35 protein-coding genes are annotated in these 41,427 nt (G+C 61.0%); 22 read left to right on the forward strand and 13 right to left on the reverse strand.

Going from position 1 to position 41,427, the window contains the following annotated elements:
• Positions 1-268: 268 nt before the first annotated feature.
• The 3 genes from tadA to ACRC0P_RS07335 are packed head-to-tail and all read right to left on the reverse strand — an operon-like array spanning position 269 to position 3,171.
• Positions 269-724 (reverse strand): tRNA adenosine(34) deaminase TadA, encoded by a 456-nt coding sequence (gene tadA, locus ACRC0P_RS07325; protein ID WP_438629407.1) that lies wholly within the window; start codon positions 722-724, stop codon positions 269-271.
• A 15-nt stretch (positions 725-739) separates the two neighbouring features.
• On the reverse strand, positions 740-1,543 hold the full coding sequence (locus ACRC0P_RS07330; protein ID WP_438629409.1) for a putative RNA methyltransferase: 804 nt from the start codon (positions 1,541-1,543) through the stop codon (positions 740-742).
• A complete protein-coding gene (locus tag ACRC0P_RS07335) occupies positions 1,540-3,171 on the reverse strand; it encodes a GMC family oxidoreductase (RefSeq protein ID WP_438629411.1) in 1,632 nt (543 codons plus the stop codon). Before ACRC0P_RS07335 ends, ACRC0P_RS07330 begins: the two co-directional genes overlap by 4 nt.
• Before the next feature lie 70 nt (positions 3,172-3,241).
• Here ACRC0P_RS07335 and ACRC0P_RS07340 point away from each other — a divergent pair, with 70 nt between their 5' ends.
• The 3 genes from ACRC0P_RS07340 to ACRC0P_RS07350 all read left to right on the forward strand — a co-directional run bounded on the left by ACRC0P_RS07340 (position 3,242) and on the right by ACRC0P_RS07350 (position 5,554).
• Positions 3,242-3,931: a methyltransferase domain-containing protein gene (locus tag ACRC0P_RS07340; protein ID WP_438629413.1), complete on the forward strand. Its 690-nt coding sequence runs from the start codon at positions 3,242-3,244 to the stop codon at positions 3,929-3,931.
• A 542-nt stretch (positions 3,932-4,473) separates the two neighbouring features.
• Positions 4,474-4,962 (forward strand): hypothetical protein, encoded by a 489-nt coding sequence (locus tag ACRC0P_RS07345; protein ID WP_438629415.1) that lies wholly within the window; start codon positions 4,474-4,476, stop codon positions 4,960-4,962.
• A gap of 112 nt (positions 4,963-5,074) precedes the next feature.
• Positions 5,075-5,554, forward strand: coding sequence for an RDD family protein (locus ACRC0P_RS07350; protein WP_438629417.1), 480 nt, complete (start codon positions 5,075-5,077; stop codon positions 5,552-5,554).
• 70 nt (positions 5,555-5,624) lie between these two features.
• Here the strand turns inward: ACRC0P_RS07350 and lptG are convergent, their stop codons facing one another.
• On the reverse strand, positions 5,625-6,686 hold the full coding sequence (gene lptG / locus ACRC0P_RS07355) for an LPS export ABC transporter permease LptG (protein ID WP_438629419.1): 1,062 nt from the start codon (positions 6,684-6,686) through the stop codon (positions 5,625-5,627).
• On the reverse strand, positions 6,679-7,806 hold the full coding sequence (lptF, locus tag ACRC0P_RS07360) for an LPS export ABC transporter permease LptF (RefSeq protein WP_438629421.1): 1,128 nt from the start codon (positions 7,804-7,806) through the stop codon (positions 6,679-6,681). Before lptF ends, lptG begins: the two co-directional genes overlap by 8 nt.
• Before the next feature lie 201 nt (positions 7,807-8,007).
• Here lptF and ACRC0P_RS07365 point away from each other — a divergent pair, with 201 nt between their 5' ends.
• From ACRC0P_RS07365 to ACRC0P_RS07455, 19 genes are all read left to right on the forward strand, one after another.
• Positions 8,008-9,477: a leucyl aminopeptidase gene (locus ACRC0P_RS07365; RefSeq protein WP_438629423.1), complete on the forward strand. Its 1,470-nt coding sequence runs from the start codon at positions 8,008-8,010 to the stop codon at positions 9,475-9,477.
• Between the two features lie 377 nt (positions 9,478-9,854).
• On the forward strand, positions 9,855-10,283 hold the full coding sequence (locus tag ACRC0P_RS07370; protein ID WP_438629425.1) for a DNA polymerase III subunit chi: 429 nt from the start codon (positions 9,855-9,857) through the stop codon (positions 10,281-10,283).
• Positions 10,284-10,307: 24 nt separating this feature from the next.
• Positions 10,308-10,994, forward strand: coding sequence for a hypothetical protein (locus ACRC0P_RS07375; RefSeq protein ID WP_438629427.1), 687 nt, complete (start codon positions 10,308-10,310; stop codon positions 10,992-10,994).
• Between the two features lie 116 nt (positions 10,995-11,110).
• Positions 11,111-13,885 carry a valine--tRNA ligase gene (locus ACRC0P_RS07380; protein ID WP_438629429.1) on the forward strand — a complete coding sequence of 925 codons (2,775 nt, stop codon included), beginning with the start codon at positions 11,111-11,113 and terminating at the stop codon, positions 13,883-13,885.
• Between the two features lie 816 nt (positions 13,886-14,701).
• The gene (ndhC, locus tag ACRC0P_RS07385) at positions 14,702-15,115 is read left to right on the forward strand and encodes an NADH-quinone oxidoreductase subunit A (protein WP_438629431.1); all 414 of its coding nucleotides are present in this window, start codon (positions 14,702-14,704) and stop codon (positions 15,113-15,115) included.
• Between the two features lie 18 nt (positions 15,116-15,133).
• Positions 15,134-15,778, forward strand: coding sequence for a NuoB/complex I 20 kDa subunit family protein (locus tag ACRC0P_RS07390; protein WP_438629433.1), 645 nt, complete (start codon positions 15,134-15,136; stop codon positions 15,776-15,778).
• Positions 15,779-15,847: 69 nt separating this feature from the next.
• Positions 15,848-17,653 carry an NADH-quinone oxidoreductase subunit C/D gene (nuoC, locus tag ACRC0P_RS07395; RefSeq protein WP_438629435.1) on the forward strand — a complete coding sequence of 602 codons (1,806 nt, stop codon included), beginning with the start codon at positions 15,848-15,850 and terminating at the stop codon, positions 17,651-17,653.
• A gap of 22 nt (positions 17,654-17,675) precedes the next feature.
• Positions 17,676-18,239: an NADH-quinone oxidoreductase subunit NuoE gene (gene nuoE / locus ACRC0P_RS07400; RefSeq protein ID WP_438629437.1), complete on the forward strand. Its 564-nt coding sequence runs from the start codon at positions 17,676-17,678 to the stop codon at positions 18,237-18,239.
• Positions 18,217-19,491 carry an NADH-quinone oxidoreductase subunit NuoF gene (gene nuoF / locus ACRC0P_RS07405; RefSeq protein WP_438629439.1) on the forward strand — a complete coding sequence of 425 codons (1,275 nt, stop codon included), beginning with the start codon at positions 18,217-18,219 and terminating at the stop codon, positions 19,489-19,491. The genes nuoE and nuoF overlap by 23 nt, the downstream gene beginning before the upstream one ends.
• 100 nt (positions 19,492-19,591) lie before the next feature.
• Complete coding sequence (gene nuoG / locus ACRC0P_RS07410) at positions 19,592-22,426, forward strand: NADH-quinone oxidoreductase subunit NuoG (RefSeq protein WP_438629441.1); 2,835 nt, start codon at positions 19,592-19,594, stop codon at positions 22,424-22,426.
• Entirely contained in the window at positions 22,423-23,370 is a 948-nt protein-coding gene (gene nuoH, locus ACRC0P_RS07415; RefSeq protein WP_438629443.1) for an NADH-quinone oxidoreductase subunit NuoH, read from the forward strand. Before nuoG ends, nuoH begins: the two co-directional genes overlap by 4 nt.
• A gap of 15 nt (positions 23,371-23,385) precedes the next feature.
• A complete protein-coding gene (gene nuoI, locus ACRC0P_RS07420; protein ID WP_221192117.1) occupies positions 23,386-23,904 on the forward strand; it encodes an NADH-quinone oxidoreductase subunit NuoI in 519 nt (172 codons plus the stop codon).
• Positions 23,901-24,335 carry an endonuclease domain-containing protein gene (locus tag ACRC0P_RS07425; RefSeq protein ID WP_438629445.1) on the forward strand — a complete coding sequence of 145 codons (435 nt, stop codon included), beginning with the start codon at positions 23,901-23,903 and terminating at the stop codon, positions 24,333-24,335. The genes nuoI and ACRC0P_RS07425 overlap by 4 nt, the downstream gene beginning before the upstream one ends.
• Positions 24,336-24,418: 83 nt before the next feature.
• Positions 24,419-24,937 carry an NADH-quinone oxidoreductase subunit J gene (gene nuoJ / locus ACRC0P_RS07430; RefSeq protein WP_438629447.1) on the forward strand — a complete coding sequence of 173 codons (519 nt, stop codon included), beginning with the start codon at positions 24,419-24,421 and terminating at the stop codon, positions 24,935-24,937.
• Positions 24,927-25,250, forward strand: a complete 324-nt coding sequence (nuoK, locus tag ACRC0P_RS07435; RefSeq protein WP_438629449.1) for an NADH-quinone oxidoreductase subunit NuoK — start codon at positions 24,927-24,929, stop codon at positions 25,248-25,250. The genes nuoJ and nuoK overlap by 11 nt, the downstream gene beginning before the upstream one ends.
• A 1-nt stretch (position 25,251) precedes the next feature.
• Positions 25,252-27,084 (forward strand): NADH-quinone oxidoreductase subunit L, encoded by a 1,833-nt coding sequence (nuoL, locus tag ACRC0P_RS07440; RefSeq protein ID WP_438629451.1) that lies wholly within the window; start codon positions 25,252-25,254, stop codon positions 27,082-27,084.
• The gene (nuoM, locus tag ACRC0P_RS07445; protein ID WP_438629453.1) at positions 27,081-28,673 is read left to right on the forward strand and encodes an NADH-quinone oxidoreductase subunit M; all 1,593 of its coding nucleotides are present in this window, start codon (positions 27,081-27,083) and stop codon (positions 28,671-28,673) included. The genes nuoL and nuoM overlap by 4 nt, the downstream gene beginning before the upstream one ends.
• Positions 28,670-30,193, forward strand: a complete 1,524-nt coding sequence (locus ACRC0P_RS07450) for an NADH-quinone oxidoreductase subunit N (protein ID WP_438629455.1) — start codon at positions 28,670-28,672, stop codon at positions 30,191-30,193. Before nuoM ends, ACRC0P_RS07450 begins: the two co-directional genes overlap by 4 nt.
• Positions 30,194-30,259: 66 nt before the next feature.
• Positions 30,260-30,718 carry a hypothetical protein gene (locus ACRC0P_RS07455; protein ID WP_438629457.1) on the forward strand — a complete coding sequence of 153 codons (459 nt, stop codon included), beginning with the start codon at positions 30,260-30,262 and terminating at the stop codon, positions 30,716-30,718.
• A gap of 81 nt (positions 30,719-30,799) precedes the next feature.
• On the opposite strand, the gene ACRC0P_RS07460 is transcribed toward ACRC0P_RS07455, so the two are convergent.
• From ACRC0P_RS07460 to ACRC0P_RS07495, 8 genes are all read right to left on the reverse strand, one after another.
• Positions 30,800-33,298 (reverse strand): TonB-dependent receptor plug domain-containing protein, encoded by a 2,499-nt coding sequence (locus ACRC0P_RS07460; RefSeq protein ID WP_438629459.1) that lies wholly within the window; start codon positions 33,296-33,298, stop codon positions 30,800-30,802.
• A gap of 871 nt (positions 33,299-34,169) precedes the next feature.
• Positions 34,170-34,673, reverse strand: a complete 504-nt coding sequence (locus ACRC0P_RS07465; RefSeq protein ID WP_438629461.1) for a protein disulfide oxidoreductase — start codon at positions 34,671-34,673, stop codon at positions 34,170-34,172.
• A gap of 22 nt (positions 34,674-34,695) precedes the next feature.
• Entirely contained in the window at positions 34,696-35,526 is an 831-nt protein-coding gene (locus ACRC0P_RS07470) for a hypothetical protein (RefSeq protein WP_438629463.1), read from the reverse strand.
• Positions 35,526-35,669 (reverse strand): endo-1,4-beta-xylanase, encoded by a 144-nt coding sequence (locus ACRC0P_RS07475; protein WP_438629465.1) that lies wholly within the window; start codon positions 35,667-35,669, stop codon positions 35,526-35,528. Before ACRC0P_RS07475 ends, ACRC0P_RS07470 begins: the two co-directional genes overlap by 1 nt.
• Positions 35,666-39,907: a cellulose binding domain-containing protein gene (locus ACRC0P_RS07480; RefSeq protein WP_438629467.1), complete on the reverse strand. Its 4,242-nt coding sequence runs from the start codon at positions 39,905-39,907 to the stop codon at positions 35,666-35,668. Before ACRC0P_RS07480 ends, ACRC0P_RS07475 begins: the two co-directional genes overlap by 4 nt.
• Before the next feature lie 88 nt (positions 39,908-39,995).
• Positions 39,996-40,571, reverse strand: a complete 576-nt coding sequence (locus ACRC0P_RS07485; RefSeq protein ID WP_438629469.1) for a hypothetical protein — start codon at positions 40,569-40,571, stop codon at positions 39,996-39,998.
• On the reverse strand, positions 40,568-40,897 hold the full coding sequence (locus tag ACRC0P_RS07490; RefSeq protein WP_438629471.1) for a winged helix-turn-helix domain-containing protein: 330 nt from the start codon (positions 40,895-40,897) through the stop codon (positions 40,568-40,570). The genes ACRC0P_RS07485 and ACRC0P_RS07490 overlap by 4 nt, the downstream gene beginning before the upstream one ends.
• A gap of 70 nt (positions 40,898-40,967) precedes the next feature.
• The coding region (locus tag ACRC0P_RS07495; RefSeq protein ID WP_438629473.1) for a transposase at positions 40,968-41,427 on the reverse strand (460 nt) is incomplete at its 5' end.

A 41,427-nucleotide genomic window follows, 5' to 3' on the forward strand; every position in this document is an offset into this window, starting at 1 on the left:
ACCTAGTGTGGTGTTTCATACTAAATGGTCATATCAGCGGGCCGCTAAGCGGCCAGATGCAAGGCGCATTTGCGCAGGCGTAGCCGGCTACGTCAAGCAAATGCAACGCCGCAGATGGCTGCTTAGCGGCCCGCCCGGAAGGAGCCCCCCAAAATACCCACAGCTGCGTTGCAGCTCTTGAAAATGGAATGACCATTCCCTGCGAGCTGCGCCTAACTGTGAGCATTTTGGGGGGCTCTGATAGGACCAGTTAATAGGAGACACCACACTAGCGCCTGCCCCGGAAAAACTCCTTCACCAAGTCCCCAGTCTCCTCCGCCATCACACCGCTCTCCACGGCTATTCGGTGATTGAAAAAATCCTCTTCACTCAATCGCAAGCGACTCTCCACCGCACCGGCGCGCGGTTCCGCGGCGCCGTATACCAGCCGACCCACCCGCGCGTGCACCATGGCGCCAAAGCACATGGTGCAGGGCTCTATGGTGACGTACAGGGTGGCCTCCGGCAGGCGGTAGTTCTGCAGGTGTTCCGCCGCCTGGCGCAGGGCGATAATTTCCGCGTGGGCGCTGGGGTCGCAGTTGCCGATGGGGCGGTTGCTGCCCTCGCCGACGATCTGCCCGTTCAGCACCACCACTGCGCCCACCGGCACCTCGCCGCGCTCGCCGGCAATGCGCGCCAGTTCGATGGCGCGCTGCATAAAACCGTAATCTCTCGGGGTAGCCATAGTTACTTTCTATAGTTACTTTTTACTAACCAGTCTGCGCACCACGAAATCCGCCTCCATTTTCAGCGAGTCACGCCGTTCCAGTTCCTCGCGCACTTCGCTGTGCCCCTTCCAGGCAAAGGGCGTCATGGCGAGAAAGTCGACGATCGCTTCGCGTCCGCGCAGGGTAAACGGAAAACTGCAGCGCATTTCCACTTCCGCGGCAAAACCCGCAACCGGTTTCGGCGGCGGGTGCTGCCGGGGTTCGGTATAAAGCGCGGACTTCAATGACCAGAGATGCTCCGGGCCGGGAGCCACGTCCAGCAGGGAGCCGCCGGGGTTCACCACCCGGTGCATCTCGTCGTCCGCCGCCGGCGCGAAGATACGCAGCAGGTGGTCGACGCTGTCCCGCGCCAGGGGTAGATGGTAGCTGCCCGCCACCGCGAACTGGGTTCCGGGCTGGCTTTTCGCCGCCATGCGTATACCGGCCTTGGAAATATCGATTCCCGCCAGGGCCTCCGGCAGCCAGCCCGCGGATTCCAGCTGCCGCGAGTAATAGCCCTCGCCACAGCCAATATCCAGCAGCTGCCGGCCCGGCACATAGGGCAGCAGCGCCGCGATGGCGTCCACCAGTGGGCGGTAGTGGCCCGCCTCGAGAAAGCGCCGCCGCGCCCGCAGCATTTCCGCCGAATCTCCCGGCTCTTTACTGCGCTTGCGACTGACCGGCAGCAGGTTGACATAACCCTCGCGCGCGCGGTCGAAGCTGTGCCTCTCGGCACAGCGCCAGGCGGTATCGGTAAATTCCAGTGGCAACTGACAGACGGGACACAGCCAGATCATTCGGGTTCCATAGCGGCTTGCACGGGCAGCGGCTTTTGCTGCCGCTGCAAAATCATATCTGCGGCCTTTTCCGCGATAGCGATCACCGGCGCATTGGTGTTGCCGCTGATCAGGGCGGGCATTATGGAGGCGTCCACCACCCGCAGTCCATCGACGCCGTGCACTTTCAACTGCGCGTCCACCACCGCCATTTCGTCGGAGCCCATTTTGCAGGTGCCCGCGGGGTGGTAAATGGTCTCCGCGTGCCGGGCAATAAATTCCCCGATGGCCTTCTGGGTTTTCAGCGGTTTATCCGGGTTCCACCAGCGTTTGTGATAGCGCTGCAACGCCGGCTGCAGGAGAATCTCCCGCGCCATTTCGAACCCCTCCGCCAGGACAGCCTGGTCCTCGTCCGCACCCAGGTAATTGGGCTGGATCAGCGGCAGCGCGCGCGGGTCCCCGGAAGCCAGGGTGATCTCGCCGCGGCTTATCGGCCTCAACGCACAGGCGTGCAGCGAATAACCGTAGCCGCCGGGCTTGCGCAGGCCGTGCTGGAACAGCGGCGCGGCGGTCAGGTGAAACTGGATATCCGGCCGGCCGTTTGCCCGGCTGGAACAGGCGAAGCCGCCGGCTTCGGCGACGTTGCTGGTCAGCGGGCCGCGGCCCGCAAACCAGTATTCCGGCAGGCGCAGGGTGGTTTTCAGTTTTGGCCACAGGGAGTTGGAGAAAGTCACCGGCGCCGAGGCCTCCACCACCTGGGTGATATCCAGGTGGTCCTGCAGGTTCTTGCCCACTCCCGGCAAATGCGCCTGGGACACTATGCCCGCCTTTTTCAGCTCCGCCTCCGGACCTATACCGGACAGCAGCAACAGTTGCGGCGACTGGATGGCGCCGGCGCACAACAGCACTTCCCCGTTGGTGAGAATACAGTTGCCGTCCAGCAGTTGCACACCGCACACCCGGTCGCCCCTGAACAGGAGCCGCGCCGCCTGGCTGTGGGTGAAAACGCTGAGATTGGGACGATTTCTCACCGGGTACAGGTAGGCCGCCGCGGAGGAACAGCGGCGTCCGCGCCTTTGCGTGACCTGGTAGAAGCCCACGCCGTCCTGCAGACTGCCGTTGAAATCATTGTTGAGAGGGTGCCCAGCGGATTGGCCCGCGCGCAGGAAGGCGGCGCCCACGGGGGTTTTCCATTTCAGGTCCGATACCGCCAGCGGGCCGTAGCCGCTGTGGTAGGCGTCGCTGCCGCGCTCGTTGCCTTCTGCCAACAGAAAGTAAGGCAGCAAGTCCCGCCAACCCCAGCCCGGGTTGCCCGCCGCTTCCCAGTCATCGTAGTCGGCACCGTTGCCGCGCATATAAATCATGGCATTGATCGCGCTGCTGCCCCCCAGGGTACGACCGCGGGGCCAGAACAGCCGGCGGCCGTCCAGGCGTTCCTGTGGCTCGGTATAGTGGTGCTGGTTGCAACCGGCGCCGGGCACCAGGTAGCCGATGCCCGCGGGCATCCGGATCAGCGGGTTCCAGTCCGCCGGTCCCGCCTCCAGCAGGCAGACGCGATTCTGTTCCCCGGCGCTGAGGCGGTTGGCCAGTACGCAGCCGGCGGAGCCGCCGCCGACGATGACATAGTCGAATACCATTTGACGGCGCATATTGTTTCTCTTTTTTCTCCCAGCCGGCCTGACGGTACACTCGGTGTCGCAGCTTCAACAAGGCGCCCCTATGAGCGATTCTGAATTCAGCGATAAAAGCATCCTGCGCAGCTGGCACAAAAACGCCGCCCCCTGGATCCGCGCCATTGGCGAGGGCGATATCGCCAGCCGCAAACTGGTTACGGATGGGGCAATTGTAGACGCCGTGCTGCAACGGCAGCCGGCGACGGTGCTGGACATCGGCTGTGGCGAGGGCTGGCTGGCGCGGGCACTGGCGGAGCGGGGCCCGGAGGTGTGGGGGATCGACGCGGTGCCGGAACTGATCGGGGCGGCACAGCATCGCGCCGGCCCGCGGGAGCGCTACCGGCCGCTTTCCTACGAGGCCCTGGCCGCGGGTGAAATGCGCCGGCGCTTCGACCTGCTGGTGTGCAACTTCTCGCTATTGGGCGGGGAGTCGGTGGAGGGGATATTCGCCGCGTCGGGGAAGCTGCTCAATCCCGGCGGGCACCTGGTGGTACAAACGCTGCACCCAATGGTCACCTGTGGTGACGCTGACTACCGGGACGGCTGGCGACCGGGCTCCTGGGCCGGGTTTAGCGGGGATTTCAGCGAGCCGGCACCCTGGTACTTTCGCACCCTGGAAAGCTGGCTGCGGCTGGTCCGCAGGGCGGGGCTGCGCCTGGAAGAAATGAAGGAGCCCCTGCATCCCGAGACCGGGAAACCGGCCTCGCTGATTCTGGTGGCGACCCCGATCCTGTAGAAGCGGCCGCTGGCCACGACAAGTTTGCCGGGAGCAAATTTGGATGCCAGAGGCGCCCGCAGGGCGAGCACCGGGGGTGGGGCGAGTCAACGCGGACCTGCGGTCCGCAAGCCGAGCTGGAGCTCGGCGTGCCCAGGAAGCACTCCTACCCTACTCCACACCGGGGCCGGCGCGCTTGCACTCCGCGCGCAGCTCCGGACCTACACCCTGCAAGTTAGTAGTCACTTCCTTGGTTAGAGTCGCGACATGGCAGTTACTAGATCAAGTTTTCATAGTCGCAGGAAAACACTTGAATAATCCGCAATAAAAACTTTGGCGCGTCGCGGGACATTCCCGCCGGCTACTTGAGCGAGAATCTACAAACCCAGAGATGATGCGGGCTGGAAGAAAATGACCCCAATGGAGCGAGTGTCCACAAATTGGGTTGCAAGGAGTGCCGGAGTTATGAGATACAACAGATCCATTGAGGGTGAGCCATAATAATTTCAACGGTCGTTAAGTGATCGTTCAGCCGAAAAAGTAAGCACCCCGGGGTAGACCAAATGGAATTCCGCCGTATTCGTTTCCGTCCCTGTAAACACCTGCCTGCGGTGTTCACCCTGCTATTGCTTTCCGCCTCTGGCTCCAGTTTCGCTGACGAGCTGTTTATCCCCGACTCCAACAGCGCCCTCAACCTGCAGGCGGATAACGCCTTTTTCGTAGACAGCGCCTTTGGCATGGACAACGCCGCCCTCTACCAGGCGGTGGAAAACCTGCGTAACAACTCCATGGGCACAGTGCAGCGCCAGCTCAACTACCAGTGGCTGCAGATGCACACCAACCCGGACGAGTTCAAACCCACCACCGGAGGCAAGGCTCTCAACGAAATCCTCAAGATGGGTTGGAAGACCTACCGGGAGCAGAACAGGCGCCGCAAAGAGAGCGCATTGATACGCTACACCAGCGGCCACGGCAAGATCGGCAAGTCCTTGGACTACGACGTGCGCCTCTCGGACGACAAGTTCAAGTTCTCTTTCGAGTACGAATTCTGATCCGCGCTCCCGGCCGGACCGCTCCCGGCCGGACCGCTCCCGGCCGGACCGCTCCTACATTTGTTCCGAGGCTTTGTTAGAATCTCCGCCACCTCTACTGGCGGAGATCGCTGTGAACGCCCCCCCGACCTTTTCCCAACTGCCCCGCGCCGGCGTCGGCCGCCGCCTGGCGGCGCTGGTTTACGACACCCTGATCATCCTCGGCCTGCTGATGGTATACGGCTTTCTGGCGATGCTGGTCGCATCCGCGGTGGTGGGCCTGGAGTGTCGGCCGGAGGAGCTGGACTACAGCCCCTGCGTGAGCGGCCCGCTGTTTCAGGTGGGAATGCTGGCGGTGATCGCCGGGTATTTTACCTGGTCCTGGCACGCCGCGGGCCAGACTATCGGTATGCGCGCCTGGCGCCTGCTGCTGGCCAGCCCGGACGGCGTGCAGTTGAGCTGGCGCCAGTGCGCCCTGCGCGCTCTGGTGGGGCCCATTTCCCTGATCTGTGCCGGCGCCGGCTATTTCTGGGCCTGGACCCGCGAGGACAGGGCCAGCTGGCACGACCTGGCCTCTGGTTCCGAAGTCCGCCTCCTTCCCAAAAAGAAGTAGGGTGCGCCACTCGCACCGGTAGGGCTGCCGGTGCGCGTGGCGCACCCTACTGCACTACCCACCAACCACTTCACCTGGCCCGCCTGAGCAGCCACCATCCCACCGCGAAGCACATCAATATTGGCAACAATACGGCGATAAACGGCGGGAAGCCGAATACCAGGGAAGAGGGCCCGAGCATATCCTGCAGGGTCTGGAACACGATGCCCACAATCACCCCGGTAAACACCCGCAGGCCGGTGGTTACCTCCCGGAGCGGGCCGAAGATAAAGGAGATGGCCACCATCACCAGGCTGGCAATGGTCAGCGGCTGCAGCAGCTTTTTCCAGAATTCCAGCCAGTAACGGCCCGAGTCCTCCCCCTTGCGGTCGAGGAACTGGCCGTAGGACCAGAGGTTGCGCGGCGACAGGTCCGAGGGCAGCGGCACCACCAGTGAGAAGAGTTCCGGGGAGATATCCGTGCGCCATACACTCTCGGCCTCCCCAGTGCTCTCTACCCGTTCCGGAGTAAAAGTGGTGACGCGACTGCTCTCCAGTGTCCAGCGGTCACCGCCGAAACGCCCCCGCTCGGAGAAGATCACCCGGTCCAACTGGCGCTCGCCGTCGAAGCGGTAGCGGGTAATGCCGAACAACTCGCCGCTGGGCAGCGCGGCGTTGAAGTGCACAAACTCGCCGCCCTCCTTCAACCACAATCCATGCTTCAGGCCCACCGCCTCCAGTTCGCCCAGGGCGATGGACTTGCGGTTCACCGCCTCCTGGTTGGTCAATGGAATTACGAACTCTGCCAATACCATACCCAGCGCGATCAGCAGGATCACCGGCTTCATCACCGCCCAGGCGATTCGCCCGATGGACACACCTGAGGCGCGCATTACCGTGAGCTCACTGGTGCTGGCGAGGGTGCCCAGGCCGACCATACAACCCACCAGCGCGGAGAAACCCAACTGGTCGTAGACCCGGTCCGGCAGCGTCCAGGTTACGTATTCCAGCGCGTTGATAAACTGGTAGCTGCCCTCCAGTTCGCCCAACTGGTCGACGATGGCGAAGATCACATCCAGGCCCAGGATCACCAGCAGCACCGCGGCCACCGCCAGGGCGACGGTGCGGCCGATGTAACCATCCAGTCTACGCATGACCCGCTTCCTTCGAATCGCCGGGGCGCGCGGGGCAGCGGCGCCGCTTGCGCCCCCCAAGCAGCAACAGCCCCAAAATCAGGAACGGCGGGTGCACCAACCAGATGGCGGCGGGGCTACCGATCTTGCCGTCCTCAATGGCGCCGCGCACACCCTGCAGGATCACCAGATAGGTGATGTACAGCAGCACCGCGGGAATCATTTTGGCGTAGCGCCCCTGGCGCGGGTTGGTGCGGGATAGCGGCACCGCCAGCGCGGCCACCACCAGCACCAGCACCGGCAGGCTGAAACGCCAATGCAGGTTTGCGCGCTCCTCGCGCCCGTCGCTGCGCCACAAATCCAGGGTGGAGGCGGACTCGATACGGTCGCGGCTGCGCTGGCGTACTTCGGGAATATCCAGCAGCACCTCGTAACTGGCGAATTTCATCAGGCGATAGTCCCGCTGCCCCGGCACCCCTTCATAGCGATAGCCATCGCGCAGCACCAGGTAACGCAGGCCGGTCTCCGGATCTACCTGCTGTACACCCTCCCGCGCCAGGGTGACGGTCTGTTGCGCCGTCTCCGTCTCTGCGCTGCTGGAACTGAGTTCGGCGAGGAACACATCGTACATGGTGGACCTGTCCCGGCTCAGGGCCTGGGCGTAGTAGACCACCCTGTCGCCCTCGGTGGCGACAAACTTCTTCGGCACCAGGTGATCGAACTCGCTGCGCGATTTATCGGCGGTGAGCAGCCCGGAGGAGCGCTCCATACCGGTGGGCGTCAGGTAGAGGCTCATCGCCGCCACCACCAGTGCCACCCCAAGTGCCGGCGCCAGGGTATAGCCGAGCAGGCGCCGCTCGCTGAAACCACAAGCGTGCAGTACCGTCATCTCGCTCTCGATATACAGGCGGCCGTAAGCCAGTAGGATGCCCACGAAAAAACCCAACGGCAGCACCAGCTCCAGGAAACCCGGCAGGCGATATCCCATCAGCGAAAAGAGAATGTTGGCGGACAGCTCGCCGGCGGCAGCCTCCGCCAGGTATTTCACAAAGCGGCCGCTCATCACCATCAGCAGCAAAACAGCGCTGACTGCCAGCGTGGCGAAAAGCAGCTCGCGGCAGAGGTAACGGAAGATAATCACTGGATGAAAGAATTCCTTGGTGACGGCACGGCGAAAAGACCTTGCGAGAACATTCGTGTGAGGGGCAGGCCCGAAACTGCCCATATGCACAGGGCGACCGCGAGGATCGCCCCTGCAACGCAATTCGTTCTGTCTCGGGTTACACTGTGCGCATTATCGCCAAAATTATTTGTCATGTCTTGAATTGAAGGGAAAGGAATTATGCAGTTTACCGCCAAGGTCGCCGATATCCGCAAACAGCGCAGCGCCTGCGCCATCATCGCGGCAGATGCCAAGAACCGCCTCACCGCCAGCGGCAGCGCGCTGGACGACGCCTGTGGCGGCGCCATCGGCAGGGTACTCAAGCGCGGCGACCTGGGCAAAAAACTGGCCAGTACTCTGGTGCTGACTCCAGCTGAAGGGTCCCTCGAACGGATACTGCTGGTGCGCAGCGGCGGAGGAGGCAAACTCAGCCAGGCCGACTACCGCAAGCTGGCCGGCGCCAGCGCAAATGCGGTCAAGGGCTTCAAAGACGCCTGCAGCTATCTCACGGAGCTGGAAGTGTCCGGTGCCGACAGCGCCTGGCAGGCGCAGCAGCTGGCCCTGGCGGCGGGCCTCGCCGGCTACAAATTCACCCGCTGCAAAAGCGGCTCCGATAACACCCCGCTGGCAAAAATTACCCTGCACGTCCCCGAACGCAAGCACCTCAAGTCAATCCAGAGTGGCATGGAGCTGGGCGCAGCCCAGGCCGTCGGCGGCAACGTGGCGCGCGAACTGGGCAATCTGCCGGGCAATATCTGTACTCCCACCTACCTGGCGTCGGAGGCCCGCTCCCTGGCCAAAAAACATACGAAGCTCACCACCACAGTGCTGGACGAGAAAAAAATGCAGTCGCTGGGCATGGGGGCCTTTCTCAGCGTCGCCAAGGGCAGCGACGAGCCTCCGGCGCTGATCGCCATGCAGTACAAGGGCGGCAAAGCCGGCGCGAAGCCCATAGTGTTGGTGGGCAAAGGCATCACCTTCGATACCGGCGGCATCAGCATCAAGCCCGGCCAGGCCATGGACGAGATGAAGTTCGACATGTGCGGCGCCGCCAGCGTATTCGGGGTGATGCACGCGCTACTGGAACTGCAGCCGGCGATCAATGTGGTGGGCCTGGTGGCAGCGGCGGAGAACATGCCCAGCGGCCGCGCCAGCAAGCCCGGGGACATCGTCACTACCATGTCCGGCAAGACCGTCGAGATCCTCAACACCGACGCCGAAGGGCGCCTGGTACTGTGCGACGCGCTCACCTACGCCGCCAGGTACAAACCGGAAGTGGTGATCGACATCGCCACCCTTACCGGTGCCTGCGTGATCGCCCTGGGCAACCACGCCACCGGCCTCTATGCCAATAACGACGAACTGGCCGCGAAACTGATCGCCGCCGGTGAGCGCACCGGCGATCGCGCCTGGCATATGCCCCTGTGGGACGAATACCAGTCGTCGCTGGATTCCAACTTCGCGGATATGCAGAATATCGGCGGCCGAGAGGCGGGCTCGGTGACCGCCGCCTGCTTCCTCTCGCGCTTTACCGGGGACTACACCTGGGCCCACCTGGATATCGCCGGCAGCGCCTGGAACTCCGGCGCCAACAAGGGCGCCACCGGGCGGCCGGTACCGCTTCTGGTTGAGTATCTGCTGGGGAAATAACCCGGAGCGCGGAGTTCCAGCTCCGCTTGCGGGCCGCAGGCCCGCCCTTGGGACTCGGGACTCGGGACTCGGGACTCGGGACTCGGGACTCGGGACTCGGGACTCGGGACTCGAAGAGGATACTGACTCGAATGGCACTAAGTTAAGCCGAATCCCCTGTAGGAGCCTGCTTGCAGGCGAATTGAGGTCGCGGCAAGGCACCGGGAATGTTCGCCTGCAAGCAGGCTCCTACAGCGCAATCCTCAGGGGCAGGAGCAGCTCGGAGCTTAACTAAGTGCCATTCGATACTGACTCTGATGCGAAAGTCCTGCCGCCGGTAGCAAGACCGCCCCAAAACCAACTACAGGCTTCCCGGCGCCCCGATAAAATAAACTACCATGACCCGAATAGACTTCTACGTACTCCCCTCCAACCAGCCACACGAGGGGGATATCTTCGCCTGCCGGCTGGCTGAAAAGGCCCATCGCGCGGGCCTGCACGTGCTGCTGACGGTAGACGACGCGGATCGCGCCGCACACCTGGACCAGCTGCTGTGGACCTTTCGCGAGGACAGCTTCGTCCCCCACTCCCCCCAGGGGGAGGGTCAGCAGGCCCCCGTCGAAATCAACTGCGGCGGGGAACCGGGCCTCCACCACGGCCTGCTGATCAACCTGTGCAGCGAGGTACCCGGCTGGTTCAGCCGCTTCGAGCGGCTGGCGGAGATAGTGACCCAGCAGCCGGAATCCCTGGCCCGCTCGCGCGCCCGCTTCGGCCGCTTTCGCGACCGCGGATATCCGTTACAATCCCATCACATCGGCAGCAACTAATCCCCAGCGACACAGGCCTCAGCCATGTCCGGTCGAAAAAACAAAAACCGCAAGCAGCGAGGGCAGTCGGCAGAGCTTCTCAACGAACTGCACTCCATCCGCGATCTGCTCGGCAGCGACGAAATCGGCGATATCCCCCTGCTCGACCAGGTGGCAGAACCCGCGCCGCAACCGCCGCGGGCCGAGCCTGCGCCGGTCCGGCAGCCGCTGCAGGAACCCCTGGAGGTGAGCGAGCTGCCGATCCTCTTCTCGCCGGTGGACGAGGAAGTCCCCGAGGACTACCGGGCCGAGCTGGGTGAAGCCGAGCGCGAACTGCTGCGCCCATTGCAGGACCTGCCCCAAAAGACAGATGCCGGCAAGCCACAGGGCGAGCTGTTTGCACAGCCTGCAGCGACGCCCGGCGAGAACCCCTTTCTTCCCGCGCATATCCGCGCCCGCCTTACCGGCGGCCGGATGCCAAAAGCGGAACCGGAGCCGGAAACCCAGCCCGAACAACAGGAGCCCCCAAAGGCCCCCGCCCCCGAGGAAGAGCCCCCTCCCCCCTCCCCTGCCGCCCCGGCGGAGCAAGCGGCCAACGCCTCGCGGGAAGAGCGCGAACGCCAGCGCCAGCAGCTGATCGACCACCTGGTGGCCAAGCAGTTGCCCGAGCTGGAGCGGCAGCTGCGGGAGCGGATTGCGCGGATGGTCGACGAACTGGAAACCAAGCGCTGAATGCAGACCTCCCTTTTGCCGCCCCCGGCCCCGGCGGTATAATTCCTGCCTTTTTGGCGCAGCCAATACCGGCCTGCAGACGCCGCAGCGATTCAACACAAGGTTTCCCCGCCCGCATGGACAAGACATACCAGCCCAACGCCATCGAACAGCAGTGGTACCAGACCTGGGAAGAGAACGGCTACTTCAAGCCTTCCGGCGACACCGAAGCCGATCCCTACTGCATCATGATCCCGCCGCCCAACGTCACCGGCAGCCTGCATATGGGCCACGGCTTCCAGGAATCCATCATGGATGCACTGATCCGCTACCACCGCATGCTCGGCGACAACACCCTGTGGCAGGTGGGCACCGACCACGCCGGCATCGCCACCCAGATGGTGGTGGAGCGCCTGCTGGGCGCGGAAGGGGTCAGTCGTCACGACCTGGGCCGGGACAAATTTATCGAGAAAGTCTGGGAGTGGAAGCGGGAGTCCGGCGGCACCATCACCCGGCAGCTGCGCCGCCTGGGTGCCAGCCCCGACTGGTCCCGCGAGCGCTTCACCATGGACGACGGCTTCTACAAGGCGGTGCAGGAGGTGTTTATCCGCCTGTACGAGGACGGCCTCATCTACCGCGGCAAACGCCTGGTGAACTGGGACCCGAAACTGCACACCGCCATCTCCGACCTGGAAGTGCTCAACGAAGAGGAACAGGGCCATTTGTGGCACTTCCGCTACCCGCTCAGCGATGGCTCCGGCCACCTGGTGGTCGCCACCACCCGCCCGGAGACCATGCTCGGCGACACCGCCGTGGCGGTGCACCCGGAGGACGAGCGCTACCGGCACCTGATCGGCAAAACCATCAGGCTGCCCCTGGCGGAGCGCGATATTCCGATTATCGGCGACGACTACGTCGACCGCGAGTTCGGCACCGGCTGCGTGAAGATCACCCCGGCCCACGACTTCAACGACTACGAAATGGGCCAGCGCCACAACCTGGAGCTGATCAACATCCTCGACGCGGATGCCAACCTCAACGACGCGGTGCCGGAAAAATACCGCGGCATGGAGCGCTTCGCCGCGCGCAAGCAGGTCGTCGACGACCTCGACGCACTGGGCCTGCTGGAGAAAGTTGAGCCGCACGCATTGAAGGTGCCCCGGGGCGACAGGTCCGGCGTGGTCATCGAGCCCTGGCTAACGGATCAATGGTACGTCAAAACCCAGCCGCTGGCCGAGGACGCGATCAAGGCGGTGGAAGACGGCCGGGTTGAGTTCGTGCCGAAAAGCTACGAAAACATGTACTTCTCCTGGATGCGCGATATCCAGGATTGGTGTATCTCCCGACAGCTCTGGTGGGGCCACCGCATTCCCGCCTGGTACGACGACGCCGGCAATGTGTACGTGGGCCGCTCGGAAAAGGAAGTACGGCAAAAGCATGGATTGGGCGATGATGTCCGACTGCGTCGGGACGACGACGTCCTCGACACCTGGTTCTCCTCCGGTCTCTGGACCTTCGGCACCCTCGGCTGGCCCGAAGAAACCGAGGAGCTGAAAACTTTCCACCCCACCTCGGTGCTGGTGACCGGCTTCGATATCATCTTCTTCTGGGTCGCGCGCATGATGATGCTGACCCTGTATTTCAAGAAGGAAGTGCCCTTCCACACCGTGTATGTGCACGGTCTGGTGCGCGACAATCACGGGCAGAAGATGTCCAAGTCCAAGGGCAACGTGATCGATCCCATCGACCTGATCGACGGCATCGACCTGGAGAGCCTGGTGAAGAAGCGCACCACCGGCCTGATGCGCCCGCAGGACGCGCCCAAAATCGAAGAACAGACCCGCAAGGATTTCCCCGAGGGCTTCGCCCCCTTCGGCACCGACGCGCTGCGCTACACCTACTACTCGCTGGCCGCCACCGGCCGCGATATCAAGTTCGACGTGGGCAGAATCGAGGGCTTCCGCAATTTCTGCAACAAGATCTGGAACGCCTCCCGCTATGTGCTGCAAAACTGCGACGGACAGGATTGCGCCCAGGATGGCAGCGAGGATTTCGAGCTGAGCCTGGCGGACCGCTGGATTATCTCCCAACTGCAGAAAACTGAAAAAGCCGTGCGCGAGGCGATGGACAACTACCGCTTCGACCTGGCTTCCCAGGCACTGTACGACTTTATCTGGCAGGAGTACTGCAGCTGGTACCTGGAACTCTCCAAACCGGTACTCTGGGACGATTCCGCCTCCACCGCAGTTAAAAAGGGTACCCGCCGCACCCTGATTCGCGTATTGGAAACCACGTTGCGCCTCACCCATCCGCTGATGCCCTTTATCACCGAGGAAATCTGGCAGCGGGTGAAAACCCTGGCCGGGAAAAGCGGCGACACCATTATGTTGCAGCCCTACCCGGCTCCGAACGAGCACAAAATCGATACAGACGCGGAGGCCGCCGTCGCCTGGCTGAAAGAGGTGATCGAGGGCGTGCGCAATATCCGCGGAGAGATGAATATCTCCCCCGCAAAGAAAATCCCCCTGCTGCTGCGCGGCGGTTCCGACACGGACGGGCAGCTGCTGGAACAGACCCGCAACCTGCTCACAAAGCTGGCCAGCCTGGAATCCATTAGCTGCCTGAAACAGGGCGAACCCGCCCCCGCCTCCGCCACCGCCCTGGCCGGAGACCTGGAACTGCTGGTCCCCATGGCCGGGCTGATCGACGTGGAAGCGGAAAGCGCGCGCCTGGAAAAGGAAATCGGCAAACTGGAAAAAGAACTGACCCGGGTTCAGGGCAAACTCAGCAATCCCAAGTTTGTCGACAAAGCCCCCGCGGAAGTGGTGGCCAAGGAAAAGGACAAACTGGCGGAAATGCAGAGTGCACAGGAGCGCTTGAAACAGCAGTTACAGGCACTCGACAATCTTTGATCTCCAACGATACGGATGCCCTGTGCAATCGACACCCGTTGCACAGGGCGATTCCGGGTGAATGGACAGTATTGCCTCTTTTCCCTGTCCCTTGTCATACCAAAAGCCCAATCCGAAGAAAGTCGCGCCAGTCGCACCGGCGCGAGCCCACGAAAAATACCAGCAAACAGTGCTCTTCGACAGTTTCGCTCAGCTCACCTATCTGCGAGGCCCGTCCGTGAACGTCTCCCTGCTGCTCAACCAAAACAGGCCAAAGTCGCTCCCGGCGGCTTTGTGCGCCAATTTTTCGCGGGCGACGATCAAATAAACAGGGAACCTGATTGATCGCCCCGCATGGGCTCTATCGCAATTTTCCGGGCCAAAAGCTCCCGAAAATGTAACTGCTCACCCCTGTAGGAGCGGGCCATGCCCGCGAACAGAGCCCGATCGCGGGCATGTCGGATGGCCGCCCCGCCGCTCCTACAGGGTGGCTCGCTTAAGCCAATGCAGCTTCCCTATGAGTGAGTAGTTACCCGAAAATCACCTATCCCGGAGCCCGCAAGCAAACCTGTCGCCTAAAATCACAGATTATTACCCTATAAAAAAAAGCCAAGTAATAAGTAATTGTTCCTTATCCGCTCTGGCTTTCATTTCCACAAACCTTTATAAAATTGCTCAGGCATATAAATGCCAATTCCCGCGACAGAAACTGTCGCAATTTCAAACCGGCCAATTTCAACTAATATCCAGAGGTCAATCCTATAGCGGTACCAGTGCGGTAACAGCGATAAACCAAGGGCGCGGACAGCGCCTGTCAGCCTGTCGGGGAGAGAGAAGTTGAATGCAGCAACCCTAGTCAACCCGAGCATTTGGCCCCTGGTGGTCTACTGCCTCGCCGTTTTTGCACTGGTCGCGCTAATGCTGGGCCTCTCCTACTTCCTCGGCCAGCGCCGGCGCGACGCCGCCACCGACGAACCCTTCGAATCCGGCATCGTCTCCCAGGGCAGCGCCCGTCTGCGGCTCTCCGTCGGCTACTATCTGGTCGCCATCCTGTTTATCGTCTTCGACCTCGAAGCCATCTATCTGTTCGGCTGGGCCGTCTCTTTTCGCGAGACCGGTTTGCTGGGCTTCGTCGAAGCGACTATTTTCATAGTGATTCTGCTCGCCGGCCTGGTGTACCTGTGGCGCCTGGGGGCGCTCGACTGGGGCGGCAGGCAGAACAGTCTGGAGAAACGCGAGGAATATCGATAACGACAATAAGGAAGCACTATGCGCTGGCAGTTAACCAAAGCGGAAAATGTCATAGCGAGCAGTGGGCGCACAGAGGGAGAAATTTTTTCCGAGGAAATCAAAAAGAATATTCTGCTCACAAAGCTGGAGGACCTGGTGGCCTGGGGCAGGGCCAATTCCCTGTGGCCGTTCAACTTCGGCCTCTCCTGCTGCTATGTGGAAATGGCCACCGCCTTTACCAGCCGGCACGATATCTCCCGGTTCGGGTCCGAAGTGATCCGTGCCACTCCCCGCCAGGCCGACCTGATCGTGATCTCCGGCACAGTGTTTATCAAGATGGCGCCGGTGTTGCAGCGTCTCTACGAACAGATGATGGAGCCGCGCTGGGTGATTTCCATGGGCTCCTGTGCCAACTCCGGCGGCATGTACGACATCTACAGCGTGGTGCAGGGAGTCGACCGCTTTATGCCGGTGGACGTCTATGTACCCGGCTGCCCGCCTCGACCGGAGGCGCTGATGCAGGGGCTTACCCTGCTGCAAAAGTCCGTCGCCGAAGACCGCCGCCCCCTGAGCTGGGTGGTGGACGAGCACGGCCCGAGGCAGATTCCCAAACCCAGCCAGCGCGACCTGCATCGGGAGGCGCGCATGTGCGCGGATAAATTGCGCGCACCGGATACCGTCTGAATCCAGCGATATAGTCCCCTCTTCCCCTTTGGGGAGAGGGGAGTAAATAACCACATCCGGGAAGACCCAATGACCGGCGTAATCGCACAGAGCGTCCATATCGAGACCCCCTACAGCGCGGAGGCGGAAGCCTTTATCGGTGATCTGCGCAGGGAATACGGACAAGCCGATTACTGGCTGCAGCCGGACTCCCTCGATATGCCCACTCTTTGGGTGGCACCGGAAACTCTGCTGCCGCTGCTGCGCCATCTCAAAACGGAAATCTCACGCCCCTTTCTTATGCTCTACGACCTCAGCGCCATAGACGAGCGCCTGCGGCTTCACCGCGGCGAGCGGGAAGCGCAGCAGCCGCAGAGCGATTTCACCCTGGTCTACCAGCTGCTCTCACTGGAACGGGACCTGTTTATCCGCATCAAGGTGGCGCTGCCGGAATCCCGCCTGTCGGTGCCCTCCGCCATTCCGGTGTGGGCCTGTGCCAACTGGTATGAACGCGAGGTGTGGGACCTGTTCGGCATCGGGTTTGTCGGCCATCCCAACCTGCGCCGCATCATGATGCCGCCCACCTGGCAGGGCCATCCACTGCGCAAGGATCACCATGCGCGGGCCACGGAAGTGGATCCCTTCAGCCTGTCGCCGGAAAAGCAGCAAGCGGAGCAGGAGGCGCTGCTGTTCAAACCGGAGGAATGGGGCATGTCCCGCGCCAGCGACAGCGCGGAATTCATGTTCCTAAATCTGGGCCCCAACCACCCCAGCGTGCACGGGGTTTTCCGCGTGGCACTGCAGCTGGACGGAGAGAAGATCGTCGACGCGGTGCCCGATATCGGCTACCACCACCGCGGCGCGGAAAAAATGGCCGAGCGCCAGGCCTGGCACAGCTACATCCCCTATACCGACCGCATCGACTACCTGGGCGGGGTGATGAACAACCTGCCCTATGTGCTGGCGCTGGAACAGCTGGCCGGCATACCGGTGCCGCCGCGGGCGCAGACCATCCGCGTGATGTTGTGTGAATTCTTTCGCATCGCCAGCCACTTGGTGTTCTACGGCACCTTTGCCCAGGACGTGGGGCAGATGTCGCCGGTCTTTTATATGTTCGTGGATCGGGAAAAGCTTTTCGGCATCATTGAGGCCATCACCGGTGGACGCATGCATCCGGCGTGGTTCCGCATCGGCGGCGTCGCCCAGGACCTGCCGGAAGGCTGGGACAAAATGGTGCGGGAATTCCTCGACTATATGCCGAAGCGCCTGCGCGAATACGAAGGCATGGTGCTGAAAAACAAGATACTGCAGCGGCGCACCCGGGGCATCGGCGTCTACAACACCGACGAGGCATTGGAGTGGGGCGCCACCGGCCCGGGGCTGCGCGCCACCGGCCTGGAATGGGACCTCCGCAAGCGCCGTCCCTACAGCGGCTACGACCAGTTCGAATTCGATATTCCCACCTACGACGGCGGCGACTGTTACGACCGCTGTCGCGTACGTGTGGAAGAGATATGGCAGAGCCTGCGTATTATCCGCCAGTGCCTGGACAACATGCCCTCCGGGCCCTACAAGTCGGACCACCCGCTGACCACGCCGCCGCTGAAGGCGCGCACCATGCACGATATCGAAACCCTGATCCAGCATTTCGTCAACAACAGCTGGGGGCCGGTGATGCCGGCGGGAGAAGTCTGCGTCGCAGTGGAAGCCACCAAGGGGTTGAACAGTTACCAGATTGTCAGCGACGGCGGCACCAATGCCTACCGCGCCAGAATCCGCACACCATCTTTCCCGCACCTGCAGATGATTCCACTGCTTTCCAGCGGACTGCTGGTGTCGGACCTCATTGCCATTATCGCCAGCATCGATTTCGTGATGGCGGACGTGGACCGTTAGGACTAATTGTTGGGGATGGGTTATGTCCAGCGTCTTTGAACCGGAAGTTGTGGAAGTAATGGATTTCAGCAAAGCGGACCGCAGCACCGAAACGCAGCTCAGTGCGGAGGAGAAGCGTGAAATAGACGCGGAATTTTCCCACTACGAGGACAAGGCCTCCGTGGGTCTGGAGGCGCTGCGCATCGTGCAAAAGCACCGTGGCTGGATTTCCGACCAGAGCCTGCAGGCGGTTTCCGACTACCTGGATATCCCCCCGGCGCAGCTGGAGGGTGTGGCCACTTTCTTTCAGCTGATCTTCCGCCAGCCGGTGGGCAAAGAGGTGATCCTGTTCTGCAAGAGCGCCAGCTGCTGGATCATGGGCTGCGCAAGGTTGCAGGCACACATCGAGCAAAAATTACAGATAGCTCCCGGGCAAACCAGCGGGGATGGAATCTTCACTCTTCTGGAAACCCCCTGCCTGGGGGATTGCGACAAGGCCCCGGTGATGATGGTGGGTGAGGAAATGCATCGCAACCTCACCGAGCAGACTATCGACGAAATTATCGACAACAAGAAGCGTCGCCATGCTGACGAATCCACTGACTAAAAATATCGACCCTCAGAATACCGCCACCGACCTGGCGGGCTACCGCGCCGCCGGCGGCTACAGCGGCTGGCGCAAGGCCCTGGCTGGCGATCCGGGCGACCTGGTCAAAACGGTACAGGACGCGGGTTTGCGCGGCCGCGGCGGAGCCGGCTTCAATACCGGCCTGAAGTGGAGCTTCGTTCCCCGGGGCGAGGGCAGTCCGGCGGTCAAGTACCTGGTGTGCAATGCCGACGAAATGGAACCCGGCACCTTCAAGGACCGGCTGCTGATGGAGCGGGACCCTCACCTGCTGATCGAAGGCATGGCCATCGCCGCCTATGCCATCGAGGCCCGCACCGCCTATATATTTATTCGCGGCGAATATCACACGGCCACCGCGCGCCTGGAAAAGGCCATCGCCGAAGCCCGGAAAGAGGGTCTGCTGGGGAAAAACATTCTCGGCAGCGGCTACAGCCTGGAAATACATCTGCATCGCAGCGCCGGCAATTACATTTGCGGCGAGGAGACCGCCCTGCTCAATGCCCTGGAAGGCAAGCGAGCTATTCCGCGGGCCAAGCCACCCTTTCCCCAGGTCAGCGGTCTCTGGGGCAAACCCACGGTGGTCAACAATGTGGAGACCTTCTGCAATATTCCCCATCTGATCGACCTGGGCGTGGACTGGTACAAGAGTTTGGGACGGGGCGAGGACGCGGGTACGAAGCTGTTCGGCGTCAGCGGCAAGGTCAAGAATCCCGGCACCTGGGAACTGCCCATGGGCACGCCGATCCGGGAAATCATCGAAGTGCACGCCGGCGGTATGCGCGACGGACTGAAACTGAAGGGTTTTCTCCCCGGCGGCGGCTCCACGGATTTCCTCGGACCGGAGCACCTGGACCTGCCGATGGATTACGACGTCATCGGCAAGTCCGGCAGCCGCATGGGTACCGGCACCATTATTGTGCTGGACGACAAAACCTGCCCGGTGGGCCTGGTGCTCAACCTCACTCAGTTTTTTGCCCGCGAGTCCTGCGGCTGGTGCACACCCTGCCGCGACGGCCTGCCCTGGGCAGTAAAAATTCTGCAGCGCATCGAGAACGGCGAAGGCCGCCCGGAAGACATCGGGTTACTGCGGGAACAGGTCCGCTACATGGGCCCCGGCAACACCTTCTGCGCTCTGGCCCCCGGCGCCGCCGAGCCGATACAGAGCGCATTGAAACTGTTCGAACAGGATTTTATCGACCATATAGAAAAAGGCTGTTGCCCCTACCTGTAGGAGCCTGCTTGCAGGCGAAAAGTGGTTGCCAAAAGGCTCGGCAATATTCGCCTGCAAGCAGGCTCCTACAGAGAAACACAAAGGCTGAAATGGAATCAAAATGCCAACAATAACCATAGACGGCGATGATTACGAAGTAGAGGAAGGGCAAAACCTGCTCAGCACCTGCCTGTCCTTGGGAATCGACCTGCCCTATTTCTGCTGGCATCCGGCCATGGGCTCCGTGGGCGCCTGCCGCCAGTGCGCAGTGATTGAGTACAAGGACGCAGAAGATCACCGCGGCCGACTGGTAATGAGCTGTATGACCCCGGTCAAGGATGGTGGTCTCTACTCGGTCAACGCCGAGCAGGCCCGAGAATTCCGTGGCAGTATTATCGAAGATCTGATGACCAACCACCCCCATGACTGCCCGGTTTGTGAGGAGGGCGGCGAGTGTCACCTGCAGGATATGACCGAGATGACCGGTCACACCAACCGCCGCTACCGGGGCACCAAGCGCACCCACCGCAACCAGTACCTGGGCCCCTTTATCAATCACGAGATGAACCGCTGCATCGCCTGTTACCGCTGCACACGTTTTTACCGTGATTATGCCGGCGGCACGGATCTCCAGGCACTGGGTCGCAACAACCAGGTCTATTTCGGCCGCCAACAGGAGGGTGTGCTACAAAACGGTTTCAGCGGCAACCTGGTGGAAGTCTGCCCCACCGGCGTGTTCACCGATAAAACCTTCAGCAAACACTATGTGCGCAAGTGGGACCTGCAGACCGCCCCCTCCATCTGTGAACACTGCGCCGTTGGCTGCAATACCGCGCCGGGTGCGCGGGCGGGCTGGGACGGCAAGGACCAGATGCTGCGGCGGGTAATCAACCTCTATCACCGGGAAATCAATGGATATTTCCTCTGCGACCGCGGCCGTTTCGGCTACGACTATGTCAACAGCGACATGCGCCTGAAAACCGTGCTGGCCGCGCGAACGGATACATTGATCGAGTCCACCGCCGCGCGCGGCGAAAAAATTCACGGCGAGATTCCCCCGCGGGAAGCCGTCGAACAGCTGGGCCAAACCCTGGGCCAGGCACAGAAAGGCCAGCGCCGGCTGATCGGTATCGGCTCGCCGCGCGCTTCCCTGGAAAACAATTTCGCCCTGTGCCAGCTGGTGGGCCCCGACAATTTTTATGCGGGCCTGGCGGAGCGGGATCTGCACCTGCTGCATCTGGTCGACGCCATACAACGGGACCCGCGCACCCACAGCCCCACAATCCCGGAGATAGAGAACGCCGACGCGATACTGATCCTGGGCGAGGATATTTCCAACACCGCACCGCGCGTCGCGCTGGCGGTGCGCCAGGCCGCCCGCAACCGGCAACGGCGGCAGGCCCGCGAACTGAGAATTCCCCAGTGGCAGGACACCTCGGTGCGCCAACTGTATGGCAACCCCAGCCCGATTACCGTCGCCGAATTTGAGGACAGCGGCCTGGATGATATCGCCAGTAGCCGCTTTCGCGGCACCCCGGAGGAAATCGCCACCTTTGGTCACGCCCTGGCGCAGTTGATTGCCGGCAAACAGCCCGTGGACCTGCCTCCGGAATATTTGGAATTGGCACAGCAAATTTCCAAAGCCCTGAGCGCGGCGGAACGGCCGCTGGTGATTTCCGGCTGCGGCTGCCGGAGTGGAGGCATACTGCAGGCGGCCGCGCAATTGACCACCGCACTCGCAGACAGGGATTCCAGTCCCTGCGCGCTCTATCTGGCGTGCCCCGAAGTCAACAGCCTCGGGCTCGCACAACTGTGCACGGACGGCAAAAAAACCCTTGACCACCTGCCCGGCGCACTGCGGGCGGAAGGCGAAGCGAAAAATCCCAGCAGCGTGATCGCACTGGAAAACGACCTCTGCCGCCGTGGCGACACAGCCACTGCGGAGGAGATTTTTTCCCTCGCCGACGAATTGATCGTGCTCGACCTCCTGCACAACCGGACTACCCGGCGGGCCGATCTGATTTTTCCCGCCGCAGCCACTGCGGAATCCCAGGGCACGGTGATCAATAACAACGGTCTGGCCCAGCGCTTCTACGCGGTTTACGAGGGCCCGGGCTACATCCAGGAAAGTTGGCGGTGGCTGGCCGATGCGGCTGGATTTTGCCCGGAAAGCAATACCCTTATCAGCACTATCGCCGATTGGAAACACTGCCACGACCTGGACCAGGCCATCGCGGCGGCCCTTCCGGAGCTGGAAGTGGTTGCAGACCTGGGCCCGGATGAGGACTTCCGCATCGACGGCCTTGAAGTCGCCCGGCAGAGCCACCGCTACAGCGGGCGCACGGCAATTTATGCCGACAAATCAGTGGCGGAACACAAGCCGGTCAAAGATCCCGATGCGCCGCTGGTGTTCTCCATGGAGGGCATTCAGGACCCGGGTAAAACACCCCTGCAGGCGAACATCTGGTCCCCCGGCTGGAACTCCAACCAGGCGCTGCACAAATTCCTGCAGGGAATCGGCGGCAAGCGGCGCTGCGGAAATGGCGGCAGGAAAATACAACGGGCCTCCAGGCTTCTGCCGGACTGGCAATCTGCAGAACAACCGGCAGAACAACCGGCGGGGGTGACAGAGGGGTTTCTTCTGCTTCCTGTCTACCGGATGTTCGGTTCCGGCGAGCTGAGTGCCATGGCCCCCGCCATTGCCAGTGTTATTGCCCAACCCTTTGCACTGATCAACCGACGCGACGCAGAACGCCTGGATATCGACGCGGGAGATCCGCTGGAAATCACTGTCGGTGGCGACCGCTGCCAGCTTATCGCCGAAATCTCTGACACTATTCCCACCGGCAGCCTGGGCGTCCCCTATGGCTTTCCACAGGTGGAACCGCTGAGCACAGAGACTCCGGCCAGGGGCCGGCTACAGGTGACGCAGCCGGAAACCGGAGGTGACCGATGAACTGGGTCGCACTGCTCAATATCTTCGGTGTGCTGACAGTGGCGGTGCTGCTGGCTGCATTGCTTACCTGGGGCGAACGCCGGCTGCTGGGGTTCTGGCAGGACAGGCCGGGGCCGAACCGGGTGGGCCCCTTCGGCACACTCCAGGTGGTCGCGGATATGATCAAACTGTTTTTCAAGGAGGACTTCGTTCCCAGGTTTGCCGACATTCCGGTGTTTGTGCTGGCGCCCACCGTCGTAATGGCAGCCATGCTGCTGGGCTTCGCGGTGATTCCGGTGTCCCCGGCGATAGGCGTAATCGATCTCAATGTGGGCTTGCTGTTTTTTCTCGCCATGTCGTCCATGGCGGTCTACAGCGTGATTCTCGGCGGCTACGCCTCCAACAACAAATACGCGCTGCTCGGCGGACTGCGCGCCGCCGCGCAGACGATTTCCTACGAAGTATTCATGGGTTTGAGCCTGATGGGCGTGGTAATGATGTCCGGCAGCTTCAACCTGCGGGAAATCGTACAGGCCCAGGAAAATACCTGGTTTATCCTGCCTCAGTTTGTCGGCTTCCTGGTGTTTTTTATCGCCGGCATCGCCGAGAGCCACCGCCTGCCCTTCGATCTTCCGGAGGCGGAACACGAGCTTACCGCCGGCTTTCATACCGAGTATTCGAGCATGAAATTTGGCATGTTTTTTGTGGGCGAGTACCTGTCGGTGATCCTGATCTCCGCGCTGATCACCACACTGTTTCTCGGCGGCTGGCTGGGCCCCTGGTTGCCACCGGTGGTTTGGTTTTTGTTGAAGACCAGTGTACTGATCGCCCTGTTTGTCCTGCTGCGTGCCGCCCTGCCGCGCCCCCGCTACGACCAGCTGATGCATTTCGGCTGGAAATTTATGCTGCCGCTGTCCCTGGCCAACCTGCTTATTACAGCGGGAGTACTGCTATGGATTCAATAACGAGGGAGGCCTGCCATGATCGCTAGTCAGCTGCGCAGTATGTGGTTGGTGTTCAAGCACCTTTTCAGCCGCAACGTCACGGTGCAATATCCGGACGAAAAACCCTACTTGGCACCGCGATACCGCGGGCGCATCGTACTCACCCGCGATCCGGATGGCGAGGAACGCTGTGTGGCCTGTAACTTATGCGCGGTAGCCTGCCCTCCGGATTGTATCTCCCTGCAGAAAACCGAAGACGAAGACGGCCGCTGGCGCCCGGCGTTTTTCCGCATCAACTTCTCCCGTTGCATCATGTGCGGCCTGTGTGAAGACGCCTGCCCCACTTACGCCATACAGTTGACACCGGATTTCGAGATGTGTGAGTACGACCGCCAGAACATGGTATACGAGAAGGAAGACCTGCTGATCAGCGGGCCGGGCAAGTACCACGATTACAGTTTCTACAATGTGGCCGGCAAGGCGATCGACGGCAAGGACAAGGGGCAGGCGGAGAACGAAGCGGAGCCGGTCAATATAAAGAGCCTGAATCTATGACTAATTGTAAAAGAAAGCTCCCCTCTCCCGCTTGCGGGGGAGGGGCCGGGGGAGGGGGAAATCTCCAGGTGGCACGAGCGAGAAGTCTTCGTTCCAATGCTACCGATGCCGAACAGAAACTGTGGTATCACCTCCGAGCCCACAGATTCATGGGATTGAAGTTCAAACGTCAGAAGCCCATAGGCCACTACATCGTCGACTTTGCCTGTATGAATCCAAAGTTGATCATCAAACTTGACGGCGACCAGCACCTGGATCAGGGAAATTATGACCATAGGCGGGATTCCTGGCTGAGAGACCAGGGCTTCGAAGTACTGAGGTTCTGGAACAATCAAGCCCTGAGTGAAACATCAGCGGTACTGGAAATGATCAGGCAGCGGGTACTGGCCCTCTCCCCCAACCCCTCTCCCGCAAGCGGGAAAGGGGAGTAGGAAAGCTCCCCTCCGCCGTTTACGGAGGAGGGGCCGGGGGAGGGGGAACACCCACAAAATCAGAACAACGGAAAAACAAAACCATGTACTTCTATCTAACCGCCCTGGTCGCCATAGCCTCCACCACCATGGTGATCTTTAACCGCAACGCGGTCCACGCCCTGCTCTACCTGGTGGTCTCCCTGCTCGCGGTGGCGGTAATTTTTTACCAGTTCGGCGCACCCTTCGCCGCGGCACTGGAGGTCATTGTCTACGCCGGTGCCATCATGGTGCTGATCGTGTTTGTCATCATGATGCTTAACCAGGGAGACAAGGCGGTGGCCCAGGAGAGCCAGTGGCTTCGGCCGGGAATCTGGTGGGGCCCGGGCCTGCTCTCGGCCATTCTTCTCCTGCAATTGCTTTTTATGCTGCGCGGCGGGCAGGTGGCCGACAGTACGGCGCTGCATTACGTCGGTCCCAAAGAAGTGGGAATAGCGCTGTTCAGCCGCTACATACTCGCGGTGGAACTGGCCTCCATGCTGCTGCTGGCGGGGCTGGTGGGAGCCTTTCATCTGGCGCGGCAGAAGCGCAGAGAAGAGAGTGGGGTACAAGATGCCGATTGAAACCATTGCCGGTGATGCCATGCATCAGGGGCTGATCCTCGCGGCCACCCTGTTTTGTCTCGGGCTGGCCGGACTGCTGGTGCGGCGCAATATTATTTTTATGCTGATGTGTATCGAAATCTGCACCAATGCCGCGGCACTGGCATTCGTGGTGGTGGGCGCCCACTGGGGCAATGCGGACGGCCAAGTAATGTACATCTTTGTGATTACCCTGGCCGCGGCGGAAGTGGCTATAGCGCTGGCGCTGGTACTGCAATTCTACCGGCGCAGGCACACCGTGGATGTGGACCAACTGAACGGAATGCGAGGTTGATATGCGGGAACTGACCGGCTGGATTCCACTGCTGCCACTGCTGGGTTTCCTGATACTGGCCGCGGTACCACTGTTTACCCGGCGCGAATTGCCTGAAAAAGTCAGCGCCACCATCGGCGTCGCCTCGGTGGGCCTGGCGGCACTGCTGACCGCCGCCATCGCGCCACCGTTTTTCAACGACCCCGCCTATGTCTACTCGGTCTCGTTGTGGTCCTGGCTGGATGTGGGCGGGCTGTCACTGGGGTTCGATTTTTACCTGGACTGGCTGACCCTGGTAATGCTGGGCGTGGTAACCGGTGTCGGCTTCCTGATTCACCTGTACTCCGCCGGCTATATGCGCGGCGATCCCGGCTACCGGCGTTACTTCGCCTACCTGAACCTGTTTGTGTGCGCCATGCTGATCCTGGTAATGGCGGACAACCTGGTGTTGCTGTACCTGGGCTGGGAGGGCGTGGGCCTGTGCAGCTACCTGCTGATCGGTTTCTGGTACCGGGACCCGGTCAACGGCGCCGCCGCACGCAAGGCGTTTATCGTCACCCGCATCGGCGACACGGCCATGGCCATCGGCCTGTTTCTGCTGTTCAGCCAGTTCGCAACCCTGAATATCCGCGAACTGCTCGCGGCCGGCGGCGCGCCGCCGGCCGATCCGCAAACTCTCACCCTGGCCACGCTGCTGCTGTTGGGGGGAGCCGTGGGCAAGTCCGCGCAGTTGCCGCTGCAGACCTGGTTGCCGGATGCCATGGCCGGCCCCACCCCGGTCAGCGCATTGATCCATGCGGCCACTATGGTGACTGCCGGTGTCTACCTGATTGCGCGCATGCACACACTCTTCGCACAATCACCCCTGGCGATGATGGCGGTTGCCGCGGTGGGTGCACTCACCCTGCTGCTGGCGGGTTGCAGTGCGCTGGCGCAGACGGATATCAAGCGGGTGCTCGCCTATTCCACCATCAGCCAGATCGGCTATATGTTCCTCGCCCTGGGGGTCGGAGCCTGGTCCGGGGCCATTTTCCACCTGATGACCCACGCCTTTTTCAAGGCACTGCTGTTCCTGGCCGCGGGCTCGGTGATCCTGAGCCTGCATCACGAGCAGAATATTTTCGCCATGGGCGGGCTGCGCCGGAAAATTCCGTTTACCTTTGGCTGCTTCCTGATCGGCTGCGCCTGCCTGGCCGCACTGCCGTTCACCTCCGGTTTCTACAGCAAGGACCGGATTCTGCTGCAGGCCTGGGAGCAATTCCATGGCTTCAACTGGATCTGGGCCGCGGGCGTTCTCGGTGCGCTGATTACCGGCCTCTACAGCTTCCGCCTGCTGTTCCTGGTATTTTTCGGCAGGGAGGGCAGCGCCTCCAGCCACTGCGGGGATGCCAATACACGGGACATGGTTCTGCCGCTGCTGCTGCTGAGTGTGCTGGCACTGTTTGGCGGGCTATTGGCGCCCCCCCTGCAGTCCGTCTTCGGAGCTGCCGCCGCCGCGCATCCGCCAATATGGGTGGAGTGGATTGCCATTGCCGCGCCCATCCTGGGAATTCTCTTTGCCTGGTGGCTGTTCCGCCGCGGTAGCTTCAGGGAAACGCAAACCGGCATCAATCTCTGGTGGCAGGGGGGCTGGGACTTCGACCGCCTGTATGAGGCTGTATTCAGCAAACCGTTCTTATGGCTGGCGCAGGTCAACCGCGGCGACTTTGTGGACGGTGCCTACCGTGGTGTGGCCGCAGCCAGCCGTCTGCTGAACCTCGGTGCCAGCACCTTACAGACAGGCCAGATACGCTGGTACATGGCGAGCTTTGCACTGGGCTCGATTCTGATTCTCGCTCTACTGGTGGCACTATGACCCTGATCGCAATTATCGCAGTGCTCTTTCTCGGCGGTGCTCTCGCCTGGCTGATAGAGCGGTCTGTCGAAGGGGCCAGCCGCTGGGTAACCCTGGCAAGCCTCCTGATCAGCTGTGTGCTCCTGGCCAGCTACTGGCCGCAGTTTTCACAAGCCGCCGGAGAGGCCTGGTGGGACAGCGTCCAGGTCCCCTGGATACCCCGCTTCGGCATCAGTTTCTTTCTCGCCCTGGACGGTCTGGGCTTCTTACTACTGGCACTGACTTTGGCCATGGGCCTGTTCGGACTGATCGCCTCCTGGGACCAGATTCGATTTCGCCGCGGCCTTTTCTATTGCAATTACCTGTGGACCCTGGCGGGTGTGGCCGGCGTTTTTACCGCTATGGATCTGTTCCTGTTTTTCTTCTTCTGGGAAGTGATGCTGATTCCCATGCTGTTCCTGATTGCGGTGTGGGGGTACGAGCAACGGATTTTCGCCGCGATCAAATTCTTTATTTTTACCCAGGCCAGCAGCCTGCTGATGCTGGCGGCCATAGTGGCTCTGGTCTATATCCACTACAACGCCAGCGGCCAGGTCACTTTCAATTATCGGGAACTTATGGCTTCCGATATTCCCGCGGGTATGCAGTACTGGCTGATGCTGGGGTTCTTTATCGCCTTTGCGGTAAAACTGCCCGCAGTGCCGCTGCACCCCTGGCTTCCCGATGCGCACACCCAGGCGCCCACCGCGGGCAGCATTCTGCTGGCTGCAATTCTGCTCAAGACCGGTGCCTACGGCCTGCTGCGCTTTACCCTGCCGCTCTTTCCCGAGGCCAGTGCCGCCTTTGCGCCGCTGGCCATGGCCATCGGGGCGATCAGCGTGGTCTACGGGGCAATTCTCGCCTTCGCGCAACAGGATATGAAACGGCTGGTGGCCTATTCCAGTGTCAGCCATATGGGTTTTGTGCTGTTGGGAATCTACGCTCTCAATACCATCGCCATCCAGGGCGCGGTGATGCAGATGATCGCCCACGGCCTGAGCACCGCCGCTCTCTTTGCACTGGTGGGCGCGCTGCAACAGCGGCTGCACACCCGGGATATGGCGCAGATGGGCGGGCTCTGGGGGCGGGTGCCCAAGCTGGCCGCCATTGCGCTGTTTTTTGCCGTGGCCTCACTGGGTCTTCCGGGGCTGGGTAATTTTATCGCCGAGTTCCTGGTGCTGGTCGGCAGCTTCCCGGTCAACCGCTGGCTCACCGTGGTTGCCGCCCTGGGCTTGGTGGGCGCCGCGCTCTATGCGCTGTGGATGATGCAGCGGGTGTTTTTTGGCGAGGGGAAAAAGGCAGATGAAGACAGTAAAGTCCACGATCTGAATGCGCGGGAAGCTACGGCGTTGCTGGTGCTGGCGGTCGGCCTGGTTTTTCTCGGGCTGCGCCCGCAACCGGTGTTCGATACCGCTGAGCCGGCGGTGACGTACCTGTTGGAACAAATGGAAAGCGCAAATTCGGTAGCGGAGTCCAGCCCTCCGGACAGTGGCTCCAACCCTGTCCCAGCAAAAGGTACCACCAGTACAACCGTTTTGAATACCGCGGCATCCGGGAGTGAAAACCTATGAGCACCCAGGAACTTTTCGCCATTCTCCCGCTGCTGGTACTGAGTGCCGGTATCGTGATCCTGCTGTTGCAGGTGTCCTTTATCCGGGGCCACCGGGCAGCACTGGCCACCACACTGGCGGTACTGGTCTCGGCCTGTGCGGCCTGCTTCGCGGTGGCCGGCCAGGTTTCCCGGGGGCCGGGCAGCATTGAAGTCACGGGGTTGCTGCTGGTGGACCACTACGCCCTGTTCTTCTGCCTGCTGCTCCTGTTCTCCGCAATCGCCGTGGCGGTGCTGGGATTCAATTACCTGAAACACCGCAGCGACAGCACAAGCCACCCGGAAGAGTTCTATATCCTGTTGCTGCTGATGATGCTGGGAGCCAGCACCCTGGTCTTTGCCAGCCACTTCGCCAGCTTTTTCCTGGCGCTGGAACTGATGAGTTTGTCGCTCTACCCACTGCTCGGCTTCGCGGTCAGCGGCGACCTGTCGCCCGAGCGGGATCAGCTGCTATCGCTGGAATCCGGGCTCAAATACCTGCTGCTCTCCGCGCTGGCCACCGCCCTCGGCCTGTTCGGTATCGCATTGATCTACGCCGCCAGCGGCGCCCTGGATTTTTCCGGCATAGCGGTGGCCGCGCGACAGTTCGGCCAGGATTCCCCGCTGATGCTCGCCGGTTTGGCACTGCTGCTGATCGCCATGGCATTCAAGCTGTCCCTGGTGCCTTTCCATATCTGGACCCCGGACGTCTACCAGGGCGCTCCCACTCCGGTCACCGCGCTGATCGCCACTGTCGGAAAAGGTTCGGTCGTGGCTCTGCTACTGCGCTTCTTTGCCGGTGTGGACCTGTTCGCCCTGCCCGCGCTCACCACCTTGCTGGCGACGATGGCGGTGGCGAGTATGTTGATCGGTAACCTGCTGGCATTGCTGCAGGGCAATATCAAGCGATTGCTGGCCTACTCCTCCATCGCCCATATCGGCTATCTGTTCGTCGCTTTCCTGATGGGCAACAGCGCCTTCGGTATCGAGGCCGTGGCCTATTACCTGGTGGCCTACGTGGTTACCACGCTCGGTGCCTTCGCTGTAGTCAGCCTGGTGGCGGACTCGGCGCTGGCGCACACGCCGGGAGGGGGGCACCCCATCGGTGATACCGCAAGCGATCCCTTCCATCGGGACTATTACCGCGGCCTCTTCTGGCGCTCCCCCTGGCTGGCCGGTTGCCTGGCGGCCATGCTGCTGTCCCTGGCCGGCATACCGCTAACCATCGGCTTTGTGGGCAAGTTCTATATTTTCGCCGCTGGGGTCCAGGGGCAGATGTGGCTCTTGCTGGCGGCGGTAATCCTGGGCAGTGCACTGGGGCTCTACTATTACCTGAGGCTGTTGCTGGTGATGGTGCAGCGGAAGGAGCCGTCTCCTTCCCCCGCCGGCGGTGCGATACAGCTGGCGGTATCCGGCCGGCTGCTGATGTTCTCCCTGACTGCCGTATTGCTGGTATTCGGTATCTTCCCGCAAATCTTGATCAACTGGATAAATGCACTATAAATATATAAAAGGGCGATTATTGACGAGACCGCTTTGCCACCATAACGACATGCCAAAGGCAAGTTCATGAAAACTTTCAAACAGGCGTATGAAGTGCTCAAGGACGCGCGCAAGTTCCATCTGGATATGGCCGACCTGTACGAAGAGCTTCTGGAAAAGTCCACCGACAAACGTACCCAGCTGCTGCTCAAGCATATGCTGGAGCACGAACAGCGCATGGCCAAGAACCTGGAAAACTACAGTGAGATTGCCAAACACAAGGTCATGCAAACCTGGCTGCAGTACACCCACGAAGAATCGGCCGAGGACTTCGTCAAGCACCTGCATTTGAGCGATCCTCCAAACATCAAGGAAATCAATAACCTTGGGCGGGAAGTGGACCGCTATTTCCACGATCTTTACGAAGCCGTGTACGGCGCCATCGAGTCGGCAGAAGTGAAGGAAGTCTTCGAGGATCTTAAGCAGATACAGGAGAAGGAGCGGATCACCCTGTCGATGGCCACCAATTCATTGTGGGATATGTAGCAGACATATCTTCACCTTTTTGATGTTCTTTCATAAAAAAATCCCCGCTGTCGAAGCGGGGATTTTTTATTTTTGCACTCTTTAGAATTCGTAGCGAGTGCGAATATAGTAGAAGCCTCCGTCAAATCCGAAAGGTGAGAACTGGCTGTAGCGGTTGCCCACGCCATCTGCAGCACCGGGGTTCTCTTCAGGGGTTTGATCCAGCAGGTTCTGCGCCCCGATAATTACTGAGGTGTTTTCACCGAAGTTGTACCCGACTTCCGCATCGACAATATACTCGCCGCTATAAACCTGGACATCCTCAGAATCAAACCAGTCGTCGTAATAACTAACCCTGGCCATAAATCTCCAGTCGGCGAGCAGGGTGTTGGCAGAGAGGTTCCATCGGGATTCCGGCAAACCTTCTTCCAACTCCCGAACTCGGGTAGCGTCAACGGTTTCCGGCGTGAAGCGGTCGACTTTGGTGTCGGTCTTGTTGTAGGCAAGACTGAAGCTCGTGCTATCGCCAATGGCCTCGGTCATATAGCTGGCTACGATATCAAACCCTTTGGTGGTGGTATCGAAGTCGTTGGTAAAGAAACGGAAGTTCTGCAGGTTCGCGGCACTGGTCACTCCGGAGGCAACCAGGCCGTCGATTTCCGCCTGGGTCAGCGAATAGAGCTGGGAGGGGGCGATACGATCTTCCACTTCGATGTTGAAATAATCGATGGTGATATCCACAGGCCCCAGGGCCAGCACAGTACCCACTGTCCAGTTGGTGGACTTCTCCGGGTCGAGTGCTTCGCCACCGCGGAGCTGTGCCACCGCGTTGGTGGGTGGAATAGTGCCGTTGTTTACCAGTTCACCCAGCTCGATATCGAATTCCGTGGAAACGTTGAAGGCATTGGACTGCCCCGGTGTCGGCGCGCGGAAGCCGGTACTGTAGGCACCGCGCAGCATTACGCTATCGCTGATGTCGACACTGGTGGCCAGTTTGAAATTGGTAGTGGTGCCGAAGTCTTCAAAATCCTCGAAGCGCACCGCCAGGCCCACCAGCCAGGGATCCAGGATACTCGCTTCCATATCCATATAGGTGGCGATATTGGAACGGCTCCACTGGCCGCCGGCCAGGGGACCGAAACCGGGAAAGCCATTGGAAGCCGCGCTAAAACGCTGGTCGGCCAGGGGGCCGATTTCATAAGAGGCCTGGTCGCCGGTGGTAATCTCGAACACTTCGTCGCGCCACTCGAAACCGGTGGCCAGGCTCAAGTCCGATGCCAAGCCGATATCGAATCCCTTGACGAAATCGATATTGAAATTCTTTTCCAGCTGGGTATAAGCGCCCGGATCAAAGGAAGTCGGGCTCTGCGGCCCCAGGGAGGCGTTGACGGTGTTGTAGATAAAGAAATCCACATCGTTGTAGCCCAGGCCGGCACTGATATCGTAGTGCCAGCCGCCGTCTGTCTCTCCGCGAACGCCGGCGACACCGGCTAGGTCGGTAACGTCACCGCCAAAGCGCGGGGTAAAGCCGCCGGGGAACATTTCCTGGAATGAAAAGCACTCATCGCTCGCCATTGCATCTGCGTGGCTCATACCCACACAGCTATTGAGGCCGTTGCTGGAATCCAGATCGGCAATCAATGGGCCTTGGTCAATCACATTTCCATTTGCGTCTCTTTCATACCATGCAAAGACGGATTCACGGGTCTCCGGATTCCGGAAATAAAAGCCGCCGTCCACATGCTTGCTACCGTAGTTGCCGAATGCGTAAAACTCCTTGCTTCCATCCAGATCGACCCCCAGGTTGACCACCGTCTTGAGATCGTCGTCGATTTCCGGTCGCCCCCAAACCTGGGCGGGATCGGCGACCGCGGTGTTGCCGGCTTCGATCAGCGCGGCGGCATCGTTGCGCTGCACGCTGCGGTCGGTGGCATCGGAACTGCCGTATTCAAAACTGACGTTGGCAAAACCGTTGGCGGTAAACGGCATACCGTAGTTGCCGGACACCGTGAACTGGGTACCGTCGCCCTCGAAGAATTCACCCGCTTTCACTTCGATGGAACCACCGTCCGGAGAATCCTTCAGCTTGAAGTTCATCACCCCGGCAATTGCATCGGAACCGTACTGAGCCGCCGCGCCGTCGCGCAGCACTTCCACCTGCTGCAGAGCGATGGCGGGAATCTGGGAAATATCCGGGCCCTGGGCGCCATCGGAGACACCGTTGCCCAGCCAGGCAATTACTGCAGCGCGGTGGCGACGTTTGCCGTTTACCAGCACCAAAGTGTGGTCCGGGGCCAGGCCGCGCAGGTTTGCCGGGCGGACAAGGCTCGCCGCATCGCTGATCGGCTGGTTATTAACATTGTACGAGGGTACCATGTTGCGCAGCAGGTTATTGAGATCGGTGTCTCCCTGATTCACAAAATCCTCTCCGGTGACAATATCGATAGGCACGGCCGAGTCCGTCGCCGTACGACCTTCGACCCGGGTACCGATGGTAATCACCTCCTCGAGGACTTCTTCCTGGGCAATCAGTGGATTGGATGTGGCGGCAATGGCCAGCGCCAGAAGTGAGGGGACCCCGAGGTGTCTGTGGTTTTTCATAAAAGCTCCCTTGAATCCTTTTATTTATATGCATGCGTTCTTGCGTGCAGGTATGAAGACTTCCACAGGGCCGATGCAAAAACTGTGACATAAATCTGCAATTTTGCCGGAAAATTCAACCCGTATATTATTTAGTGTGCTACTAGCCGCCAATAACGATATTTAATGATTTTCCTATATTTTTTTATTTTAATTTAAATAATGTCCAAACTGACAGATTGAAGGTCCCAATAACCACTGACTGGTACGCCTGTAATAATTAAAGATACTTACCGGCTGGCGACAGATCGGGAAAACGCAAAAATATGTATCAAGCTTGGGCTCGGAACGTGGAAAAAGCCGCCGACACGGGCGAAAGACAACCGGAAGTCACAATAGGTAACAGCGACACCACACAGCGGCGGCATCTGCTACAGAAAGTACTTGCCCGAAAGTCAGTGGCAGCTGGATTTTCTTTGCAGTGTGAATGAACAAAGATTCCCTCTCCCGCTTGCCGGACAAATTTGCAGCGAGGAAATTTGGACGCCATGGCGCCCGCAGGGCGAGCGCCAGGATGGTGCGGGTCACTGGGGCCGGGGCAGAGGGGCCAAGGGTGGGTGGAGAGAACTGAAGGGAATTCAAGCAAGTTGTTCTCACAGGTTTTGTAATGCTCCTTTATTCGCCTTAGAACAGAAAGAGAAATTTATCGGCAACCTGCAATCGATCCGAAGTGGACACCCCGGCAGGCCCAGAACAATTGGTCAACCACCGTAGGAGCGGGCCATGCCCTGCAGGACAGCCACCCCCATTCGCGGGCATGGCCCGCTCCTACAAAGCCGAGCTGCGCACCCTACATTTGAAGCATGCCCTGATATTAAGTGCCAACCGATCGTCAATCAGTCAGCATCAGGCGCAGCTTCAGCCCCCATTTGGAGGTGGCTCCCGACGTCACCCAGCGGACATTGCCACCGCTGTCGACAATCACCATAGTGGGGGTTACGCGGATCCCCCAGCTGTTGCTGAGCGCTCCTTCGGGGTCGTTGATGGTGGGAAACGGCAAGTCGTTACGCTGCAGGTATTCGGTCACTTCGCTGGGACTGCCGGACTGCATGGCCACAGAGATGACCTGGTGATCGGCGGTCAGGTCGGCGATGGCCGGTGACACCACCCGACAATAAGGACACCAGGTGGCCCAGAAATAGATGAGCACCGGCCCGCGGGCGGTCATCCGCTGCAGGTCTAGATACTCCCCTTCCAGCGATCGGCCCGTCAGGGGCGGCGCCTTTTCTGTGGGAATATCCCTCTGTTGGTAGTAGCCCACAGCGCTCGCGATCAGTACGGCCATCAGCACAAAGCCGGCCGGTTTGCGCAGCGCCGCGATCCATTTTTTCCGCAACGGAATACTCCCGTACAGGTGATCAGTAGTTGACGCTGCAGCCGTAGGCGCGGGACGAGGCGACAAATGGCAGCAGAAGGCTGTGGATCAGTTGCTTTCCTTTTAACCTCATGGCGTATCGTCCTCTGTGAGTTGAAGGGTGTGCTCTTCGAACAGTGCTGCGATCATGCGCTCCTGCAGAATCTATGGCAAAAGTTCGGGCCCGTCTGCGCCCGGCGGATACCAGGCGTACACCGGGACCGAGAAGCACCGCCATCGCGGATGCCGCGGGCAGCACCGCCGCGGCGCCCCCGGTGGTGAAGTCAAAGCGCGGCGCCGGAATCTCCCGCATTGCGCCAGTAAACGTGCCACTGCAGATCGACTTGGAAAGCGATGGCCTTGAGGTTCCGTGGAATATCCAGCGGCGGCAGGCCACCCTGGTAGACCTGGAAATTGTTCGGCACACGGATCTTGCTGCCGATATTGTCCAGGTCGTCCGGCGCCTGATAGCCGAAACGCAGGTTTTCCACCGCGGGGTTGCCGCTGTCGTCCTGGCCGGCAGCGCAAAGCTGCCCACCCACAGGGGGCTACCTTGCGTGGACTGGGCATCGCGCACCAGGATGATGCCGCCTTCGAAGCCGGCGACCTCGACATTGTCGATCAGCGGCACCAGCGTGGGCATTTCGCCCGGCTTGACCTCGTCGTCCAGGCGCAGCACCACTTCTACGGGCAGGCCGTTCTGCTTGTCGACCTTCAGCGGCTCGCCAGGGTTCAGGGTCAGCGCGGTGACCTCCGGCCCTTTGGCATCGATCAGCAGCGTGGTGCCCTGCTCTATCACCGTGCCGCGGTTGCCGACATCGTCGTGCGCCGACATCACCAGTTCAGAATCAGGGTGGCGTTCGGGCAATACTGCCGCGTCAGGCGGAACGACTCGATAATCCAGTCGCTGCCGAAGGCGCTTTGCGCGTATCCCGCCGGCGCATGGCCCGGTGTAGACTCGTTCACCACGTCGATCATGGCCGTATCCGGGTGTTATTTCCCACGTGGAAACCGGTCAGGCTGCCGCCACTCGAGGTGGTGCTGCTGCTCGAGCTGCTGCTACTGGACGACGAACCCGATCCGGACACCGGACCGAAGTTGATCAGGCCGTTGCAGTGCAGCCACTCGCTGAATGAACCCGCACCGCAGGAGCCGTCCCAGGCGCCGGTATTCTCGCTCTGGTCCTCGGCCTGGCGGATATCGCCGTTGACCTGGATGTAATCCACCTGAACGTCGGCGTCGCCATCGTTGTCGTTGTCGTTGTCGTTGGTGAATTCCACCGTGACATCACCGTCCAGACTCGTGCTCGCCGAATAGTCCATCATGGCGGTGGAAAGCGTCCAGCTCTGCACCGGGCTGCCCCCCACCGACAGGGTGATGGACTCGGTGCCGGTGGTGCCCAGCGCGCGCACCAGGATCGTATTGGCCCCGCCGCCGGAACTGGACGAGCTGCTGGAAGAACTGGAAGACGAACTGCTGCTCGATCCACCGTCACCGGAACAGGTCGGCGTTTCAAAGCTGCCGTCATGGGTTCCCTGGAAACCGAAAGTAGTGCTCTGCCCCTCCGCCAGGTTGCCGTTCCAATCACAGCAGTTGCTGAACGAGGGCGTCGCGGTGCCACCGCCGCTCTCGATGACATTCCAACTGCCGTTGACATTGGCCGGCTCGCCGAAGTCGAGCTGCACTGTCCAGCCGTCGATGCTACCCGGGCCGTCATTGGTCACCGTCACATCCAACTGGTAGCCGTTGTTCCAGACATTCGAAACCACGGTACAACTATATGTCTGTGAAGGAACGACGATGGTGCAGCAGCCGTCCGCGGTCACCGTGGTGTCACCATCGGTGATTTCCGCTTGCAATGTGTAGTTGCCGGGCAGCAGGCCGGACACGTCCCACCGATACTGGTCGCCGGCGCCGTCCTCGTCCTCGGGAATGCCGTCTGCAATCAGTACCCGGCTGCCCTCGTGGTGGTAGTAGAGGGAGATTGTGGCGCTGCTGTCCGGGTCGCTGTCCACCCACTGGATCAACAGCGTGGGGCCGCTGACCGTGATATCCGCGTCCGGTAGCACTAGGGAAATCTGCGGCGGAATATTGGCCGATGCCCGGTTGATGGCAAACTGGTTCGCGGCGCTCCAGTCGCTGGGCGCACCCTTGGCGTCTTCCGCCCGCGCGCGCCAATAGTAGTGGCTGTTGTCATTGAAATCGAATCCAGGGGTCCACTGGGTTTCTGTTTGCAGCTGGCTGGCCACCAGCAGCGTCAGCGCGGCATCGGAATAGACTTCGAACTTGTACTGAACCGCATCGCCATCCGGGTCGGTCACCGGGTTTACCTCAAACAGCGGGCGCAGGCTCTCCACCACCGAACCGGCACCCGGGTTGTGCAGGCTGGGCGTGGGCGGCGGGGCGTTTTCCGTGTCGACGGAAAAACTGGCGCTGGCCCAGCCGCTCTCCATCTCCCCGTCGTTCGCCTTCACCCGCCAGTGGTAGATGGTGTCCTCCTGCAGGCCCTCCGCCACCCAGGCGGTTTCGTTTTCGCCCTCGGCCACCGGGCCGGAAGCCAGTGCCGAGCCGCTGTCGAAGCCGGCCACCGTATCCAGTTCGAACTGATAAGTGAGCGGCTGTTGCTCCGGGTCCTCACCATTGCGCACACGCAGTTCTACGCCATTATTTGGCAGCCAGCTGAATACCGGACCGCTGGGGGAAACCACGCTCGGCGCCGTGGGCGCGTCGTTCAGGGTACTGACCAGGAAGGTGCCGACATCGCTCTCGGTGCGCGCCCCGTGCTCGTCCTCAACCCAGGCCTTCCACACGTAGGCGCTGTCCTCCTCCATCGGATTCGGCACCTGCCATTGGGTCTGGAAGTTGCCGCCGGGCAGCAGCCCGGACACCTGGGCCAGGGGCGTTTCCAGGTCCGACTCGTGATGCAGGTCAAAGCCGTAGGTGAGCGCATCCCGGTCCAGGTCGAACGCGTGGGTTACGATCAACTGCGGCCGGGTTTCCGCGACGATGCTGTTCACCGGCGGCGCAACAATGGCGGGAGCGGTGGGGGCATCATTGGCGATGTTGACAAAGAAGCGGCTGGATACCCACAGGGATGCCACCGGCACCTCCCCCGCAGTTCCGTCCACCAGGGTGATTGCGCGCACGCGCCAGTAGTAGAGGGTGTTGTCCGCAAACGCCTGGCCCGGCAGCAGGTTCTCCGCCGCCACCGCCCAGGTGGTGGTACCCGCGCCCTCGGGCACCGAGGCCCGCGCCACCCGCTGCAGCATCGACTGATCGGCGTAAACCTCGAATTCGTAGGCCACCGCCAGCTCCGGCGCGTGTTCGCCATTGGTGATACTGAGCACCGGCAGCAGCTCCGCCGCGCCGTCGAGTACGTCCTGGTCGTACAGGGGAGCGGCTGTCTGCGGCGCGCCCGGCGCAACTTCCGGCACCTTGGGGTTGGTGCCCGCATCGTGTTCCTCCTTATCGGTGCGGCCGTCACCGTCGTAGTCTCCGCTACCGTCGCCATCGAGGTTCCCGAAGTGCTCCATCTCCCAAGCATCCTTGAGGCCGTCGCCATCGATGTCATCGAACGGGTTGACCTTCAGACCCACGGAGCGCTCGCTGCTGAGCTCGCCGTCGCTGGCCGTAAAACGCACGGTGTAGGTTCCGGCCTGCCCCACCGCCGGCTCCCAGCGGAAAACACCGGTGCCGTCGCCGCCATCGGTAAAGGTGGCGCCCGCCGGCAACTGCGCGATGGAAAGGGAGGGGATGGTGCCGTTGGGGTCGGAGGACTGCACCAGAAAAGCAATCTGCCCGCCCTCGTGGCCGATCCGGTCCTGGATGGCCTGGATCACCGGCGCCTGGGGCGCCTCAACCGCGTCGATGAAATTCAGCGTGTAGGCGCCGGTGGCACCGTAGTCGAACAGGTTGATAAAGTAATCGAAATCCCGGTTGTTCTCCGCGCGCTTCTTGGAGAGCCAGAAGTTGGCCGCATGCAGTTGCTTGCCGTCATCGCGCACCACCTTTTGCAGCACCTTGGTGCCGGCATAGGGATCAGCCACCTGAACATAACCGAACCCCTCCTCCGCGCCGCCGTTCAGACTGCGCGTGCCGCCGCTCTCGGCGCCCAGGCTGTAGCTGAGCGGAGTCACCGCCGCGCAGCTTTTGCACAGGGCCAAGTTCGCGCCGGTGCTCTCGCTCTCGTAAACGTAAAAGTTTTCATCGGCGCCGTAGGCCAGGAAATCCTGTACTGAGTCGCGACCCGGCAGGTCCACCAGCACATCTTCCACCAGCAGATGCGCATTGGTAGCTTCGACCAGGGAGGTCAACTCGCCGCCCAGTTCGTCGGCGTGGGTAAAGCTGGCGCTGAAGGCAGTGAATTTGCCGGACAGGGTGGACTCCATCACCCAGCGCCCGGCCTTCACGCTCTGTGGCGCTATTTCACCGAAATTGATCAACAGGCTGGGTTCCGCCGGCTGGTTTTCCACAAAGCTCTCGATAATGGTGAAGTCGGTGGCCAGGCCCTGCTCGTTGTCGACGATCCTGGGCTGGGCGGATTCGATTTTGACATTATTGGCAGATCCGTAGCCGCTGTTGTCGATGCGCACACCCAGGGTGTACGGCTCCGGCGGTTCTATCTCTGTGGTAAAGGCGTCATCGCCGATCACTTCCTGGGTCAAGAAGTAATCCAGGGTCATCAGCGGCTGGGGCTTCACCACGATGGAGTCCGGCGCCACCTGCACCACCTCCTCCTTGCCGCCGTAGGCGTAGGACAGGGTGGCGCCGACAAAATACAGCTCGCCGTTATCGGTCTGGCCCGCGGCATTGGCCGTGGGCACTATCAGCCAGCGGAACTCGCCCACATTGCCGGCGCTGATGACGCCGTCGGTCACCGCTCCATCGTCTGCGGTTACCAGGGAGTTCACATTCCGGGTATCGTCCACGCGGATAAAGAAGGCCGCATCGCTGTCAGAGGTATCCGAGGTGGCGGTGACCGCATTGCCCTCGCCATCGGTAAAATTGACCGTGATGGCGATATCCTCGATGGAATAGGTATCCAGGCTGTTGGTGATGCGCATTATGGCTTCGAAGCCCTGGCGCTCCAGGGTCAGTTCCTGGAGTATCTCTATGCGTACCTCCGCGCAGAGCGCTTCCTCCTGAGCCACGACGACCGCCGGTGCAGTAAATGCACAAAACCAAAACGCCGCCAGCATTCCCCAACGTTGCAACATTATTTCTGCTCCCCGATTAAAATTCTAAAAAACTCCGTTTCCAGGACTTCGAAAAACCCTGGCTAAAAATGCTCTCTGTAGGAGCCTGCTAGCGGCGAAACCCGCTATTGGCTTCTTCGTTGCCCTGTAAACGACTGGAAAACTCCTTGTACACTTCCGGAAACCCCTCAGTTTTCAACCACCGTTCTACTTCGGCCATGTTGACCGGCTGTCGCCTTGCTACCAGTAGTGCCTGCTCCAGCCCTTGGGCATCCTTCCAGTGGCAGTAATGGCTCAGCCGGTCCTTGACACAATCCGTAGGGGAAAGCAGCCTTAGGACACCTTGCGCTGTTTGCATCTCCGACGTCCGGGACAGCTCTATCTGTTCGTCGCCAATAGCCAGCGGTGCACTGGGGAACTCCACGGAATAGGCACAGTCTTTTCGTTCGAAGTATCTGCGCCCCGGCTGCGGCGACTGAAAGCCCAGCTTTTCCAGCACCCCCTTTATCTTCCGGGAGGTCGCATAGCTCACGTCCACAAAGTCGATATCATGGGAGACATAGGCCTCCACCGAATAGATGGACACGCAGGATCCGCCGGTAAGCACCACCTGCACACCCTCCGTCTCCAGGGCCTGGCAGATCCAGGCCGCCAGCTCCGCACGCGATAAATTGGCAATGTTCACAGCGTCTTACCGGTGCGCCTCGGGCGGCGGCGATTCATCAGCAACTCCTTGCGCAAGGATTCGGGCAAGCGCATCAATACCGCGCGCAACAAGGCCCGGGTTTCAGCAAGAAACGGGAACCGCGGATTGAAGCGGAACACCCGGGTACGCCCAACCGTCTCGCTCACCAGCAGACCACCGGCTTCCATCCGGTAGAGGTGCTTCTGCACCACATTCAAACTGATTCCGTACAATTCGCTGATCTCCCGCGCGTATCCAGCTTCCCTGGCCTCGACAAACAGCAAGGTCCGTTCGGCACCTTCCGATCCCACTAGAGCCTCTATCATTTCGACCTCCTTTAGCGGTTATATGACCACCATTGTAGGTCATCGAGCGCCCCCCAACCAAGTCCCGCCACTAGCCCTCCAGGTCCGCTGCTATTCGCCGTCTTCCGGGCCGGCGGTGCTCGATACGCAGGCCGACTCTTCGCTCAATCTCGTCCACAAACCGGCTGTTGCCGGTCAGTTGGTTTCGCGACCAAGCCTCACTCAGAAACGCCAGTTCATCCGCAGACACTCCGGTCCGGACAAACTCCCTGTAGGCCTCTATCCGTTCCTTACTACTCCGCCCGAGGCGCCTCAGCTCCTCGTGGCTGTCCAGTTCAAACCCTTTCTCCACCCCGATCCGCGCCCTGTAGCTGGACCACTTGTACTGCCTCGGCCCGCGCACCATACCCGAGCGCACCGGATTCAACTCGATGTAGCGGCAGCAGGCTAGAAAGTATGTGTCCGCCTGCACCACACTGGCCTTGAAACGCCCTTCCCACAGGGAGCCCCTACGCCCTTCCAACTTGTTCACATAGGCCGCCTGTCGCCCG

This window comes from Microbulbifer sp., assembly GCF_051659245.1.
Taxonomy (GTDB): domain Bacteria; phylum Pseudomonadota; class Gammaproteobacteria; order Pseudomonadales; family Cellvibrionaceae; genus Microbulbifer.

Excerpts from the sequence above, each read along its gene's own strand:
- tadA (WP_438629407.1), bottom strand. The coding sequence starts at position 724 with ATGGCTACCCCGAGAGATTACGGTTTTATGCAGCGCGCCATCGAACTG.
- ACRC0P_RS07330 (WP_438629409.1), bottom strand. The coding sequence starts at position 1,543 with ATGATCTGGCTGTGTCCCGTCTGTCAGTTGCCACTGGAATTTACCGAT.
- ACRC0P_RS07335 (WP_438629411.1), bottom strand. The coding sequence starts at position 3,171 with ATGCGCCGTCAAATGGTATTCGACTATGTCATCGTCGGCGGCGGCTCC.
- ACRC0P_RS07340 (WP_438629413.1), top strand. The coding sequence starts at position 3,242 with ATGAGCGATTCTGAATTCAGCGATAAAAGCATCCTGCGCAGCTGGCAC.
- ACRC0P_RS07345 (WP_438629415.1), top strand. The coding sequence starts at position 4,474 with ATGGAATTCCGCCGTATTCGTTTCCGTCCCTGTAAACACCTGCCTGCG.
- lptG (WP_438629419.1), bottom strand. The coding sequence starts at position 6,686 with ATGCGTAGACTGGATGGTTACATCGGCCGCACCGTCGCCCTGGCGGTG.
- ACRC0P_RS07365 (WP_438629423.1), top strand. The coding sequence starts at position 8,008 with ATGCAGTTTACCGCCAAGGTCGCCGATATCCGCAAACAGCGCAGCGCC.
- ACRC0P_RS07370 (WP_438629425.1), top strand. The coding sequence starts at position 9,855 with ATGACCCGAATAGACTTCTACGTACTCCCCTCCAACCAGCCACACGAG.
- ACRC0P_RS07375 (WP_438629427.1), top strand. The coding sequence starts at position 10,308 with ATGTCCGGTCGAAAAAACAAAAACCGCAAGCAGCGAGGGCAGTCGGCA.
- ACRC0P_RS07380 (WP_438629429.1), top strand. The coding sequence starts at position 11,111 with ATGGACAAGACATACCAGCCCAACGCCATCGAACAGCAGTGGTACCAG.
- ACRC0P_RS07390 (WP_438629433.1), top strand. The coding sequence starts at position 15,134 with ATGCGCTGGCAGTTAACCAAAGCGGAAAATGTCATAGCGAGCAGTGGG.
- nuoC (WP_438629435.1), top strand. The coding sequence starts at position 15,848 with ATGACCGGCGTAATCGCACAGAGCGTCCATATCGAGACCCCCTACAGC.
- nuoE (WP_438629437.1), top strand. The coding sequence starts at position 17,676 with ATGTCCAGCGTCTTTGAACCGGAAGTTGTGGAAGTAATGGATTTCAGC.
- nuoF (WP_438629439.1), top strand. The coding sequence starts at position 18,217 with ATGCTGACGAATCCACTGACTAAAAATATCGACCCTCAGAATACCGCC.
- nuoG (WP_438629441.1), top strand. The coding sequence starts at position 19,592 with ATGCCAACAATAACCATAGACGGCGATGATTACGAAGTAGAGGAAGGG.
- nuoH (WP_438629443.1), top strand. The coding sequence starts at position 22,423 with ATGAACTGGGTCGCACTGCTCAATATCTTCGGTGTGCTGACAGTGGCG.
- nuoI (WP_221192117.1), top strand. The coding sequence starts at position 23,386 with ATGATCGCTAGTCAGCTGCGCAGTATGTGGTTGGTGTTCAAGCACCTT.
- ACRC0P_RS07425 (WP_438629445.1), top strand. The coding sequence starts at position 23,901 with ATGACTAATTGTAAAAGAAAGCTCCCCTCTCCCGCTTGCGGGGGAGGG.
- nuoJ (WP_438629447.1), top strand. The coding sequence starts at position 24,419 with ATGTACTTCTATCTAACCGCCCTGGTCGCCATAGCCTCCACCACCATG.
- nuoK (WP_438629449.1), top strand. The coding sequence starts at position 24,927 with ATGCCGATTGAAACCATTGCCGGTGATGCCATGCATCAGGGGCTGATC.
- nuoL (WP_438629451.1), top strand. The coding sequence starts at position 25,252 with ATGCGGGAACTGACCGGCTGGATTCCACTGCTGCCACTGCTGGGTTTC.
- nuoM (WP_438629453.1), top strand. The coding sequence starts at position 27,081 with ATGACCCTGATCGCAATTATCGCAGTGCTCTTTCTCGGCGGTGCTCTC.
- ACRC0P_RS07450 (WP_438629455.1), top strand. The coding sequence starts at position 28,670 with ATGAGCACCCAGGAACTTTTCGCCATTCTCCCGCTGCTGGTACTGAGT.
- ACRC0P_RS07455 (WP_438629457.1), top strand. The coding sequence starts at position 30,260 with ATGAAAACTTTCAAACAGGCGTATGAAGTGCTCAAGGACGCGCGCAAG.
- ACRC0P_RS07460 (WP_438629459.1), bottom strand. The coding sequence starts at position 33,298 with ATGAAAAACCACAGACACCTCGGGGTCCCCTCACTTCTGGCGCTGGCC.
- ACRC0P_RS07470 (WP_438629463.1), bottom strand. The coding sequence starts at position 35,526 with ATGTCGGCGCACGACGATGTCGGCAACCGCGGCACGGTGATAGAGCAG.
- ACRC0P_RS07475 (WP_438629465.1), bottom strand. The coding sequence starts at position 35,669 with ATGATCGACGTGGTGAACGAGTCTACACCGGGCCATGCGCCGGCGGGA.
- ACRC0P_RS07480 (WP_438629467.1), bottom strand. The coding sequence starts at position 39,907 with ATGTTGCAACGTTGGGGAATGCTGGCGGCGTTTTGGTTTTGTGCATTT.
- ACRC0P_RS07490 (WP_438629471.1), bottom strand. The coding sequence starts at position 40,897 with ATGATAGAGGCTCTAGTGGGATCGGAAGGTGCCGAACGGACCTTGCTG.